The 57,671-nt window shown below is 72.1% G+C and carries 42 protein-coding genes (1 of these 42 running past the window's edge); 24 read left to right on the top strand and 18 right to left on the bottom strand.

Annotation, left to right across the window (positions count from 1 at the left end; all coding sequences use genetic code 11):
• Together AC1DW8_RS10475 and AC1DW8_RS10470 are read left to right on the top strand one after the other, a co-directional pair.
• On the top strand, window positions 1-215 hold the 3' portion of the coding sequence (locus tag AC1DW8_RS10475) for a ParA family protein (protein ID WP_056780853.1). The gene continues 640 nt to the left of window position 1, outside the view; the window shows 215 of its 855 coding nt (coding positions 641-855); the start codon falls outside the window, past its left edge; it ends in the stop codon at window positions 213-215.
• Window positions 216-718: 503 nt separating this feature from the next.
• Window positions 719-1,825, top strand: a complete 1,107-nt coding sequence (locus AC1DW8_RS10470) for a ParB/RepB/Spo0J family partition protein (protein WP_056780442.1) — start codon at window positions 719-721, stop codon at window positions 1,823-1,825.
• A 13-nt stretch (window positions 1,826-1,838) separates the two neighbouring features.
• On the opposite strand, the gene AC1DW8_RS10465 is transcribed toward AC1DW8_RS10470, so the two are convergent.
• Window positions 1,839-3,278 (bottom strand): hypothetical protein, encoded by a 1,440-nt coding sequence (locus AC1DW8_RS10465; protein ID WP_478093804.1) that lies wholly within the window; start codon window positions 3,276-3,278, stop codon window positions 1,839-1,841.
• 187 nt (window positions 3,279-3,465) lie between these two features.
• Here AC1DW8_RS10465 and AC1DW8_RS10460 point away from each other — a divergent pair, with 187 nt between their 5' ends.
• A complete protein-coding gene (locus AC1DW8_RS10460) occupies window positions 3,466-4,326 on the top strand; it encodes an Fpg/Nei family DNA glycosylase (RefSeq protein ID WP_056780437.1) in 861 nt (286 codons plus the stop codon).
• Between the two features lie 12 nt (window positions 4,327-4,338).
• Here the strand turns inward: AC1DW8_RS10460 and AC1DW8_RS10455 are convergent, their stop codons facing one another.
• Window positions 4,339-4,740: a nitroreductase family deazaflavin-dependent oxidoreductase gene (locus AC1DW8_RS10455; protein ID WP_056780432.1), complete on the bottom strand. Its 402-nt coding sequence runs from the start codon at window positions 4,738-4,740 to the stop codon at window positions 4,339-4,341.
• Window positions 4,741-4,867: 127 nt separating this feature from the next.
• On the opposite strand from AC1DW8_RS10455, the gene AC1DW8_RS10450 reads away from it, so the two are divergent.
• Together AC1DW8_RS10450 and AC1DW8_RS10445 are read left to right on the top strand one after the other, a co-directional pair.
• Window positions 4,868-5,761, top strand: a complete 894-nt coding sequence (locus AC1DW8_RS10450) for a metallophosphoesterase (protein ID WP_056780430.1) — start codon at window positions 4,868-4,870, stop codon at window positions 5,759-5,761.
• A 102-nt stretch (window positions 5,762-5,863) separates the two neighbouring features.
• A complete protein-coding gene (locus AC1DW8_RS10445) occupies window positions 5,864-6,667 on the top strand; it encodes an alpha/beta fold hydrolase (RefSeq protein ID WP_056823354.1) in 804 nt (267 codons plus the stop codon).
• Window positions 6,668-6,735: 68 nt separating this feature from the next.
• On the opposite strand, the gene AC1DW8_RS10440 is transcribed toward AC1DW8_RS10445, so the two are convergent.
• Window positions 6,736-7,758: a glutathione S-transferase family protein gene (locus tag AC1DW8_RS10440; RefSeq protein ID WP_478093800.1), complete on the bottom strand. Its 1,023-nt coding sequence runs from the start codon at window positions 7,756-7,758 to the stop codon at window positions 6,736-6,738.
• Window positions 7,759-7,963: 205 nt separating this feature from the next.
• Between AC1DW8_RS10440 and AC1DW8_RS10435 the strand changes: the two genes are divergently transcribed.
• Complete coding sequence (locus AC1DW8_RS10435) at window positions 7,964-8,620, top strand: GNAT family N-acetyltransferase (protein WP_478093798.1); 657 nt, start codon at window positions 7,964-7,966, stop codon at window positions 8,618-8,620.
• A gap of 23 nt (window positions 8,621-8,643) precedes the next feature.
• Here the strand turns inward: AC1DW8_RS10435 and AC1DW8_RS10430 are convergent, their stop codons facing one another.
• From AC1DW8_RS10430 to AC1DW8_RS10395, 8 genes are all read right to left on the bottom strand, one after another.
• Window positions 8,644-9,861 (bottom strand): N-acetylmuramoyl-L-alanine amidase, encoded by a 1,218-nt coding sequence (locus AC1DW8_RS10430; RefSeq protein WP_056823345.1) that lies wholly within the window; start codon window positions 9,859-9,861, stop codon window positions 8,644-8,646.
• Between the two features lie 140 nt (window positions 9,862-10,001).
• Entirely contained in the window at window positions 10,002-10,325 is a 324-nt protein-coding gene (trxA, locus tag AC1DW8_RS10425; RefSeq protein ID WP_020141635.1) for a thioredoxin, read from the bottom strand.
• Between the two features lie 70 nt (window positions 10,326-10,395).
• The gene (gene trxB, locus AC1DW8_RS10420) at window positions 10,396-11,442 is read right to left on the bottom strand and encodes a thioredoxin-disulfide reductase (RefSeq protein WP_478093795.1); all 1,047 of its coding nucleotides are present in this window, start codon (window positions 11,440-11,442) and stop codon (window positions 10,396-10,398) included.
• 195 nt (window positions 11,443-11,637) lie between these two features.
• Window positions 11,638-12,525 carry a hypothetical protein gene (locus AC1DW8_RS10415; protein WP_478093793.1) on the bottom strand — a complete coding sequence of 296 codons (888 nt, stop codon included), beginning with the start codon at window positions 12,523-12,525 and terminating at the stop codon, window positions 11,638-11,640.
• A gap of 210 nt (window positions 12,526-12,735) precedes the next feature.
• On the bottom strand, window positions 12,736-13,308 hold the full coding sequence (gene sigM, locus AC1DW8_RS10410) for an RNA polymerase sigma factor SigM (protein WP_056823337.1): 573 nt from the start codon (window positions 13,306-13,308) through the stop codon (window positions 12,736-12,738).
• Between the two features lie 2 nt (window positions 13,309-13,310).
• On the bottom strand, window positions 13,311-15,260 hold the full coding sequence (locus AC1DW8_RS10405) for a protein kinase family protein (protein ID WP_478093791.1): 1,950 nt from the start codon (window positions 15,258-15,260) through the stop codon (window positions 13,311-13,313).
• 64 nt (window positions 15,261-15,324) lie between these two features.
• Entirely contained in the window at window positions 15,325-17,709 is a 2,385-nt protein-coding gene (locus tag AC1DW8_RS10400; protein ID WP_056823332.1) for a DUF6049 family protein, read from the bottom strand.
• Between the two features lie 53 nt (window positions 17,710-17,762).
• Complete coding sequence (locus tag AC1DW8_RS10395; RefSeq protein ID WP_020141640.1) at window positions 17,763-18,248, bottom strand: NUDIX hydrolase; 486 nt, start codon at window positions 18,246-18,248, stop codon at window positions 17,763-17,765.
• 201 nt (window positions 18,249-18,449) lie between these two features.
• Between AC1DW8_RS10395 and AC1DW8_RS10390 the strand changes: the two genes are divergently transcribed.
• From AC1DW8_RS10390 to AC1DW8_RS10320, 15 genes are all read left to right on the top strand, one after another.
• Window positions 18,450-19,949 (top strand): CCA tRNA nucleotidyltransferase, encoded by a 1,500-nt coding sequence (locus AC1DW8_RS10390; RefSeq protein WP_478093788.1) that lies wholly within the window; start codon window positions 18,450-18,452, stop codon window positions 19,947-19,949.
• A gap of 267 nt (window positions 19,950-20,216) precedes the next feature.
• Window positions 20,217-20,768: a hypothetical protein gene (locus tag AC1DW8_RS10385; protein ID WP_056780399.1), complete on the top strand. Its 552-nt coding sequence runs from the start codon at window positions 20,217-20,219 to the stop codon at window positions 20,766-20,768.
• Window positions 20,765-21,577 carry a PP2C family protein-serine/threonine phosphatase gene (locus tag AC1DW8_RS10380; protein WP_056780396.1) on the top strand — a complete coding sequence of 271 codons (813 nt, stop codon included), beginning with the start codon at window positions 20,765-20,767 and terminating at the stop codon, window positions 21,575-21,577. The genes AC1DW8_RS10385 and AC1DW8_RS10380 overlap by 4 nt, the downstream gene beginning before the upstream one ends.
• Before the next feature lie 2 nt (window positions 21,578-21,579).
• Complete coding sequence (locus AC1DW8_RS10375) at window positions 21,580-24,273, top strand: FHA domain-containing protein (RefSeq protein ID WP_478093786.1); 2,694 nt, start codon at window positions 21,580-21,582, stop codon at window positions 24,271-24,273.
• Window positions 24,274-24,316: 43 nt separating this feature from the next.
• Complete coding sequence (locus AC1DW8_RS10370; protein WP_478093784.1) at window positions 24,317-26,017, top strand: serine/threonine-protein kinase; 1,701 nt, start codon at window positions 24,317-24,319, stop codon at window positions 26,015-26,017.
• Window positions 26,018-26,194: 177 nt separating this feature from the next.
• On the top strand, window positions 26,195-26,980 hold the full coding sequence (locus AC1DW8_RS10365) for a hypothetical protein (RefSeq protein WP_056779672.1): 786 nt from the start codon (window positions 26,195-26,197) through the stop codon (window positions 26,978-26,980).
• Entirely contained in the window at window positions 26,977-33,300 is a 6,324-nt protein-coding gene (locus tag AC1DW8_RS10360) for an Ig-like domain-containing protein (RefSeq protein WP_478093781.1), read from the top strand. Before AC1DW8_RS10365 ends, AC1DW8_RS10360 begins: the two co-directional genes overlap by 4 nt.
• Before the next feature lie 92 nt (window positions 33,301-33,392).
• Window positions 33,393-34,385 carry an AAA family ATPase gene (locus tag AC1DW8_RS10355; RefSeq protein WP_056779668.1) on the top strand — a complete coding sequence of 331 codons (993 nt, stop codon included), beginning with the start codon at window positions 33,393-33,395 and terminating at the stop codon, window positions 34,383-34,385.
• A 32-nt stretch (window positions 34,386-34,417) separates the two neighbouring features.
• Entirely contained in the window at window positions 34,418-35,893 is a 1,476-nt protein-coding gene (locus AC1DW8_RS10350) for a DUF58 domain-containing protein (RefSeq protein WP_478093779.1), read from the top strand.
• Window positions 35,890-38,655: a transglutaminaseTgpA domain-containing protein gene (locus AC1DW8_RS10345; protein ID WP_478093777.1), complete on the top strand. Its 2,766-nt coding sequence runs from the start codon at window positions 35,890-35,892 to the stop codon at window positions 38,653-38,655. The genes AC1DW8_RS10350 and AC1DW8_RS10345 overlap by 4 nt, the downstream gene beginning before the upstream one ends.
• Window positions 38,652-43,052, top strand: a complete 4,401-nt coding sequence (locus AC1DW8_RS10340) for an FtsK/SpoIIIE domain-containing protein (RefSeq protein ID WP_478093775.1) — start codon at window positions 38,652-38,654, stop codon at window positions 43,050-43,052. Before AC1DW8_RS10345 ends, AC1DW8_RS10340 begins: the two co-directional genes overlap by 4 nt.
• A 355-nt stretch (window positions 43,053-43,407) precedes the next feature.
• Complete coding sequence (locus tag AC1DW8_RS10335; protein WP_081633740.1) at window positions 43,408-43,683, top strand: WXG100 family type VII secretion target; 276 nt, start codon at window positions 43,408-43,410, stop codon at window positions 43,681-43,683.
• A 54-nt stretch (window positions 43,684-43,737) separates the two neighbouring features.
• Window positions 43,738-44,013: a WXG100 family type VII secretion target gene (locus tag AC1DW8_RS10330; RefSeq protein ID WP_156022898.1), complete on the top strand. Its 276-nt coding sequence runs from the start codon at window positions 43,738-43,740 to the stop codon at window positions 44,011-44,013.
• 188 nt (window positions 44,014-44,201) lie between these two features.
• Window positions 44,202-44,786, top strand: a complete 585-nt coding sequence (locus AC1DW8_RS10325; protein WP_478093772.1) for an RNA polymerase sigma factor — start codon at window positions 44,202-44,204, stop codon at window positions 44,784-44,786.
• On the top strand, window positions 44,786-45,271 hold the full coding sequence (locus AC1DW8_RS10320) for a carboxypeptidase regulatory-like domain-containing protein (protein ID WP_478093770.1): 486 nt from the start codon (window positions 44,786-44,788) through the stop codon (window positions 45,269-45,271). The genes AC1DW8_RS10325 and AC1DW8_RS10320 overlap by 1 nt, the downstream gene beginning before the upstream one ends.
• Before the next feature lie 9 nt (window positions 45,272-45,280).
• Here the strand turns inward: AC1DW8_RS10320 and AC1DW8_RS10315 are convergent, their stop codons facing one another.
• A complete protein-coding gene (locus AC1DW8_RS10315) occupies window positions 45,281-47,917 on the bottom strand; it encodes a CHAT domain-containing protein (RefSeq protein ID WP_478093768.1) in 2,637 nt (878 codons plus the stop codon).
• 176 nt (window positions 47,918-48,093) lie between these two features.
• On the opposite strand from AC1DW8_RS10315, the gene AC1DW8_RS10310 reads away from it, so the two are divergent.
• Window positions 48,094-49,605, top strand: a complete 1,512-nt coding sequence (locus tag AC1DW8_RS10310) for a S8 family serine peptidase (RefSeq protein WP_478093765.1) — start codon at window positions 48,094-48,096, stop codon at window positions 49,603-49,605.
• 80 nt (window positions 49,606-49,685) lie between these two features.
• Here AC1DW8_RS10310 and AC1DW8_RS10305 read toward each other — a convergent pair whose 3' ends face one another.
• Window positions 49,686-50,324 (bottom strand): peroxiredoxin, encoded by a 639-nt coding sequence (locus AC1DW8_RS10305; RefSeq protein ID WP_056779644.1) that lies wholly within the window; start codon window positions 50,322-50,324, stop codon window positions 49,686-49,688.
• A 176-nt stretch (window positions 50,325-50,500) separates the two neighbouring features.
• Between AC1DW8_RS10305 and AC1DW8_RS10300 the strand changes: the two genes are divergently transcribed.
• Both AC1DW8_RS10300 and AC1DW8_RS10295 read left to right on the top strand, forming a co-directional pair.
• On the top strand, window positions 50,501-51,238 hold the full coding sequence (locus tag AC1DW8_RS10300; RefSeq protein ID WP_478093762.1) for a DedA family protein: 738 nt from the start codon (window positions 50,501-50,503) through the stop codon (window positions 51,236-51,238).
• 180 nt (window positions 51,239-51,418) lie between these two features.
• A complete protein-coding gene (locus AC1DW8_RS10295; RefSeq protein WP_478093760.1) occupies window positions 51,419-51,817 on the top strand; it encodes a hypothetical protein in 399 nt (132 codons plus the stop codon).
• Window positions 51,818-51,898: 81 nt separating this feature from the next.
• Here the strand turns inward: AC1DW8_RS10295 and AC1DW8_RS10290 are convergent, their stop codons facing one another.
• The 5 genes from AC1DW8_RS10290 to AC1DW8_RS10270 all read right to left on the bottom strand — a co-directional run.
• Window positions 51,899-52,990 (bottom strand): inositol-3-phosphate synthase, encoded by a 1,092-nt coding sequence (locus tag AC1DW8_RS10290; RefSeq protein WP_056779634.1) that lies wholly within the window; start codon window positions 52,988-52,990, stop codon window positions 51,899-51,901.
• A gap of 3 nt (window positions 52,991-52,993) precedes the next feature.
• On the bottom strand, window positions 52,994-53,647 hold the full coding sequence (locus tag AC1DW8_RS10285; protein WP_056779632.1) for a PadR family transcriptional regulator: 654 nt from the start codon (window positions 53,645-53,647) through the stop codon (window positions 52,994-52,996).
• A gap of 198 nt (window positions 53,648-53,845) precedes the next feature.
• The gene (locus AC1DW8_RS10280) at window positions 53,846-54,937 is read right to left on the bottom strand and encodes a hypothetical protein (protein ID WP_478093758.1); all 1,092 of its coding nucleotides are present in this window, start codon (window positions 54,935-54,937) and stop codon (window positions 53,846-53,848) included.
• The gene (locus AC1DW8_RS10275; protein ID WP_056823286.1) at window positions 54,934-55,446 is read right to left on the bottom strand and encodes a SigE family RNA polymerase sigma factor; all 513 of its coding nucleotides are present in this window, start codon (window positions 55,444-55,446) and stop codon (window positions 54,934-54,936) included. Before AC1DW8_RS10275 ends, AC1DW8_RS10280 begins: the two co-directional genes overlap by 4 nt.
• 267 nt (window positions 55,447-55,713) lie before the next feature.
• The coding region (locus AC1DW8_RS10270) for a S8 family serine peptidase (protein ID WP_478093756.1) at window positions 55,714-57,671 on the bottom strand (1,958 nt) is incomplete at its 5' end.

Genomic DNA, 57,671 nt, shown 5'->3' with positions numbered 1-57,671 from the left:
GCCGGACGCGCCTGTCGGCCCAGGTCGCCGACGAGGTCCGCGAGCACTTCCCCACGGAGGTGCTCCGGACGTCGGTGCCCCGCTCGGTCCGGGTGTCGGAGGCGCCGAGCTTCGGCGAGACCGTGATGACCTACGACCCGGCCAGCAGTGGGGCTCTCGCGTACCTCGAGGCGGCGGGTGAGATCGCCGACCGCGGAGCCGCCGGTCGCACCTGACCTCGACACGATCCTCGTCCCGAAACGGGGCCGTCACCGTCTGGTGACGGCCCCGTTTCACGTGAAACGCGCACTGGCATCCCGTTTGAGCTGAGGAGCGCTGCGCCCGGCGGCCGCTCGATGCACCTCGAGACGTCGCAGAGTCCAGGTGAAACAAGAAGAAGTCGCTGAGCGGCTCGACAGGGTGGGGTAGGCGTGTCACTGCCAGTCCCGTCGACGCTCGTTTCACGTGAAACGAGACGGACGCGGCTCGGCGTCAGAGGACCCGGGCGTCCAGGCGCACTCTCCAGCAGGGGGACGACGGGCCTGTCACGGCCACCCACCGTTCCACGTGAAACGTCGTGAGACTCGGAGCGACCGGCGTCGTTTCACGTGGAACGTCGCCGCTGGCCTGTCGACGTGATAGCGCGACATGAGGTCAGGTGCGCGGGCGGAGTGGTCACGTGCACCTAGACTGACCGACGGACGCGATGGCCGCGTCGGCGATGGCGAGGGGTTGGCGAATGGCGGAGAAGCGTCGAGCACTGGGTCGAGGCCTCGGGGCACTCATCCCGAGCGCGCCGAGCGGAGGCGCCGGTCGACCCGTGGACGTCTTCTTCACCGAGCAGAAGCAGGCAGGGCCCACCACGGCCGAGGCGCCGGGTGCACCGGCCGGTCCCGACGGGGCTGCCGATCTGACCACGCCGCCGAGCACGGCCGCCCCGAGCACGTCGACATCCAGCAGTGACGCTGCGGTCCAGGGAGCGGAGACGACGAGCAGTGGACTCGCCGTCGTCCCCGGCGCCGAGTTCGCCGAGCTCGACATCGACTCGATCCGCCCGAACCCCAAGCAGCCGCGCACGGTCTTCGACGAGGACCACATGGGCGAGCTGGTGCACTCCATCCGTGAGATCGGCGTGCTCCAGCCCATCGTCGTGCGGCGCATCCCCGCCGACCAGCTCGACGAGGCCGAGGGCAAGACCTTCGAGCTCATCATGGGTGAGCGCCGCTGGCGTGCCTCGCAGGCCGCGGACCTGGGCGTCATCCCGGCCATCATCAAGGACACGAGCGATGACGACCTCCTGCGCGACGCACTGCTCGAGAACCTGCACCGCAGCCAGTTGAACCCGCTCGAGGAGGCCGCGGCCTACCAGCAGCTGCTCGACGACTTCGGGTGCTCCCACGAGGAGCTCGCCACGCGCATCGGTCGCTCCCGACCGCAGATCTCCAACACCCTGCGGCTGCTCAAGCTCCCGCCACTCGTGCAGCGACGCCTGGCGGCCGGTGTCCTGAGTGCCGGCCACGCCCGCGCCCTGCTCGGCATGGCCGACGGTGCGGCTATGGAGCGGATGGCCCAGCGCATCGTGGCCGAGGGCCTGTCCGTGCGCAACATCGAGGAGCTCGTCGCGCTCGGCGAGGGCAATGACGCCCCCAAGCCCCGTCGGCCGCGTGCAGGGAGCCGCCACCCGCAGCTCGACGACTTCACCTCGGGACTCTCGGACCACCTCGAGACCCGGGTCGCGATCGCGCTGGGTCAGCGCAAGGGCAAGATCACGGTCGAGTTCGCCTCGATGGAGGACCTGCGCCGCATCCTCGGGCTCATGGGCATGTCGTCCCCGGCGCGCGACTGACGCACACCGTCCGTCAGAGCCAGGCCGGCGGACGGGGGATGCGTACGACGGTGAGCCCGCCGACGCGCAGCACGTCGGCGTGGGGATCCTGCTGCACGGCTTGGGCGATGGACGCGCACTCGGCCGGCTCGCACCACCGCGGGTAGAGACCCTGCTGGTCGTAGAGCATGGACCGCACGGTGACGGCGGTCATCGAGCCCCGGGCCGTCGCCTTCCAGCGCGGCTCCATCCACATGACGACGGTGTCGCCGGGGTGCTGGCCCACGAGGGCTGCCGTGTCGCTGACGATGACGTCGTACTGGTCACGCGTCACCCGGTGCGCCCCGAGGTCGGTGCGCCAAGAGACGACGCCGACGACGGCGATGAGCGCCAGCGCCACCAGGCCGGCGATTCGTGACGGCCGAATTCCTTTGAGCAGCAAGGCCGCCGGCAAACACACGGCGGGCCAGGCCCAGAGCGATGCCCTCGTGCCGGTGACCACGCCGGAGTAGACGGTGAGCCCCGCCTCGAGTGCCACGACGATGACGAGGGCGCCGAGCACGATGACGGCCGCGCGTCGCGTCGTGGAGTCGACGAGCGCCCAGACGACGCAGACGGCCGCGACGACGGCCGCCCATCCGAGAAGAGCCACGAGGGAGGCGAACTGGGTGCCGTAGCGCCCGACGTTGGTCGTGAGGTCGTCGAGGCTCCTGAGCGGGTTCGGCCGACGCCAGGCCGAGATGGTCAGGCCGAACGTGCCGAACGCGAGCCAGTTGAGGGCGTACACCGTCAGGACACCGATGCCGTACGACGCGACGAAGGCGACGGCCCCGACGAGCAGGCGGCGCGTGGACTCACCGAGCTCCGTGACGACGAACGTGAGGAACACGAGGGCGGCCACCGGCGGGTAGGACAGGATCGACAGGACGACGAAGACCACCATCCAGACCGCGAGCATCCAGCGGCGTCTCCGGGCCCAGGGGAGCGTCCACACGGCCGTGGCGGCGACGATCATCGAGGCCGAGAGCGTGCCGGGCCAGTAGATGAGGCGGATCCAGATCGCCGACACGAACACGGCGAAGGCCAGGACGAACGTCGAGAGCCGGGTGGGCGGCGCCAGCGCGCGGACGAACCCCCACACGAAGGCGGAGTAGGCCACGACGAAGACCGTGGAGGCCACGACGATCGAGGTGCGCTGTCCGATGACGTACCAGTAGACGGTGTTCAGCCAGCGGCCCTCGTAGAGGTTGCGGATGAGCTGTGCCGTTGATCCCGGCTCGTGGCGACCAAGAGTGAACGACCAGTCGTCGTGCCGGATGAACGGGTGTGCCACCTGCAGCACCGCTCCGGTGACGACCAGGGCGAGGCACAGGGCGCCGAGGACCACGAGCCGGTCGGGCGGTGTGCGCCGAGGGCGCCAAGACGAGCGCTCCCTCGTCGCCGGCTCCGCCGTCACGCTGGCGGTGTGGGTCATGCGGCCCCCTGGGTCCGGTGGGGTCGAACATTCGGGCACAGCCCCTGACTCTGCTCTCCCGCACCACGGTAGCCCCAGCACCTGCACGGTCACTGGTACGTCGATGCCAGGACCCGGTGCGTCGCGGATCGGGTACGTCGTGCAGGATCGAGCCACCGGGGCAACGAGGGGCACAGGGAGGTCGAGGATGCCCGAGGGTCACACCATCCACGCGCTCGCCGACCGCCTCGACCGGGCCTTCCGGGGCCACGAGGTCGAGGCGTCGAGTCCGCAGGGCCGGTTCGCGGCCGACGCCGAGCGCTTGGACGGACGGGTGTTCGAGCGGGCCCAGGCGTGGGGCAAGCACCTCTTCGTCGAGATCGGGGATGCGACGCTGCACGTCCATCTCGGACTGATCGGCATGTTTCCCGTGAAACATCTCGACGCTGCCGTCCCACCGGCCCCGGTGGGAGCCGTCCGGCTGCGGCTCGTGGGTCCCGAGCACTGGGCCGACCTCCGCGGGCCGATGATCTGCACCCTCGTCGACCGGGCGAGACAACGCGAGATCGTCGGGACGCTCGGACCCGACCCCTTGCGGCGTGGCCAACGTGCAGATACCGGGTGGGACCGGGTGCGACGGAGCCGTCGCACCGTGGCGGAGCTGCTCATGGACCAGTCCGTCGTGGCCGGGGTCGGCAACGTCTACCGCTGTGAGGTGCTCCATCGTCTCGCCGTCGACCCGCTCACGCGAGGCGTCGATGTGTCCGAGGAGGTCTGGCGCGAGATCTGGGCCGACCTCGTCCTCCTCATGCCGCTCGGTCGGGTGTTCTCGCAGATCCTCACCGTCCCGGACCAGGTGGAGGCCGCCGCCCGCGCCAAGCGCTCGGGGCGGGCTCGGGAGATCAGCCGACGGCTGACGGGGGAGCGGCTCGGTGACACCTTCGACCGGAGGTTCCTCGTCTACAAGCGCACCGGAGAACCGTGCCCGAGGTGCTCGAATCCCTTGCAGGAGAGGGAGATTGCGGGACGTCGACTCTACTGGTGCCTGGCGTGCCAGGTGCGGCACTGAGACCCGCGCGACTCACCAGCCCCTGAACGGCGCACGCGCCAGGACGGGGATCTCGACGTAGTCGTGGCAACCGAGCACTGGCAGCATCATCCGGGGCGGCTGGGGCATCCGGGACCGGCCCTCGTCCTCGGCGAGGTCGACGGGGGCGCCCAGGGTCAGCACCTCGTCACCCAGGTGCATGCGCCCGCCGCCTGCGGCCCTGAGATTGGCGAGCCAGTCGACCCTGCGACCGTAGGTCAGGGCGACCGTGACGACACCGCCGCGGTCGAAGGCCATCATCGGCACCCGGAAGGTGCGCCCCGACCGTCGGCCGACGTGCTCGAGCTCGACGAACCAGCCATGGCCGGCGAGGTGGACGAGGGCCTTGTTGAGAACCTTCTTGTTCAGCTGCGTGACCGCACGAGGGATCGGCATCGGGACCTCCGCCCCCAGCCTCGCACCCGCGACGCCTGCCGGCACCCCGGAACGTCTCCCACGGGCCTGACGACAGAGAGACACTCCACCTGTCCCTGCCGGGCCCACGCCCGCCTAGGCTGGCGCCATGGCCCTCACCGGATCGCGGCCGGCGCCGACCCACGTGCTCGCCCACCTGTCCGACACGCACCTCATCGCCGCCGGCGGACTGCTCGCCGGCCACATCGACACCGAGGCGCAGCTGCGCAAGGCTCTTGCGCGGGTCGAGTCGTCGGGGGAGCGGGTCGACGCCCTCGTCCTCTCGGGTGACCTCGCCGACAGCGGTGACCCCGCGGCGTACGAGCTGCTGCGCGACATCGTCGACCCCGTCGTCGCGCGGCTCGGCTGCGCCCTCGTCCTGACCGGCGGCAACCACGACGAGCGTCGCCCGATGGCCCGCACGCTCCACGGCATCGACACGGATGCCCCGCAGGACACCGTGACCGACTGCGAGGGGCTGCGTGTCATCGCCATCGACTCCGCGGTGCCGGGCTATCACCACGGCGGCTTCTCCGACGACCAATATGCTTGGCTGGCAAACGAACTGGCCACACCGGCGGAGCACGGCACGATTCTCGTCATCCACCACGCCCCCATCACCTACCGATCTCCGGTGATGCAGCTGCTCGACTTCGACGACGTGGATCGACTGCGCGCGGTCGTGGAGGGCAGCGACGTCCGCGCGGTCCTCAGCGGCCACCTCCACGTCACGAGCTTCGGGACGCTCGGCTCGGTCCCGGTCATCGTCGCGGGTGGCGTCAGCTACGTCGACGACGTCGGAGCGCCGCGTGAGCTGCTCATGGGCGTCGACGGTCCCCAGTCGTGGAACCTCGTCGAGGTGCACGCCGACCAGGTTGTCGCCACCGTCGTGCCGATCGAGCAACACGAGACGTGGCCCGCGCTCTCGGCGGCCGTCACGGAGTTCATGGAGACGGTGCCGGAGGCCGACCGCCGCGAGGTCTTCTCCCGGAAGCGCACGTGACCAGATGTCCCTTTCGAAAATCGAAGTGTCGAGAAGGGTGACCCCCGATCGACATGGGAGTGAGGGTCCGACACGCGGGCCGCACGCAGCTAGGAGTCAGACATGAGCCAGGTCGAGAAGGCCACATCCGCAGACGGCACGACCATCGCCTTCGAGGCCTACGGCACGGGACCCGTCGCGGTCGTCGTCGGTGGCGCCTTCTGTGACCGCGGCGCGTTCCGGGACCTCGCCCAGGCGCTGGGCGAGCTGGGACTGACGGGCGTCACGTACGACCGTCGTGGACGCGGCGACAGTGGAGACACGCAGCCGTACGCGGTTGCGCGCGAGGTCGAGGATCTCAACGCCGTCATCGCGGCAGCAGGTGAATCCGCCTCTCCCGCCTACGCTTTCGGCGCCTCGTCTGGCGGCGCGCTCGTCGTCGAGGCCATCGCCGCGGGCGCACCGATCGCCAAGGGGTCGGCCATCGAGGTGCCCTACCGCAGCGACGCCTGGCCGGCACCGGACGACTACATCGGCACCCTCGAGCGCTTCGAGGCGGCGGGTGACCGCGAGGGCATCCTGCGCTACTTCAACAACATCGTCGTCGGGATGCCCGACGAGATGGTCGAGGGGATGAAGGGCACACCGATGTGGGATCCGATGCTCGCGATGACCTACACGGTCAAGTACGACGGCCTCTGCCTGGGGGGTGACGACCAGAACCTGCCCACCGAGACCCTGGGCCGCGTGACGGTGCCCTTCCTCTCGGTCTGCAGCAGCGGCACGATGATGCCGGCCCTGCACGACTCGGCCGTAGTCCTCGCCGACGCGCTGCCTGACGCCCGGGCGGTCGAGCTCCCCGGCGAGTTCCACCAGGTCCCCGCGGCGGTGCTCGCCCCGGTCCTCGCGGACTTCTATCGCTCCTGACGCGCGTATGCCGTTGGGTTGCCTTGTGTGACAAGGCAACCCAACGGCATACGCCGTCGAGGGACTCGTCAGCCGGCCAGCAGGGCGAGCACGGGGTTGTGCTCCGGCGGCACGACCTCACGCGGCGGCCCCGGCGGCGTGCCGTCACCGAAGGGCGAACCGCCGAGCTCCTCACGGCCGTGCGGCGTCGCCCAGTTCTCGAGGGACGGGCCGAGGGGCACGACTCCTGTCGGGTTCACGTCGCTGTGCACGACGTAGTAGTGCCGTTTGATGTGCGTGAAGTCGACCGTGTCGCCGAAACCGGGCGTCTGGAAGAGGTCACGCGCGTAGCCCCACAGAGCCGGCATCTCGATGAGCTTGCTCCGGTTGCACTTGAAGTGGCCGTGGTAGACGGGGTCGAAGCGCACGAGCGTCGTGAAGAGGCGCACGTCGGCCTCGGTGATGTGGTCGCCGACGAGGTAGCGGCGCGTCGACAGGCGCTCCTCGAGCAGGTCGAGGTTCTCCCAGAGCCGGCGGTAGGCCTTGTCGTAGGCGTTCTGGGTGCCGGCGAAGCCGCAGCGGTAGACGCCGTTGTTGACGTAACGGTAGATCGGCTCGCTCACCGACTCGATCTCGTCGGCGAGGGCCTCGGGGTAGAGGTCGGGTGCACCCTCGCGGTGGAAGTCGCGCCACTGGGTCTCGAGGTCGACGGTGATCTGCTTGAAGTCGTTGGTCACCACGGCGCCGGTCGGCACGTCGACGATCGCGGGAACGGTGATGCCGCGGGGGTATTCGGGGTCGCGCGTGAAGTAGGCGTCCTGGATGCGGGGGATCTGCAGCACCGGGTCGAGGCCGCCGGGGTCGAGGTCGAAGGTCCAGCTGCGCCGGTCGTGGGTCGGGCCGCAGATCCCCATCGACAGGGCGTCCTCGAGCCCGAGGAGGCGGCGCACGATGGTCGCGCGGTTGGCCCACGGGCACGCCCGGGAGACGACGAGGCGGTAGCGGCCCGCCTCGACGGCGAAGCCGTCCCGACCGTCGGCCGTGATGCGGGTCGTGATGTAGTTCGTGTCGCGCTTGAAGTTCTTCTCGACGTAGGTGCCCGGCTCGCTCATGCTGCCCACCCTAATTCGGTATGTCGCGTGGCTCGGGGAGCGGCCTCGGCAACTCTCGACAGGGCCACGTGGCGAACTCGCCACGACCCCCGAGCCACCTCGACGCCGCGTCTACACCAACCCGACACGGCGGTTCTCGTGGTCATGCTGCCGACCGGGGGGCGGCGGGTCAGAATGGGGAGCATGAGGGCTGTGAGGAGACGCGATGCGTGAGCTCCGGCCCCTGACGCCCGACGTCGTCGGCGACCTGGTCGGTGCGTGTGCGCCGTGCACGTTCTGGCAGACGGTGCCGCGCAACGGCCACTCCGACGCGGGCGACCCGCTCGACGTGCTGGCCGAGTGGGTCGAGACGGTGACGGCCGACTGGGGACCTCCGGGTCGGATCGCCTACGTCGACGGCACCCCGGCTGGTCACGTCGTCCTCGCCCCGGCGCGACACGTCGCGCGGCTCGCGGCGTTCCCGACGTCGCCGCAGGACCCGTCGACGCTCATGCTCGTCACGGCGGTCACGAGGCCCGGGTACGCAGGCCGGGGACTGCGCAAGGCCCTCGTGCAGTCGGCCGCGAAGGACGCCCTGCGGCACCGCACGCGATCCCTCGAGGCGGTGGCGGCGCGCCCGCTCGCCGTCTCGAGGCACACCTGCGTGCTCGACGTCGCCTTCCTCGAGAAGGTCGGCTTCCGGGTCGAGCGCGACCACCCGGCATACCCGCGGCTGCGGATCGACCTGCGCACGGTCGTCACGTTGCGCGACGGGGCGGCGGCAGCGATCGTCCGGGCCCTGGACCGGGTGCCCCGGGTGCGGCCGGTGCCCGAGACGCATCCCAACGGGTCGAGCCACGCGCACGTGACCGACCGCCGCTGAGCCGTCGAGACGGCTGCCGCGCGTCAGCCGACCGTGCGCTCGGCTCCCACCTGCTGCGCGCGCATGGTCTCGAGGTGGCGACGCAGGTCGTCGAGACGCAGGACCCCGGTGCGCGACGTGTCGGCCTCGCCGAGGTAGACGCGCTGGAGGGCCACGACGACGGCCTCGGCCACGTGGTCGAGGGTCTGCGCGCTGGCCAGGGCCGAGGCGTCGCCCTCGTGGCTGAGGTAGCCGAAGTCGAGGCGGACCGCGGGCATCCGCGTGCGTCGCAGCAGCGGCCACGTGCGAGCGTGAGCGCGGCAGTCGGTCAGGCCGGTGCGGGCCACGACCTCGCGCAGGAGCAGGTCGGCAAAGCTCTCGCCGATGACCGACCAGTCGGCGTGCGCGGCGTTGTCGGGGTGGCCGTAGAAGTAGGTGGCCGCTCCGTGGGCCGAGCCCGTGACGGAGTGGTCGGTGTGGAGCGAGAGCACGAGGTCGGCCTCGCAGGAGTTGGCGAAGGCCGCCCGCTCCTCGTCGGTGCCGCCGTCGGTGGCCTCGGTGTGGGTGAAGACGACGCTGACGCCGTGGGCGGAGAGCCGGCCCTCGATGCGTCGGGCGAGGTCGAGCGCGAGCCGGTCCTCGGCCAGCCCACGCAGGCCCTGGGCACCCACGTCGCCGCCGCCGTGTCCGGGGTCGAGCACGATGGTGCGCCCGCTGAGGCTGTAGCCGCTGCGACGGATCTGCTCGCGCTCGCGCAGGGCGTTGGCCGATCCGCCACTGACCGAGCGGCGCAGCCCCGCGAAGGCCCGCATCGTCTCGGGTCCGACGGTGCCGTCGGGGACGAGCCCGACCGCGGCCTGGAAGGCGCGCAGCGCGGCGTCGGTGCTCGGTCCGTGGAGGCCGTCGACCTTGCCGGGCGTGAAGCCGAGCTCGACGAGCCGGGACTGGAGGGCCACGACGTCGTCACCCTCGACGAAGTGCTCGGGGACGTAGCGCAGCACCCGGTCACCGAGCGCCCAGCGGGCGCCGTCGAGGACGGCATACGTGGAGCGACCGACGATGCCGTCGACGATGAGGCCACGACGCTGCTGGAAGGACTTGACGGCCTGCTCGACGCGTTCGTCGTAGACCGCGTCGCCGAAGCGGTCGCTGTGCCCCGAGCCGCCGGGAAGGTCGCCCGAGAGGACGAGGCGTTCGCACACGGCGGCCACGGCCGGGCCGGAGTCACCGCGCCGGAGCACGACTGACTGCTGTGGGGTCATCTCGGCTCCTTTCCTTGAGGGGCTCCGGAGGGGGTCGCGGGTGGCTGTGCGTCAGTCCGGAGCGGTCGGGCGCCGTGAGCAGCGTAGTACGCGAAAGGGGTGGCACCGTGACGGTGGACCACCCCTTCGACGTTTGGCTGTCAGGCGATGAACTCCTCGAGCTCACGCAGGAGCTTCGGCTTCGGGTGCGCGCCGACGATCGTCTTGACGACCTCGCCCTTGACGTAGACGTTGAGCGTCGGGATAGAGACGACGCCGTAGCGGGCGGCGGTGTCGACGTTGGCGTCGGTGTCGAGCTTGACGACCTCGATCTTGTCGCCGTACTGCTCGTTGATCTCCTCGAGGATCGGGGCGACCTTGCGGCACGGGCCGCACCACGTCGCCCAGAAGTCGACGAGCACGGGCTTGTCGCTCATGAGGACGTCGTCGGCGAAGGTGGCGTCGGTCGTGTTCTTCAGTGCCATGGAGATTCCTTCTCGTGGTTGGCGCGGGGGCGGCGGGGCTGGGTCGTGAGTTCGGGCGTCGGGATCGACGTTAGGCGTCGGCGCCGACGGTGACGCGCGGGTCGGGGATCTCGCCCGAGTCCGTCTCGTCGATGACGGCGGCCTCGGCAGCGGCCTCGGCGGGTGACGTGGTGTCCTCGAGCGCGGCGAGGTAGTGCTCGGCGTCGAGGGCGGCGGCGCAGCCGGACCCGGCCGCGGTGATGGCCTGGCGGTAGGTGTGGTCGACGAGGTCGCCGCAGGCGAAGACGCCCGGCACGTTGGTGCGGGTCGACCGGCCGTCGACGAGGACGTATCCGGCGTCGTCGAGAGACACCGTGACGCCGTCGCCGGCCGCGAGGAGCTCGTTGCGGGGGTCGTGACCGATGGCGACGAAGAGTCCGGTGATGGGCAGCTCGCGGGTCTCACCGGTGACGGTGTCGCGCAGCGTGATGCCGGAGAGCTTGCCCTCGCCGTGGATCTCGGCGACCTCGGAGTTCCAGGCGAAGCGGATCTTGTCGTTGGCGAAGGCGCGGTCGGCCATGATCTTGCTGGCGCGCAGCTCCTCGCGGCGGTGGATGATCGTCACGGTGCGGGCGAACTTCGTCAGGAAGGTCGCCTCCTCGATGGCGGAGTCGCCGCCGCCGACGACGGCGATGTCCTGGTCGCGGAAGAAGAAGCCGTCGCAGGTCGCGCACCACGAGACGCCGTGGCCCGAGAGCTCCTTCTCGCGGGGCAGGCCGAGCTCGCGGTAGGCCGAGCCCATGGCGAGGATGACCGAGCGGGCGCGGTGGAGGTTGCCCTCGCCGTCGGTGACGGTCTTGACCTCGCCGGTCAGGTCGACGGCCGTGACGTCGTCGGTGACGAGCTCGGCGCCGAAGCGCTCGGCCTGGGCGCGCATGCCGTCCATGAGGTCGGGCCCCATGATGCCGTCCTTGAAGCCGGGGAAGTTCTCGACCTCGGTCGTGTTCATCAACGCGCCACCGGCGGTCACAGCGCCCTCGAAGACGAGGGGCGCGAGGTTCGCGCGCGCGGCGTAGACGGCGGCGGTGTATCCCGCCGGGCCTGAGCCGATGATGATGACGTTGCGGACGTCGGACATGTGGGCTGCTCCTCGTGAAACTCGTGTCGTGGCCGCTCGTCCCTGCCCGGTGACCGACTGGAACCGGTACGGCGGGAGGCCGCGAGCCGCATAGGCCTCAACCGATCCTAGGCGGTTGTTGTTCCCGCGCTTGTCAGCCTGCGCGGGTGCGCCCGCGTGGCGGGACAGCGCGTGGTGCGAGTGCGCTCGTGGGGCTCAGGGGACCGGCGTGGCACCCGCGAGTAGGCCCGGCGCCCCGGTCGTGCAGCTGCGCTCGACGGCCCAGGCAGTGCTGGCGCCGGCCCTCGTGACGACGACGACGACCGCTGGACGTCCGGCGAACGTGGCGAGGTCTGCCGACACGGCATCGGGCGCCGGGTCGGCCGCACCGACCGCGCCGATCTCCTCGAGGCACGCCTCCAGCCCGATCGGCGTCGCGATCGGCCCGATACCCGGAGACTCGGCCGCCAGGTCGCGGATCGGCTGGCCGGGGTGGTCGAGCAGCGCTCGGGCCTGCGTGGCGAGCGTGCCGGCGGTGTATGCCGTCGTGCTGAGCTGGATGTGCAGCCCGCCGGAGGTCCCCGGCGGGCTGGGCGGGGACGTCGTGGCCCCCGAGGCGTACGTGTCGCCGACGACCGCCGCGCCGTTGGGACGCTTGGTCACGTGCAGGGCCGAGGCGCCCACGGCGACGACGGCGGCAGCCGCGGCGACCGCGGCCACGAGGTAGATCGGCTTGGGACGGACGGCGCGAGTCGGCATCGCGAGCACGGTGTCGTGGTCCGCGTCGTCCGTCCCCATGGCGTCCGAGCCGGAACGTGAGGCGGACAGCGGTCCGGGGTCGACCCGCAGCCGGGTCGCGTCGAGCAGGGCGCCCGAGATGCGCTCGGACACGGCGTCGGGCATCGGTCCCGGGTCGGCCGCGCCGGCGAGCAGCGTGCGCACGTGCTGCTCGACGTCCGCGTCGAGGCGGGTCAGGGGGGCGTCGTCCGCGACCTCGTGATCGAGCCCGTCGAGATGGGCGGGAGGTGCCGGCTCCGTCGCCGCACGTCCGTCGGGGTCACGGACGCGAGGGTCGTGCTCAGGGGTGTGCGCGGACTCGTCCACGGATGTGGTCCTTCGGGCAGAGCGTGCGGTGGTCGTACGGGCAGGGCAGGGGTATGCCGGTCGCCGTGGTTTCGACGGCCCCCTGTGGCCGTCGGGTTCCACCGGATTCAACCATTCTTAGGCCGGTGCCCGAGCGGTGACCCGGCGAGCCCAGGGGCCGACCGGTCACCGGTCGTCCCGTACCCCATGGGGGCCGGACGTGGACCGCCGTCAGTCCTGCTCGACGGGACGGACGCCCGGCGTGAGCCCGAGGTGCTGGGCCAGGGCCGCGCGTCCGCGGGCGCACCGCGACTTGATGGTCCCCTCGGCCACGCCGAGGATGACGGCGGCCTCGGCCACGGGAACGGCGTGCATGTCGACGAGCACGAGCGCCGCCCGCTGCCCCTCGGGGAGCCTGGCGAGGGCCTCCTGGATGTCGAGGCGGACCTCCGTCGAGGCGTGGTGGTCGTGCCGGTCGGCGAGCTCGTACTCGGGCAGCTCGGCGGTCGGCTTGCGCCGACGGAGCCGGTCGAGGCAGGCGTTGACGATGATGCGGTGCAGCCACGTCGTGACGGCAGCCTCGCCGCGGTAGGACTCGGCACGGCGGAAGGCCGCGATGAAGCCGTCCTGGACGCAGTCGGCCGCGAGCTCGGGATCACGCACGGTACGCAGCGCCACGGCCCACATCCGGTCCTTGTGCCGGCGGAAGAGCTCGGCGAAGGCATGGTCGTCGCCGTCGACGTGCAGTGCCAGCAACTCCCGGTCGCTCAGATCAGCGATCGGGGCGGCAACCCCCGGGCTCACGGTCAGCGCACCGTCACTTCGCTGATCTGCGCGCGGTAGTGGTTCGCGGCCTCGGCGGGCGCCGCCTTGGTGACGATGACGAGGATCTTGCTCGCCGGCTGGAGCTGGCCGCTGGTCTTGATGACGACGGTGCCGTTGGCCTTCTTCATCGAGCCGATCTTCTGCGCGCCGTCGAGCGACTTCGTCGAGCCGGAGTCGGTGGCGTAGACGGTGACGTTCTGCTCGGCGGGCAGGACGAGCTCCACCTCCTTGACGACGGTGGGCGCGCTGAGGTCGAGCAGGACCCCGACGCCGTCCTTGTTCCCGTTGAAGGAGGCAGTGCCGTACCAGCGGGAGCGCCACTGGGTGCTCGGGTCGCCGTCGAAGGTCAGCTTGACGTTCTGGTCGGCCTCGGTGCCGTCCTCGGGGTCGAAGCCCGTGCCGCCGACGACGCTGACCGCGGCGGCAGGCGGCGCCTGGGTCGTGCTCGGCGGCGCCTGGGTGGTCGTGCCCTGCGTCTGCGTGGCGGCGGGGGTGCGCGTCTTGGTCACCGTGACGGCGGGAGCCGGGCCGTCGTGCTGGCCGATCTTCATGACGTTGTTGATGCCGATGAAGAGCGCGATGAGCACGAGCACCCCGACGATCGCGAGCGCGATGCGGGACTGGGCACCGCTGGGGGCCTCAGGGGCCTCGCGGCCGAAGACGGGCAGGGGCGGCTCGAGGCGGGTCGCGGGGGCCTCGTCGAGCGCGTCGACGAGGCCGATGTCCTCGCCGTCGAAGTCGTCGTCGTGCGCTGAACGGCGCTCGGCGGCCCGGGAGGCGGCCTTGTCGGCGGCGGCGCGGGCGAACGAGCCGACCTTGTCGCCGATGGCTCCGGCCACGCCGGCTGCTGCCGCCCCGGCCGCGGCGACGCCGCCCTGGAGCCGCTCGGTGGTGGCGCCGCGGGCGGGCGTCGTGCCTGACTGTGCGTCGGGGACGCTGTCGAAGAAGATCGTGCTGGACGGGCCGGAGTCGCCGGCAGCGCCCGCCATCGATCCCCCGGCCACACCGGCCACACCGGCTGCGCCTGCAGCGCCGACCGCGGCGGCGCCGGCGCGCACCGACGGCATGACGCGCGTCGGCTCGAGGGACTCGCGGTCGTCACGACTGCGCAGGCCGATGCCGGTGGCGCCGTCGGACGACGCCTGCTCACTGGGCCACGGCGCGATCTGCAGGGCGAGGTCGCCGGGCGAGACCGGTCCACGCCGGCCGCTGCCCAGGGTCATCCGGCAGATGAGGTCGAGGTCGTTGGGCACGCCCACGGCGATCTCCGAGGGGGCGGCCACGCCGCCGACGATCGTCGGGGCGGCCTCGAGCCCGACCGGCCCGCCGGCGGGGATCAGCCCGTCGTCGACGGACACCATCGGCCAGCGACCGGTGAGGCCGGCATACGCGATCTTGACGAGGCCGACCGCGTCGGCGCGGGACGCCCGCTCGTCGGAGAGCCGGTCGGCGTCGGTGAGGGCGGCCTCGGTGGCGAGGCCGCGCACCTTGACGGCGCCGTCGGACATGCGCAGGAGCGAGCTCGGCGTCAGGGCCAGGTGGTGCAGGCCGCGATGGGTCGCCTTGTCGAGGGCGGTGGCGGCCTCGCCCGTCAGGCGGCGCACCTCGTCGGGTGGCAGGCCACCGCTCTGCAGCAGGTGCGAGAGGGGCGCGGCGCCGGTCAGCGGCTCCTCGACGATGAAGCCGACGCCCTGGTCGGTGCCCACGTCGAGGACCCGCACGAGACGGGAGTCCTCGATGCCGGCGGCGCGGCGGGCCGCATCGAGGGCGGCGGCGGCGACCGACGAACCGGCCGGGAAGCAGACGAGAACGACCTCGCGCTCGAGGGTGTGGTCGTTGGCACGCCAGCGTTCGTGGTGGGTGCCCTCGGAGGTGCGCAGCGTGACCGCATAGCGGCCGCCCAGGACGGATCCGGGTCCGACTCCCTGCACGTGCGTCACCCTCCCTCGTCATGTCGTGCGCGGATGCGTGGCTCGCCACCCATCCTAGGCCGACTCAGTCGTGATCCCGGTCGTCCGCATCGCCGAGCGCCTCGTGTGCCGCGGTGACGGCCTCGATGTCGGCGATCTCGTCGACACGCGAGGTGCCCTTGACCACGGCGCGGATGACGCCGGCCAGCAGGACGAGCCCGACGAGGATGCCGCCGACCCAGTAGATGGCGGCGTCGAGCGGGTTGGCCGACACGGGGATCGTGGCGGGCGAGCCGATCTGGGTGCCGTCGGCGGTCGTGAGGAAGGCACGGATCTCGGCGCGCCCCGCGGCCACCGCGGCGACCTCGACGGGGACGTTGGTGCGCGAGGACGGCCCGATCGTCACGGGGTCGGGCTGCTCGACGATCCGGATCCGGGGGTTGTCGGGCACGAGCCGCAGGCGGATGTTTTCGACGGTGTAGTCGAGACCGTTCTCGACCGTGATGCGCAACGTGCCGTTCTCGGCGAGCAGGTTGATCGTGCTCGTGCGCGGCACGACCCGGATGGCGCTCGTCGCGGCCTTGATGTCGGCGTCCACCGAGTTGGCCAGGGTGACCCACCCGGCAGGGTTCCAGCGCCACCGGGCGCTTGCGAGCCCGTCGAGCACCTCGCGGTAGGTGCGCTCGAACTCCTCGCCGTCGCGCAGCACCGACGAGACGCTGAGGAGCGTGTCGCGCTGGTCGGCCATCCGGGCGAGCCGGCGCGCGTTGAGCACGGGCTTCGGGGCGGCGGAGGCCACGGCGGTGGTCGGCCTCGTCTGCGGCACGGCCTTGTCGTTGCCGCTGTCGGTGAGCAGCGACGCGGCGTCCACGGTCTCGAGCCAGGGCGCGCTCGACGTGGCCGCGAGGAAGGTCGCGAGGTCGGCGGCGTCGGGGTCGTAGGTGCGCGGCGCGGTGACGAGCACGGAGCGCGGCGTGCCGGCGCGCTCGCCGAGCAGCACGAGCGTCTCGGCGAGGTAGCGCTGCACCGACAGGACGGGGCTGGGGTCGGTGCGCTTCGGGAGCAGTGCGGACAGACGCGTGTTGTACGCGAGCAGCCGCGTCCCGCTCGCCGTGACCCGCCGCGCGGTCGGGGTGTATGCCGTCTCCTTCGTCACAGCCGCGGCGTTGACGACGATGCCGGCGGGCTTCTTGACCGTCGTGCCGGACAGCAGCGTCTTGATGCCCTGCTCGCGCCCGGCGGGGAGGAGGCCGTCGACGGGCCAGACGATGTCGGCCCGGGCCGGCTGCCCGAGGCGGCCCGCGAGGGTGGACGCCCGGCTGACGAGGTCGCGCACGAGGGAGTTCACCGGGTCGACGCCGACCGTGGCGGCGACGTCGGCGTCGGCGTACGGCAGGGCCCAGACGCTCCGCCCGCTCAGCTGCGTGACGACGTCGTCGCCGAGGCGCGCGATGGCCAGCGTGGCCTCGGACGGGGTGCCGGCCGGCGGCGGGGTCGACGTCGTCGGCGGGGTCGACGGGGTCTGGGTGGTGCCATCGGGGGCGGGGGCGCTCGTCCCGGCTGCCGGGGCCGGGGTGCCCGTGGTGCCCGTGGCTCCCGAGGCGGACGGGGCGGGAGTGCCCGAGGTGCCGGAGGGCGCTGGAGCGGTGGTGCCGGTGCCGCCGGGCGTCGACGTACCGCTCGGCGTCGGACCGGTCGTCCCGGAGCCGGCGCCCAGGTCGGGACCGAGCACCGACGGGTCGACGGCGAGGTCGACCGGCGTGCCACGCGTGCCCTCGAGGATGCGGGCCACCCGCGAGTCGGGGCCGATCGCCTGCTCCCAGGCCGCCAGGCGGGCCGCGTCGTCGCGCGCGGCGAGCGCGACGGTGGGGGGGAGGGTCACGGGCAGGACCGTCGCGACCTTGAGCGGGACGTACTCCTTGCGGCCGTTCCAGGCGATGAAGGTGCGCGTCATGCCGGTGGGCTCGCTCGCGCCCTCCTGGACGACCTCGACGGAGATCGGCAGCGCCGCGAACGCATCGTCGGACCGCAGCCGCTCCCACGGGACCGTCGCGGTGAAGGGCTGCGTCTGACCGGCGGCGACCGTGGCCAGCGACGTCGTGTCGACGGTGCGGCCGGACGTCTCGGTGCGGCCCGTGGCCCAGTCGTCGAGGGCGCTGCGCTGGTTGACCGTCACGTCGCCGCGCACGACCCGGACCTCCGGGCCCGAGAGCGGTCCGGTGAGCGGTGCGGTGACCGTGCCCGTGATGGTGACGTCCGTGCCGGGTCCGACGACGGCGGGTGTCAGCGTGTCGAGCACGACGACGGCGACGTCCTTGGCGGGCACCACGGCGGCTCGGTGGGTGGCGGACGAACCGGGCCCGGCGGCATACGTGCTCGGCCCGGCCGGGGACGGGACGGCGCTCGCGGCCGGGCCGACGGACAGGCCGATTGCCGCGAGCGTCGCTGCCGTGGCGGTCAGCCGGCGCACGAGGTGGCTCCCGCGGCGCCCCCTCGTGTCGGGACGCCGCGACCCTCGAAGGATCACGCCGTCCCCGCCAGCCGGTTCCACGCCGCCTGCGCGATGCGGCGCTCGTTGGGGAAAGTGAGCCTGCGGTGCACCTCGTCGAGACGCATCCAGGCGACGTCGATGGCCTCGTGGTCGGGGTCGTTCTCGATGGAGAGCTCACCGCCCGTGGCCTCGAGGAGGTAGTGGTGCACGAACTTGTGGACGCGCTTGTTGGACGTCGCGAACCAGTAGTCGATGGTGCCGAGCTCGACGAGCACGCGGCCCACGATGCCGGTCTCCTCGGCCACCTCGCGCGCGGCCGTCTCGACGAGCGTCTCGCCCGGCTCGACGTGGCCCTTGGGCAGACACCACTCGACGCGGCCGGCCCGGTTGCGGCGAGCGATGATCGCGATGAGGGCCAGGCCCTCCTGCACGTCCACGACGATGCCGCCCGCAGAACGCTCCTCGACGGCGGGCAGACGCCTCCCCGGCACGGGGCTGGGGACGGGCTGCGCGCTCACATCGCCACCATAACGGGCAAGGCCCGGAGCGCTCTCGTCGTCGGGGAGACCCCGCACGCGAGGGGTGCCGACCGGCGGGCCCGGGGCGGGGTCGGTCGGGTCCCCGTCGGGTCCCGGGCGATTCCCGGGCGCGTATGCGTGGCCCACCCCTCGCGTACGCGCGCGGTCAGGAGCAGCGCGAACGCTCACTAGGCTGGTCGGGTGCCTGACCGTTCCGACACGCCCCTCGCCGACAGCCACGAGCCGGTCGACGCCGGACTCCCGCTCCTGCGGGCCGCCGTCGCCCGGCTCGCACCCGTCCTGCCCATGCTGACCGAGCTGGGGGAGCGGTTCGCCGCCGCCGGGCACGAGCTGGCCCTCGTCGGCGGGCCGGTGCGCGACGCCTTCCTCGGGCGTGTCTCACCCGACCTCGACCTCACCTCCGACGCCCGTCCCGACGACATCCTGGCGCTCGTCGTCGGATGGGCCGACGCGCACTGGGACATCGGTCGCGAGTTCGGCACGATCGGCCTGCGCAAGGGTGCGCACGTCATCGAGATCACGACCTACCGCGCCGACACCTACGACCGCACGTCACGCAAGCCCGAGGTGATGTTCGGCGACCACCTCGAGGGCGACCTCGTCCGGCGCGACTTCACCGTCAACGCCATGGCGATCCGGCTGCCGAGCCTCGAGTTCGTCGACGTCCACGGCGGGCTCTCCGACCTCGTGCGGCAGCGCCTCATGACACCGGCCGCGCCGGAGGAGTCCTTCGCCGACGACCCGCTGCGGATGATGCGGGCGGCGCGCTTCGCCTCGCAGCTCGGCTTCGACGTCGCGCCCGAGGTGCGTGCCGCGATGGTCGAGCGGGCCGGCACGCTCTCGATCATCTCGTCCGAACGGGTCCGCGACGAGTTCACCAAGCTGCTCCTGTCGCCCCGGCCCCGGCTCGGTCTGACCCTCCTCGTCGACACCGGTCTCGCCGAGGTCTTCCTGCCCGAGCTGCCCGCGCTGCGCCTCGAGCTCGACGAGCACCACCGGCACAAGGACGTCTACGACCACTCGCTCATCGTCCTCGAGCAGGCGATCGACCTCGAGGGCCCCCCCGACGGTCCGCCGGAGTCGGTGCCGGGCCCCGACCTCGTGCTGCGTCTCGCCGCACTCCTCCACGACATCGGCAAGCCGGCCACCCGGCGCTTCGAGGACGGCGGCGGCGTCTCCTTCCACCACCACGAGCTCGTCGGCGCCAAGCTCGCGAGCAAGCGGATGAAGGCGATGCGCTTCGACAAGGACACGACCAAGCAGGTCGCGCGCCTCGTCGAGCTGCACCTGCGCTTCCACGGCTACGGCGACGGGCAGTGGACCGACTCGGCCGTGCGGCGCTACGTCAACGACGCCGGGCCACTGCTCACGCGCCTGCACCGGCTGACGCGGTCGGACTGCACGACGCGCAACGCCCGCAAGGCGCAGCGGCTGTCGCGGGCCTACGACGACCTCGAGAAGCGCATCGAGCGCCTCGCGGCCGAGGAGGAGCTGGCGAGCGTCCGTCCCGAGCTCGACGGCAACGAGATCGCCGAGGCCCTGGCCATCCGTCCCGGTCCGGTGCTGGGGGAGGCCTACGACTTCCTCCTGTCGGTCCGCCTCGACGACGGACCCATCGGCAAGGACGCCGCCCGCGAGAAGCTGCTCGCCTGGTGGGCCGCCCGCGAGTCGGTGGGCTGACGGTTCGCGGCCGTCGGGCTTCCCCTTGTGTCCGCGCCTGAGCGGGCTGCGCCGCGCGGGCTGCGCCTGAGCGGCCGCCCATGTTGCGGTGGGGAGTTCTCCCCATCGCGGCGCCGGTGGTGCGGTCGTACGCTCGACGGGACCTCGTTCCCGCGCCGCCATCGCCGCCGTGACGGTGCGTCACCCGATCTGACACGGCATGCCGTGAATGATTGACTGACCGCGCCGTCCCCGACCCCCGCGGGAACGACCGAAAGGAACGAGCCCATGAGCACCCTCGCCTACCCGAGCGCCGACTTCCCGGGCCAGCCGTCGGTGGCCCTCGAGGTGCCGGAGGGCTGGGAGCCCGCGCACGCGCCGGGCACGACGATGGCGGCGCGACTCCCGCGCGAGGGGGCCTTCGCACCCAACGTCGTCGTCACGATCGAGCAGTGCGGGCCGTCCTTCCGCATCGAGGACTCCCTCGAGCAGATCGCCTCTCTGGCCACCTCGCGGGGCGGAGCCGTCTCCGAGCCGTATGCCGCCGACCTCGGGGGCGCGCAGTTCGTCGGCTGCGACGCGACGTGGCCGGACGCAGACGTCGAGACCGTCCTGCAGGCCAACCTCTTCCACCTCGTGACCTCCGGGGCGTCCGCCGCGGCCGATGCCCCGGCACACCTCGTCCAGCTGACCGGCGCCGTGGGTGGCGCCGACGCCGTGGCCGACTACGAGCTCATCCGCCAGGTGCTGACGACGGCGCGCGTCACCCCGTGGGGCTCCGCTGACGACACGGACGCCGGCGCTGCCACCACTGCCACCGACCTGGACGTGGACGCATGAGCACGACGCTGCCGGCCATCTCGGCAGGCCTGGCCACCGATGTCGGTCGGGTCCGGGCGCACAACGAGGACTCCGCGTGCACGCGGGGCACCGTCTACGTCGTCGCCGACGGCATGGGTGGCCATGCTGCGGGCGAGGTCGCGAGCCGGATCGCCGCCGAGACCGTCGCCGAGCTCGCCGACCGGCCCGTCGTGCAGGTGCGCGACATCGTCGCCCAGGTCGGCGAGGCCAACCGCCGCATCCTCGCGTCGGCCGCGCGACACCCCGAGCAGACCGGGATGGGCACGACCGTCGCCGGCCTCGCCCTCGTGTCCGTCGGAGGGTCGCGTCACTGGGCGGTCTTCAACATCGGCGACTCCCGCGTCTACCGCTGCCTCGACGGCCGGCTCTCGCAGGTGACCGTCGACCACTCGGAGGTCTGGGAGCTCGTCGAGCGGGGCCTCCTCACCCCGGAGCAGGCGCACCGCCACCCCGGGCGCAACGTCGTCACGCGCTCGCTCGGGCGCGACCCGATGGGTGTCGTCGACACGTGGGTCTTCCCGCCCTACCCCGGCGAGGCGTTCGTCATCTGCTCCGACGGTCTGTCCAACGAGCTCACCCGGGAGGAGATCGAGGCCGTCCTCGCCGATCACCCCGACGCCCACGAGGCCGCCGAGGAGCTCGTGCGACGTGGTGTCGCAGCCGGTGGCCGCGACAACGTCACTGCTATCGTCGTCGCCGTACAGGGCGAGGACTCCGACTCGGACGTCGACGAGGACACGACCCCGCGCGAGAACGTGAACGGCTCATCAGGGGAGAGCAGGTCGTAGACGTGAGTGGCCCGTCCGTGGTTGTCGACCGGGCCCCCGAAGGGTGGACGCACATCGGGGGCCCCGGCATGCACCTGCTCATCGGACTCGACGAGGACGATGAGCGCACCATCGCCGCGAGCGACGCTGCCGACGGCGGTGACATCGACGACGTCGTCGAGGTGCTGACGGTCGGCGGGATGCGCAAGGCGCACCACTTCGTCGGCGTGCACTGGCAGCCCCGCACGCGCATCGTCGCCTTCGGCCCGGTCTCGGCCCTCGTGACCCTCGCTGACGGCACCGAGCACGACGTGCGAGCCACGAGCAGCAAGGTCTGGACGGACCTCGAGCTGCCCCACCATCCCGACCGGGTCGTGCTCCGCGTGCTCGAGGAGGCCGAGCGGGCGCAGCCCGTGCCCACGCAGGGCCTCGCGGCCGGATCGCCGTCGCCCGGCACCGCATCCCCTGCAGCGCTCGGCGGCGAGTCGGCGCAGCCCACCGTGCCGGACGAGGCCGCCGACGCGACCCCGCCGCAGACGGCGGCGTCCACCGGTGGGGCCGGTGCGCCGGTGGTGAGCGAGGAGCACGTGGACCCTCCCGACGCAGCGGCCGTGTCCGAGCCGGAGGTGGCGCCCGGGCGCGAAGACGCCATGGGGCCGGGCATCCCGACCTTCGCCACGTCGATAGCTGACGGCAGTGCGGCCTCGGACCGTCCTGACGCACGGAGCCTGCCTGGCCGCTCGACGTGGGAACGCAGCTGGGCCCAGGGTGGCACTCCGCCGACGACATCCGACGTCGGCACCTCGAACGACGAATCCACCTCTGCTGCAGCGACGTCCGACACGTCGGGTGCGGAAGAGCCTGCAGCGCAAGGTCATTCCAAGAGTGCGGCCGAGCCGTCCCGCACGCCGGAGGTCGTCGCGACAGAGCCTCTCCCCGCTCCGCTGCCGGCGCTCCGCTCGTGGACCTCGGTCACCCCGGCCGTGCCGGTGCGTGCCACCCCGTCGAGCGACCTCCTGGGCGACGGGGCCAGTGCGTCCGGCGAGACACCCGCCCCCGCCGCTGCATCCGGTCACGACACGTCCGTGCCGTCCGTGCCGTCCGAGCCGGTGACGCCGCCGACTCAGCCGTCGGCCTCCTCGCCGACCGAGGCCGTTGCTCCGGCGCCCTCGCCGCTGACCGCGCCCGTGGCGCCGACGTCCCCGCCACCCGTCGCCACGACGGCACCGGCGACGACACCCGTACCGACACCCCCACCGGCAGCGCCGACAGCGCCCACAGGGCCGACAGCGCCGGCGCCCGTGGCCGACGACCTGCCCGCGGCGGCGCCGCGTGACGTCGACTCGACGTGGGCCGCCCGCCCGGTGCTCGAGCCCGACGCGTCCCCGACGTCGACGGCTCCGTCCGCCCCCGTCGCCGGAGCAGTCCGTCGTCCGGCCGCGGGGCCCACCACCTCCGCACTCGACGACCCTGACGAGACGGACGACGCGGACGACGACCAGCCCGCTGCGCCCCCGAGCTACGACTACCTCTTCGGCCACACCACGGCCGCCGACGAGCACCGCAAGGTGCTCGCGTCACTGACGCGGTCCGACGAGGACGAGGCCGGGCACGACGAGGACGACCACCTTCCCAACCCGTCCGTCCCGTCCGTCGCCGACGCGTCCGACGCGCCGGTCACGAACGCTGCCCCGGCGCCCGAGGTGCCGGCGCGGCCCATCCCGTCGGCGCCTGTCGTGCCCGAGGGTGGGCTCATCTCCTCCGTGCCGTGGGCGCGGTCCACCCCGGCCGCCGAGGTGCCCAAGCCGGAGCCGGAGGTCCCGACCTTCTCGGGGCGGCACACGCCGCCGCCGGCCCCGAGCCTGCTCCCCCCGATGAACACCCCGCCCCCCGGCGTCCGCGCACCAGAGGCGACCCCGCTCATCTCGACCGGACCGCCGCCGGCGAGCACCGTCCCCGCCCCCGCCCCCGCCCCTGCCCCCGCGCAGACCGCGCCATCCGCACCGACGGCCGCGACGGCATACGCGAGCGCGGCGCAGCCGCCTGCCGAGCCCACCTTCGACGTGCCCGTCTCGCTCCCCGTCGCCCTGCCCCCGGTCCCCCCGGCGGCCACGGGCACGGAACCCGTCGCGGACCCGCCCGCACACACCGCCGACCTCGGCGCGGGGACGGACGACGACGAGACGGAGCTGACCGTCGACCGAAGCGCCCTCCTCGAGGCACGCAACGCCGCGCAGAACCAGACCTTCTCCGGACCCAGCGTCCTCGCCGTCCTCTGCTCAGCGGGCCACCCGACGCCTCCGCACAGTGATCGCTGCCGGGTGTGCGGCTCGAGCATCCCGCCGCAGGAGCCGTTCACGATGCCGCGACCGCCGCTGGGCGTGCTCCGCCTGTCGACGGGTGACGTCGTGACCCTCGACCGCAGCGTGCTGCTCGGCCGCGCGCCGAAGCTCGGCGACGGCCTGGCCGTCCACGACCGACCGCACGTGGTCAAGGTCCCGAGCCCCGAGCGTGACGTCTCGCGCAACCACGTCGAGGTCATCCTCGAGGGCTGGCACGTGCTCATCCGCGACCTCGGGACGACGAACGGCACGACGGTGACGCTGCCCGGCGAGAGCCCGCTCCGCCTGCGTGCCAACGACCAGCAGGTCCTCGAGCCCGGGTCGCTCGTGTCCATGGCCGACGAGGTCTCCTTCACCTTCGAGGCGGCGTCGTGACCCGCACGCCCGACCACCTGCCGGCCGCGGACGGAGGTGCCTCGTGAAGAAGGGTGCGCCCCCGAAGATCCCGGGTCTCGTCTTCGTCCAGCCGCTCGGCTCCGGCGGCTACGCCGACGTCTTCCTCTACGAGCAGCAGAGCCCCCGCATGCCGGTCGCGGTCAAGGTGCTCAAGTCCGAGGGCCTGACCGACGCGCTGCGCCAGCAGTTCGTCGAGGAGGCCGACACCATGGCCGCCCTGGGCGACCACCCGTACATCGTGCAGGTCTTCCGTTCCGGTGCGTCCGACGACGGCCGGCCCTACCTCGTCATGAAGTACTACCCGCCGCCCAACCTGGCGATGCGGGCCCGGGCCGAGCGCTTCTCCGGCGAGGACGTCCTGCGCACCGGCATCCAGCTCGCGAGTGCCGTCGAGACGGCGCACCGCGCCCACATCACGCACCGCGACATCAAGCCGGCCAACGTCCTCATCAGCGCCTACGGCGCTCCTGGCCTGACCGACTTCGGCATCGCCGGTCGCGGCGCCCGCGAGGGCGACGCCCCGGCCGAGACCACCGACGACGTCGGCGTCTCGGTGCCGTGGGCCCCGCCGGAGGTGCTCTACGGCCAGAGCAACGGCGACGAGCGCTCCGACGTCTACTCGCTCGCCGCGACGCTGTGGCAGCTGCTCGTCGGCCGTTCGCCGTTCGAGATCCCGGGCGGTGACAACTCGGCGTATGCGTTGATGCCGCGGATCCGGAGCACCGCGCCGCCCGCGACGGGTCGCCAGGACGTGCCGGCCGGTCTCGAGCGCCTGCTGGCCCAGGCGATGGCCAAGGACCCCGCGCACCGACCGGCGTCGGCGCTCGAGTTCGCCCGGGCGCTGCAGGCGGTCGAGCAGCAGCAGCGGTTGGGCCGCACGCCGATCGTCGTCCTCGACGAGCAGGGTCACACGACGCTCGTCAGCCAGACCCAGGGCTCGCCGACCGGCCGCGGCGGTGACGACGACGACCGGACCCGGATCAAGGCGCCGCAGACCGTGGTCGCCCAACCCGTCGGTCCGTCGCCGACGATGCTCGACGACGAGACGCGCCGCCGCTCCGAGGCCGGCGGGCAGCGGTGGTCGCCCGCACCGATGCCGAGCCCGGGCGTCCCGGCCGCAGCGGCCCCGGTTCGTCCGGCCGACGTGACCGACCCGGTGAGGAGCCAGACCGCTCCGCTCGGGAGCGACTCCGCCGAGGAGGCGACGGTCCGTCGCGCCGCGAGCACGCAAGGGACACAAGCACGTCCGGCTTCCGCGCCGGCACCGACGTCCCCGCTCGCGAAGCCCGCGGTGCTCTGGGGTCTGGCCGCCTCGGTCGTCGTGCTCGTCGGTCTCGTCGCCTTCCTCGTGCTCCGGTCCCGGTCCGGTGACCCGAGTCCGGCGACGCCCACGCCGAGCGCCACCGTCTCGATGCCCGGTGACGACAGCGCGATCGGCGACGGTGTCTTCGACAAGCCCACCATCTCGGCGACGTCGGGCCGGGGCAGTGTCCGTTTCACGTGGAACTACCCGCAGCCCTCCACGAAGGACACCTTCCGGGTGTCCTACGGACCGACGCCGTCCGACGCGGGGAACCCGGAGCGGGCCAGGCTCGTCTCCGTCACGGCCAGGACCTACACCGTCAAGGCACCGAAGGGCACCAAGGTGTGTGCCACCGTCGTCGTGGCCCGCGCTGGCCAGGCCTCCCCGGGGGCCGACGTCCAGTGCGAGACCGCGCAGTGAGGGCGGGCGGCACCAGCTGCTGAGTATGCCGGCGGGTGGACACGAAACGGTCGGACCGGCAACCTCGACGCAGACACCACCAAACCACCACAGACGTCCGTAACGCCGCGCGGCCGGACATCGTTAGCCGCGAGCACCCGCGCGAGAGCGTGTCGACAGGAATTAGGGGACCTGATCGTGATCCACAGCAAGGTGACCGTCGTGTTCTGCGGCGAGGAGTACTCCGTGTCACCCGACACCGGCCTGACCATCGGTCGCACCGGCGACATCGAGGTGGACGACAACCCCTACCTGCACCGCACCTTCCTCGTCGTGTCCTTCGAGAACGGCTTCTGGTGGCTGAGCAACACCGGCTCGACGCTGACGGCCACGGTCGCCGACGAGCAGGGCCTCTTCCAGGCGTGGCTCAACCCGGGCGCGAAGATCCCGCTCGCGATGAAGCAGCTCATCGTCTGGTTCACGGCCGGCCCCACGACCTACGACTTCGAGATCCACGTCGCGAGCCCCGCGTTCACGTCGGTGACGGCCGACCCACCCGCCGACTCCGACGACGAGGAGGTCGGCGCGGCCACGGTCGGGCGCGTCTCGTTCACCCCCGACCAGAAGCTGCTCATCGTCGCGCTCTGCGAGCCGTTCCTCCGCCGCCGGGAAGCGGGTACGAGCCAGATACCCTCCTCGGCCGCTGCCGCCGACCGGCTCGGCTGGACCATCACCCGTTTCAACCGCAAGCTCGACAACGTCTGCCAGAAGCTCGCCGACGCCGGCACGCGCGGCCTGCACGGCGGCGTCGGCAAGCTCGCGACCAACCGCAAGGCCCGACTCGTCGAGCACGCGCTCTCGACGAAGCTCGTCACCGAGGACGACCTCGCCCTCATCGACGACCCGGCCACCACCGACACCACGCCAGCTGAAGAGAACCGGCCCGAGGACCGCATGGTCGTCGCCGAACAGGGGAACGCATGAGCACCGCCGCCACCAAGCGACGGGTCGGAGTCATCTCCACCGTCGTCGTCGCCCTCGTCGCGAGCCTGCTCGTGTGGCTCGCCGCCCGCAGCGAGGGCGAGGTGGCGCGCAAGGCCGACCTCAACGACGGTGGCATCTGGGTCACCAACTCCGAGCAGGCGCGTTTCGGCCGCATCAACAAGCCGGCGGGGCAGCTCGACGCCGGCGTCCTGTCCGACGGCTCGACCGGCTCGGGTCTCGACATCTTCCAGGACGGCGCCGCGATCGTCGGCTACTCCAAGGCGAGCAACCAGATCGTCCCGATCAACCCGGCCGAGGGCACCCTCGCTCCTGAGCAGTCGATCGTCGTGCCGAAGCCGAGCACGGCCACCGGCAACCGCGTCTTCACCACCCCCCTCGTCGACGTGCGCGGCGGGACGATCGCGATGATCGACCCGGCCAAGGGCGAGCTGCGGGCCCAGCGGGTCGACGACCGGAGCGGCATCACCGGCCTCGACGCCCTCCAGACCCAGGCCAAGCCGCTCGCGAAGGTGGGCGGCAACTCCGCCGTCGCCGTCGGCGTCGACGGCACGGTGTATGCCGTGTCCGCCGAGGTGGGCACGGTCACCCTGCTGAGGCCCGAGGGCAACGCCTTCGCCAAGCCGGTCACGACGAAGCTCGGCTTCACGTCGAAGTCGGCGCAGGTGACGGCGGTCGGCAGCCACTGGGTCGTCTGGGACTCCGCCACCGGCAAGCTCTACTCCGACGCGCTCACCGAGCCGGAGCAGCTCTCGCTCGGCAACGCCGAGCCCGGCAACCCCGCCTTCGCCGCCCTCCAGCAGCCGGGCCCCGACGCGGCGTCCGTCCTCATCCAGGACGAGGCGCAGCTGACGCAGGTCTCCCTGACCGGCGACAGCCCGACGACCGGTGGCGTGAAGCTGAGCCAGGGCGCTCCGGGCCAGCGGCTCTTCCTCTCCGCGCCCGTGCGTCTCGCGAGCTGCATCCACGCGGCGTGGGCGGGGGCCTCCAACGTCTACTACGGCCGCAACTGCGGGTCGCCCACCGACGCCGACACGGTCGACCTCGGAGCGATGAAGAAGGGCGTGCGCACCGACGGCGTCAAGCTGCGCGTCAACCGTGGGCTCATCGTCCTCAACGACCTCGACTCCGGTGACGTCTGGGACATCGACCGCAACCGCGTCAAGATCGACAACTGGAACTCGGTCATCCCGCCGCCGCAGACCGACGACAAGAACAAGAAGAAGGACGAGAACCTCGTCGACGACGAGGTGAGCCGCACGCCGCCCAAGGCGCAGCCGGACAACCTCCAGGTCCGTGCCGGGCGCACCTCGACCCTGCACGTGCTCGACAACGACTCCGACTCGCAGGGCTCGATCCTCGCGATCTCCCCGGGGGACGTCACCCAGCCCGGCGTCGAGGGCATCTCCTCGAGCGCCTCGGCCGACGGCCAGACCGTCCAGGTGACCGTGCCGGAGGAGGCCAGCGGCTCGTTCTCCTTCGACTACACCGTCAACAACGGCACGATCGCCAAGAACGGCCGGGCCACGGCCAAGGTCAACGTCCGCATCGTCGGCGCCGACACCAACACCCCGCCGAAGATCCGCACCGGTCAGGCCAAGCTCGCCCAGGCGAAGTACCCCGTCGTGGCGAGTGGCTCGGTGCGCATCGGCGTCATCGCCGACTGGCGCGACGCCGAGAACGACCCGATCCAGGTCTCGGCGGTCGACCCGACGACCACGGGCGTCGACGGCTCCGGCGCGCTCACGGTCAAGGCCCAGGGCGACAAGGGCGACCAGGTCGTCGACTACGTCGTCGACGACGGCCGCGGCGGCACCCAGAAGGCGTCGGTCACGCTCGACGTGCTGAGCGAGCAGGACAGCAAGGCCGTCCCGCCGAAGACGCAGCCCGACGTCGTGCGCGCGGTCGTCGGCAAGCCGGTGCAGCTCCAGCCGCTCGGCAACGACATCGCCGGCGCCGACCCGACCGACCCGCAGGCCCGCATGCGCCTCGCGCAGTCGGTCAAGGGCCCGGGCCAGCTCAAGCTCGACACCAACCTCGACACGAGCGTCCTCACGGTGACGGGGCAGACCCCCGGCACCTCGACGGTGACGTATGCCGCCCAGGTCGGTTCCGGCGTCAGCGTCGGCCGGATCCGCGTCGACATCCTGCCGAACCCGTCGGTCGACCTGCCGCCCGTCGCGACGCCGGACGCCGCCGTGCTCCGTGGTCAGACGCCGGTCATCGCCGACGTGCTCTCCAACGACTACAGCCCGCGCAGCGACGTCCTCGTGGTCCAGCGCGTCGTCACCGGTGACGCGTGGCTGCGCGTCTCGGTCGTGCAGGGCCGGTGGGTCCGCGCCGAGGCCACGGCCCCGCTCGACGGTGCCACGCCGCGCCGCGGCACCGTCAGCTACACGATCAGCGACGGCACGCAGACCGCGGTCGGACAGCTGTCGGTCGTGCAGAAGCCGGAGCCCAAGGACAAGGTGCTCCCGACGGTCGTCGACGACGTCGCGACCGTGCGCGTCGGTGACGCCGTGACGATCCCGGCGCTCGACAACGACTCCATGAGCGAGGGCATCCCGCTCAAGCTCGACCCCGCCGGCGTCAAGGTGCTCTCCGGCGGCGGTCAGGCCTTCGCCTCCGGCACCGTCGTGCGCTACGTCCCCGACCAGGAGACCCTCAAGGGCCCGACGTCGGCCATCCTCGAGTACGCCACCTACCCGGAGGGCCTGCGCGCCCGGGCGGTGACCGGGCGCATCAACGTCACGATCAACCCGCTGCCCGATGCGGTGAAGTACCCCAACCAGCCCCCGTCGGCGCGCAGCTTCTCGGCCAGCGTGACGGCCGGTGACACCCTGGCCATCACGGTGCCGACGAGCGGCGTCGACCCCGACGGTGACCTCACCTTCGTCAGCGGGATCGTCGGCGAGGACGGCAAGGCCGTCGACCTCAAGCTCGGTCGTGTCCTCGGCTTCGGTGCGGCGACGATCCGCTACGAGGCCTACCCCCGCAGCGCCGGCACGGAGGTCATCCGCTACCAGCTGCGCGACCGCTTCGGCCTGACGAGCGAGGGCTTCGTGCGCGTCGGCGTCGTCCAGCCGGGCGACCCGCAGCCGCCGGTCGCCGTCGAGGACGACGTCGTCGCCGCCCCCGGGCGCACGGTCCACGCCGACGTCCTGTCCAACGACCTCATCGCGGCGGGTGACTCGGTGTCGTTCATCGACCTGTCGACGCTCAACGACGCCGACGTGCTCAAGGACTTCCAGAAGCAGAAGGACGACACCTTCAAGGTCGTCGCCCCCGAGGACGGCCCGGCCAAGGTGCTGACCTACGGCATCACCGACGGGCTCTTCGACGCGTCGAAGTCGACGTTGACCGTCCGCGGCCAGAAGGACTTCAACAACCCGCCGATCGCCGTCGACGACACCGGCCTCGCCAAGCAGGGCGAGACCTCGATCCTCGTCGACGCGCTCGCCAACGACCGCGACCTCGACGGTGACCAGGCGAGTCTCAAGATCACGAAGTTCATCGGCGACGGCGTCGCCCGCGAGGGCCGCAAGCTGCGCATCCAGCTGCGACCGCAGGCCCGCGTCGTCCCGTACGTCATCGAGGACGCCGACGGCGCCTCGGCGATGGCCCTCATCTACGTGCCGGCCGGCACCAACGGTGTGCCCTACGTCGTCGACGGCAAGACCATCAAGATGGGCGCCGACTCGACGGTCGACGTCGACCTTGCCGACTACGTCGTCGACCCGCGCGGCGGCAGGATCGCGGTCACCTCGCCCGAGACGGTCTCGACGTCGCCGGAAGATGACCTCCAGTCGTCGGTGACGTCGGCCACCGCACTCAAGCTGACCGCGACCAACGGCTACGTCGGTCCGGCCGCGCTCATGCTCGAGGTCACGAACGCGACAGGTCCGGCCGACAAGACGGCCCAGACGACCTACGTCACGATCCCGGTCCAGATCGGGCCCGACGTGCCGGTGCTGCGCTGCCCCGACCACGAGGTCCGCCTCGTCGCCGACGGCCCGGCCCGCACCTTCGACATCCCGAGGCTCTGCCACGCGTGGCTGCCCACCGGGATGGACGCCAACACCGCGCAGTACGAAGCGACGTGGGACCCGGCCATCGACCGCGTCGACCTGAACCAGGCGGGCGCCGGTGGGCGCCAGGTCGTGCTCAGGGCCCAGCCGGCCGCCCAGGAGGGCTCCACCGGTGCGGTCACCGTCAAGGCCAAGGGCGGGGCGGAGTCCTACAAGATCAAGGTGCGGGTCGTCAGCGCCCCACCCGCCGCGACCCTGCGTCCGGTCCGGATCGAGGGTCTCATCGCCGGGACGAGCCGCACGGTGAACCTCTCGCAGTACCTCGACAGCCCGCTGACGGCCCCTCGCTGCCAGGTGCAGTCGGCCCGGGTCGTCTCGGGCACGGGCGTCAGCGTCACCCAGAGCGGGTGCCAGCTCACGGTCTCGGCCTCCGACAAGGGTCGCGGTGACGCCCGCATCACGGTGCAGGCCGTCGACGCTCCCGGTCGACCCTCGGCGCTCGGCCAGGTCTCCGTCAGCGTCCGCAGCAAGCCCGACCCCATGGCTGCCCCGACCGCGGTCGCCGACCGCATCCTCGGCAGCAGCGCGCGGGTCGACTTCCGCCCACCGGCCTACGACGGCGGCCTGCCGATCCAGGCCTACGAGGTCACAACCATCGGACCGGGCGGCGGCACCAAGGCCTGCTCGTCGTCACCGTGCACCATCACGGGTCTGACCAACGGTCAGGACTACTCGTTCACCGTCCGCAGCCGCAACCCGGTCGGCTGGTCCGACCAGAGCCCGCGCAGCAACACGGTGCGGCCCGACACCAAGCCGAAGGCGACGTCGATCACCGACATCACGCCGGGCGACCGCAAGCTGACGGTGCGCTGGAGCGAGCCGCCGAACGAGGGCAGCAAGGTGCTCAAGTACCGCGTCCAGTGGGTCAACATCGGCGGCAGCGCCGGCGCCACCGGACAGGCGGAGGTCGCGGCCCCTGGTCTGACCAAGGTCATCAGCGGCCTGATCAACAACGACGCCTACAACGTCCGCGTCCAGGCCAACAACGAGGCCGGCTGGGGTCCCTTCGGGGCCCAGGTCAAGGCCCAGTCCTTCGGCAAGCCGGCTGCCGTGCCCGCTCCGACGCTGAGCCCGCGCGACCCGGTGCCCGGCGAGACCAACGCCCAGGTCTCCATCGCCTGGGAGGCGACGGACCCGAACGGTCCGCCCATCACGAAGTACGACGTGTTCCGTCGCACCGGTGGTGGCGCCTGGAGCCTCATCGCGACCCGCTCCGGTGGTGACTCGCGCGTCGCGAGCGACACGATCCCCTACGAGGGCCAGACGGTGCAGTACGTCGTGACCGCCACCAACGGCGGTCCGGCAACCTCCGACAAGGCCAACTTCTCGAGCTACACGGCCAACGGCTACCCGGACACCCCGACCCTCCTCACGGCCACGACCCCCCGCGCCGACAAGACGATCGACGTCACCTTCCAGGTCGGGAGCGCGCACGCCGGCGGCTACGACCGGATCCACTGGACGACCGACGGGGTCACCGGCTCGTTCCCCTGCTCGGGCACCAGCTGCCCGACTGCCGGGACGACACGGCCGCTCGACACGACGTCGAGGACCATCGCCATCCGGGCCTGCAACTCCGCCGGCTACTGCTCGCCGATGTCCAATGCGATCCGGGTGCACCCCTACGGGCCGACCAACGCCATCCGCAACCCGGGCGAGAACCACGACAACAACAGCATCACGTTCACGTGGAACGCGCCGACCAACAACGGCCGCCCGATCACGCAGTACCAGGTGACCGGCGACAAGAACGAGACGTTCGGCGCCGGCCGGGAGTCGACGACGATCGGTGGCCTCGGCTACAGCGACACGCGCACCGTCCGGGTCCGCGCCTTCGCGACCGACTCGGGCTGGGGTCCGTACACCTCGATCTCGGGCACGACGAACGCCGCGCCCAAGCCCAAGGTGAACTCGGTCTACAAGGGCAGCGGCTGCGGCGCGACCGGGTGTCTGAAGCCGGACGGCACCCAGTGCGGCTCCAACTGCAACCACATCGGCTACAACCTGTCGAACTACACCGGCGCCATCAGCTGCACCGTCGACAGCTCCGACGGCGGCTGGTCCAACCCCGACAACGGCTCCGGCGGGTCGCACCGCCCGAGCAACGGCGGCAACGACTCCAACAAGTTCTTCGGGTTCCCCAACGGCTGGGTCCGCGTGACCTGCTCGTCGTCGAACGGGTCCGACTCCGCGCAACGCAATCCCTGGGGGTGACGGTCCGCTCCCGCGAGGGAGCCGGCCGCGCCCCGACCCAGCCACACGGCATACCCACGATCGATGAAACACATGACAGGAGAACGACACCCATGACGGCCACTCCCACCACAGGTCGCATCACGCAGGAGCAGGTCACCTGGTTCGCGCACACCTTCGACCAGCTCGTCGGCAACATCGAGAAGGCCGTCCTCGGCAAGCAGCACGTGACGCGGCTCGCGCTGACCTGCCTGCTCTCCGAGGGCCACATGCTCCTCGAGGACTTCCCGGGCACCGGCAAGACGCAGCTCGCCCGCGCCCTCTCGGCCACGGTGCAGGGCACGCACAGCCGCATCCAGTTCACGCCCGACCTGCTCCCGAGCGACGTCACGGGCGTCACGATCTACGAGCCGACCAAGCAGAGCTTCGAGTTCCACCCGGGCCCGATCTTCGCGACCATCGTGCTCGCCGACGAGATCAACCGCGCCTCGCCGAAGACGCAGTCGGCGCTCCTCGAGGTCATGGAGGAGGGGCGGGTCACCATCGACGGCAAGCCCCACTCCGTCGGTGAGCCCTTCATGGTCATCGCGACCCAGAACCCCATCGAGCAGGCCGGCACCTACCGCCTGCCCGAGGCGCAGCTCGACCGCTTCCTCATGAAGGCGAGCGTCGGCTACCCCGACCACGAGGCGACGATCGCCGTCCTCGCCGACGCCAAGACGCGTGACCGCGCCAAGACGCTGAGCCCGCTCATCGCGAGCAACGTCATCGTCGAGATGTCCAAGCTCGCCGACGAGGTGCACGTCGACCCGGCGATCCTCGGCTACGTGAGCCGGATCGCCGAGGAGTCGCGCCGTCACCCGTCGCTGAAGCTCGGCCTCTCGGTCCGTGGCTGCCTCGCCTACGTCCGCTGCGCCAAGACGTGGGCCGCGAGCCAGGGCCGCACCTACGTCGTGCCCGACGACATCAAGCTGCTCGCCGAGCCGATCCTCAGCCATCGCCTCCTGCTCAACGCCGAGGCGCAGTTCGCCGGAACGACCGTCGAGCAGTGCGTCGACCAGATCCTCGGCGACATCGCGCCGCCGGCCGAGCGCGCCTCGGCCTGACCGCGAACCGCAGAAGCAACCAAGGGGACCGCATGACCCAGCAGGACCAGGGGGCCACGTCGTCGCGTCGCGGCGGCCGCTTCCGTATGCCGTCACGCAAGGGAGCGCCGGCCCGTGCCGGTGCGCCCGTGGCGGCGTCCGCCCCCACGGCGGCCACGACCGGCGGTCGGGCGCGCGCCGTCCCGGGCACGACGAGCCGGGGGATCCGTCAGATCACCCAGCCGATCACGCGATCCATCGAGCAGGTCGCGGGTCAGACCGAGGGCGTGTGGCGCCCGGTCGCCGGCATCCTCCGGTGGATCTCACCGCTCGGCTGGACGATCCTCGCGCTCGGCCTCGTCTGCTGGTTCGTCGGGGCCCGCGGGGGCTGGACCGAGCTGCTCATGGTGGCCGCGGCGGCCCTGCTCCTCTTCGCGATCTGCTTCGTCCTCGCCCTCGGTCGCACCAAGGTGCGCATCCTCGCCGAGGTCGACCCGCGCCGCGTCGTCGTCGGCGACCCCGCGACCGGGCGCATCCTCGTCACCAACGAGGCCCGCACCCCCATGCTGCCGATCCTCGTCGAGCTGCCGGTGGGTCTGTCGGCGGCGCGATTCGTGCTCCCGGCCCTGACCCCGGGCAACGCCCACGAGGAGCTCTTCGTCGTGCCGACGTCGCGCCGCGGCGTCATCCAGGTCGGTCCCGCGACGACGGTCCAGGGTGACCCGCTCGGTCTCATGCGCCGCACCCTGACGTGGACCGAGCGCACCGAGCTCTTCGTCCACCCCCGCACCGTCGCGCTCGAGTCGCTCGGCGCCGGTCTACTGCGCGACCTCGAGGGCAGCACCACCGAGGACGTGTCGATGAGCGACCTCGCCTTCCACGCGTTGCGCGAGTACCAGCCCGGCGACGACCGCCGATACATCCACTGGCGCAGCTCGGCCAAGGCCGGCAAGCTCCTCGTGCGCCAGTTCCTCGACACGCGCCGGTCGCACGTGACGATCATCGTCGACCCCGACCCGGAGCAGTACCGCTCGGGTCACGGCAAGACCGGCCGGGGCGACCGCGACGTCGAGCGGGACGTCATGGCGGCCAACGCGCCCACGGCGATCCAGGCCGACGTCGAGACGGCCATCTCGGTCGGCTCCTCGATCATGGTCCGCGTCATGCTCGACGAGCAGGACTGCACCATCGTCTGCGGGTCGCAGAAGGTCACGAAGTCGGTGCCGCAGGTCGGCCTCGACGCGATGTCGCGGGTCGAGCCCGGGCCCGTCGACCTCTTCACCACCTCGCTCGACGCCGCCGACCTCGCTCCCGACACGAGCACGTGCTTCATCGTCACCGGTCCGCACCGGCCGTTCATCGAGCTGCAGCGCGCGGCCGGGCAGTTCCCGCCCGAGGTGACGCGCGTCATCGTCGTCATCGACCCGCAGGCCGACCACGGCATCCGTCGTGGCGGCGGCCTCGTCATCCTCACGCTCGCCGCGCTCGAGGACCTCCGCACGCTTCTCGTCTCAGGGGTGGCCCGATGAGCTCTCCGACGTCGCCCGGCGCTGCCGGCTCGATCCCGGCCCCGCCGCCCTCCGCGCTGGTCACGCCGCCCACTGCGGGCGAGCGGGCGCGCGCCCAGCTGGCCCGTCTGCGGCCCAGCACGGCCCACCTCGTCGACGCCGGCTTCACCGTCGTGCTCGTCGGCCTGGCGCTCGTGGGCTTCCGCACGACCTTCTTCGGCCTCGGCTGGCTCTGGGTCGGCCTGGCCGGTCTCGTCATCGGCCTGCTCGTCGCCCACGTGACCGCGACCTTCCGGGCACCCGGGGTGCTCACGCTGCTCGCGGTCGCGGCGGCATACCTCCTCCTCGGTGGTCCGCTCGCGGTCCGCGAGGACCTCATCGCCGGGTTCATCCCGTCGGGCGAGACGTTTGCGACCCTCGTGCACATGGCCGTGCCCGGCTGGAAGGAGCTGCTCACCGCGCTCCCGCCCGTCGACTCCGAGGGCCCCTACATGGCCCTGCCGTTCCTCTTCGCGCTCGTCGGTGGGTCGCTGACCTACGGCGTGGCGCGCCGGTGGACCGGCGCGGTGACGGCGCTCGTCGCACCGGTGGTGCTGCTCGTCGCGTCGATCGTGCTCGGCACGCTGACGCCGGCAGGCGTGCTGCTCCAGGGCGCCCTCTTCGCCCTCGTCGCCATCGGGTGGACGGCGTTGCGCAGCAACCGCAACCGACCCGCGCTGCAGAACGGCGCGGGCCGTGCGACGCGCGCGGTCACCACCGCGGCCCTGCTCGCCGTCGCGACCGTGGGTGGCTTCTTCGTCGGTCCGATGCTGCCGGGTGCCGATCCCGGTGACCGCACGGTGTTCCGCACGGGCCTCCAGCCGCCCTTCGACGTGACGCAGTACGCCTCCCCGCTCGCCGGCTTCCGCCAGTACACCGAGCCCAACGGCTCCGAGCTCTTCGACAAGACGCTGCTCACGGTCAAGGGACTGCCGGCCGGTGTCCCGGTGCGCATCGCGGCGCTCGACTCCTACGACGACTTCGTGTGGGGCGCCGGCAACATCGCCAACCTCGGCACGGGCGAGGACCCGGAGGGCACGAGCTTCCGCAAGGTCGGCAGCCACATCGCCGCGGAGGGGGCCGGTGACCCGGTCACCGCGACCGTCGGCGTGCCGGCCGGTGGCTACAGCGACGTGTGGCTGCCGACCTTCGGCACCGTCACGGGTCTCGACTTCGGTGGATCCCGGGGGGACCAGCTCGCCGACGACCTGCGCTTCAACGTCGACACCGACACCGGCGTCCTGCCCGAGAAGCTGCAGGCCGGCGACACGTACTCCGTCAGCGCCCTGGCGCAGAAGGTCGACGCGCAGCTGCCCAAGGACGTCGACGTGGCCGACGGCACCGTCGTCGACAGCCAGAACCTCACCTTCATCGACGACAAGATCTCGCCGTGGACCGAGCGCGTCGACGGCCAGTGGCAGAAGGTCGTCGCCGTGGCCAAGGCCATGCAGGACGGCGCCTACACCGACGGCGGCGCCCCCGGTGACTACCAGAACGTCTTCCTCCCCGGCCACAGCCTCCGGCGGATGACCCAGTTCATGAAGGCCACCCAGCTCGCCGGCAACGACGAGCAGTACGCGTCGGCGCTCGCCCTCGCGGCCAACCGCCTCGGCGTGCCGGCCCGCGTCGTGCTCGGCGCCGAGCCCGACGCGACCGGCGCGATCAAGGGCAAGGACGTGCATGCCTGGGTCGAGATCGCCAAGACGGACGGCTCGTGGCAGCCGATCTACTGGAAGCAGTTCGTCCCAGACCGCAACAAGAAGCCGCAGCAGCTGATCCAGAAGTCCGAGGAGAAGAAGACCGGCGCCCAGGTGCCGCCGCCCGCGGCCAACAACCCACCGAGCGTCCTCCAGGGTCCCGACCAGGCGCAGAACGCGACGCAGCTGAAGAACCCGCCCAAGGACGACAAGAACCCGCTCGACCCCGACAACTGGCCCGACTGGCTGCGCTGGCTCATCTTCTTCGTCGCCGTGCCGCTGCTCGTCCTGCTCGTCGTCTACGGCGCGATCCGACTCGCCAAGTGGCTGCGGCGTCGCCGACGGCGCACGACCGGTGAGACGGCGAGCCGTGTCAGCGGCGGGTGGCGCGAGGTCGTCGATACGGCCCGCGACCTGCGGATGCCGCTGCCGGTCAAGGGAACTCGCCTCGAACAGGCGCGCGCCCTCGAGGAGCACGTCTTCGGGCCGCCGCCCGAGAAGCCGAGCCCGGTCGTCGACGGCGCCCTCATGGGCGCCCCGGTCCGCGTGACCTCCTCGGTCTCGGAGCCGGCCGACCCCGGGCGCACCGAGCCCCTCCGCCCCGGCGAGCCCTCGCAGACGGGGGCGACCCCGGACGGGGCCCCGGCGCCGAACTTGGCGCTCGTGCCGCTCGCGGCCGCCGCCAACGGTCACGTCTTCGACGTCGCCGAGCCGACGCCCGAGGAGGTCGAGGCCTTCTGGGCCGACGTCGAGACGGCGCGCAAGCGGATCCGCAGCGGGCAGGGCTTCTGGCAGAAGCTGCGGGGCGACGTGTCGCTGCGCACCTTCCGAGACCACCTGCCCACCGGGGCCGGACTCGGACCTGCCCTCGCGCGCACGTCCCGTCGCCAGGGTCGGCCCCAGCAGCCCACCCGTCGGGGCAAGTCAACCAAGGCCGGGATCGGCACGACCGCGCCGACCACCGGGGACGCAGGACGCCGGGGCGGCAGCCGTCGCGGAGCGGGCTCGACCTCGAACGCCTCGAACAGCACGAAGGGTGACGCGTGAAGCTGAAGTTCGTCCTCCGGTCGGGAGACCGTGAGACCGACCTCGTCGCGACGACGGACTCCGCGACCACGGTCGGGGACCTCGCCGCCTACCTCGCCGCGGCCGACCCGCACCGCTCGACCGTGCTCGGGGTCGACGCGCCGATGACGCTCGCCCTCGTCGACCAGGACATGCGCGGCCTCGACCCCCGCGCGACCGTCGCCGAGAGCGGCCTCCAGTCCGGCATGCGCGTCTCGACGACCCGCGCCGGTGAGGGCTTCGTCGACCGCGGCCGTCCCGCGGCCGTCGCCTACATCCGGTCGGGACCGGACGCGGGGCGCGAGTTCCCGCTCGCCCGCGGGACGGCATACATCGGCCGCGGACGCGGCAGCGAGGTGCAGCTGTCCGACGAGTCGGTCTCGCGCAAGCACGCCAAACTCGTCATCCAGGAGGTCGTCGAGGTCGTCGACCTCGGCTCGGCCAACGGCATCACCGCCGGGGGGCAGCAGGTCACCCGCGCCCACCTCAAGAGCGGTGACGTCGTGCGCATCGGCGACACCGAGCTCGAGGTGCACCTCCAGGGCGACGGCGTCGCGACGCGACCCGGCAGCGGCGTGCTGTCGGGCGACGCCGGCACCGTGGCCTTCTCGCGCTCTCCGCGCGTGGCGCCGCTCTTCTCCGGCCAGGAGTTCCAGGTCCCGGACCTGCCCGAGCGCGGCAAGCCCAACCCGATGCCGCTCGTCGCGATGATCGTGCCGCTGCTCATGGGCATCGTCATGTACCTCATCACCCGCAGCGCCTTCTCGATCATCTTCATGCTGATGATGCCGATGATGATGGCGGGCACCTACTACGAGGCCCGCCGCCAGCAGAAGAAGGACTTCACGCAGGCGATGGAGGACTTCAAGGAGGACCTCGCCCTGCTCTCGCAGCGCATCCGCGGCTCCCTCGAGGTCGAGGGCCACACCCGTCGCGGCGAGCACCCGAGCGGCGTCGACTGCCTGACCGCGGTGCGCGACCGGACCGCCCTGCTCTGGACCCGTCGTCGCGACGGCAACGGCTACGCCGAGCTCCGGCTCGGCCTCGGCACCCGTCCGTCCCGCTCGGCGATCAAGATGCCGGCCGTCGGCCGCTCCAAGGCCGAGGCCTGGCTCGAGGTCTCCGAGCAGCTGCACGGCCTCGAGGTCGTGCACGACGTGCCGATCGTCGCGAGCCCGCTCGCCGACGGTGCCATGGGCGTCGCCGGCCAGCGCGCCAACGCCCTCGGCGCAGCACGCTCGGTCGTGCTCCAGACCGCGGCGCTGCACTCGCCCGCCGAGCTCGCCATCTGCTCCTTCGCCTCGGGCAGCTCGGCCCGCGACTGGGACTTCCTCAAGTGGCTGCCGCACACGACGTCGCCGCACAGCCCGATCGGCACCGACCACCTCGCTGCCAGCGCCCCGGCCTGCTCGGCGCTCGCCGACGCCCTCGAGGACATCATCGAGGCCAAGGGCACCGCGAAGGAGCGCGAGCAGGCCAGCGCCGAGCGCCCGACCGTCCTCGTGCTCGTCGAGAGCGACGCGCCCATCGACCGCAGCCGCCTCGTCGCCATCGCCGAGCGCGGCCACCGCCAGGGCGTGCTCGTGCTCTGGGTCGCCGAGACCCAGCAGCTGCTCCCGGCGGCCTGCCACACCTTCCTCGTCGTCAGCGACGACCAGAGCTCGCTCGCCGGCTACGTCCACGCCGGCGAGGAGGTCCAGCCCGTCGCCGTCGACCGCATCGGCTACGACGAGGCGATGGCCTGCGCCCGCCAGCTCGCACCGGTCGTCGACGCCGGCGTCCCCGTCGACGACGCGAGCGACCTGCCGCGTGCCGTCTCGCTCCTCACCCTCGCCGGCACCGACCTCGCGAGCTCCGAGGAGGCCGTCATCGAGAAGTGGGGCGAGTCGCGCTCGATCCTCACCGGTCCCTACGCGCCCGCAGTGCTGCCCCGCAAGCCCGGCAACCTGCGTGCCATCGTCGGCCAGTCGAGCCAGGGCACCTTCTCCGTCGACATCCGCTCCGACGGCCCGCACGCCCTCGTCGGCGGCACGACCGGCGCCGGCAAGTCCGAGCTGCTCCAGGCCTGGATCCTCGGCATGGCCGCGGCCCACTCGCCGCAGCGCGTCACCTTCCTGCTCGTCGACTACAAGGGTGGCTCGGCCTTCCGCGACTGCGTCAAGCTGCCGCACACCGTCGGTCTCGTCACCGACCTCTCGCCGCACCTCGTCCGCCGCGCTCTCGCCTCCCTCGCGGCCGAGCTGCACTACCGCGAGCACCTGCTCGCCCGGCACAAGGCCAAGGACCTCCTCGAGCTCGAGCGTCGCGGAGAGGTGGACGCACCGCCGTCGCTCATCCTCGTCGTCGACGAGTTCGCCGCGCTCGTCCAGGAGGTGCCGGAGTTCGTCGACGGCGTCGTCAACGTCGCGCAGCGCGGTCGTTCGCTCGGGCTGCACCTCATCCTCGCGACGCAGCGTCCCGCGGGTGTCATCAAGGACAACCTCCGCGCCAACACCAACCTCCGCATGGCGCTGCGGATGGCCGACGAGAACGACTCCGACGACGTGCTCGGGTCCAAGGAGGCCGCCTTCTTCGACCCAGCGCTGCCCGGCCGTGCCGTGTCCAAGACCGGCCCCGGCCGGCTCGTCCCCTTCCAGACGGGGTATGCCGGTGGGTGGACCTCCGACGTCCCGCCGCCCCCCGACATGAAGGTCGAGACGCTCACCTTCGGCCGAGGCGTCGAGTGGGAGCCGCCGCGCGTCGAGGGCGCCGACGACGCCGCGGACCTCGGGCCCACCGACATCCAGCGTCTCGTCAGCACGCTCGGTCGGGCCGCCCGCGTGGCCGAGCTGCCCAAGCCGCGCAAGCCGTGGCTGCCGGACATGCGCTCGGTCTACGACCTCGCGACCCTCCCGACGCAGCGCCGCGACGACGAGCTCGTCTTCGGCGTCGCCGACGACCCCGACAACCAGGCCCAGCCCGAGATCGCGTTCCGCCCCGACAAGGAGGGCAACATCGCGATCTACGGCACGTCGGGCTCCGGCAAGTCCGTCTTCCTCCGCTCGATGGCGGTCGCGGCCGGCTACACGGTGCGCGGCGGTCCCTGCCACGTCTACGGCCTCGACTTCGGCAACCGTGGTCTCGCGATGCTCGAGGCCCTGCCGCACGTCGGCTCGATCATTCCCGGCGGCGACCACGAGCGCGTCATCCGCCTCCTCCGCACGCTCCGGTCCACGATCGACGAGCGCGCCTCGCGCTACTCGGCCGTCAGTGCCGCGACGATCACCGACTACCGCCGCCTCGCCGGCCGCCCCGACGAGCCACGCGTCATCGTCCTCATCGACAACATGACGGCGTTCCGCCAGGCCTACGAGGTCGGCGGCCGCTTCCAGTGGCTCGACCTGCTCGCCGGCCTCGCCGCGGACGGCCGACCGGTCGGGGTCCACTTCATCATCGCGTCCGACCAGCGCACCGGCCTGCCGACGAACCTCGCCGCGGCCGTGCAGGGCCGGATCATCCTGCGCATGAGCAACGTCGACGACTACTCCGTCTTCGGCGTGCCGGGTGACGTCCTGACGATGGCCTCACCCCCGGGGCGCGGGCTCATGTCCGGGTCCGAGGTGCAGGTCGCGGTGCTCGGCGGCTCGTCCGACGTCACCGTGCAGGTCGCCGCGATCGAGGCTTTCGCCGACGCGACCCGCAAGGCCGGCGTCAGCCAGGCCCCGCCGATCGAGAGCCTCGCCGAGGTCATCCCCCTCGGCGACCTCCCGTCGGAGTTCGGCGGGCGTCCCGTCGTCGGGGTCGCGTCCTCGACGCTCGAGCCGATCGGCTTCGACCCGAAGGGCACGTTCATCATCACCGGCCCGTCCGGGTCGGGACGCACGACCGCCGTCGCGACGACCGCCGCCGGCCTCTTCCGGTTCAGCTCCGGCTCGGCGCTCTACCTCATGACCCCGCGCCGCACCTCGGAGCTGCTCGACCTCGGCATCTGGGCCGAGACCGCCGTCGGCGGCGAGGCCACGTCGGCGCTCGCGAGCCGGCTCGCTGCCGAGATCGAGGAGGGGCGCGTCACGAGGCCGATCGCCGTCTTCGTCGAACGCATCGACGACCTCGCGCCGTCGGGCGCCGAGAACGCCCTGACGACCCTCGCCAAGGCCTGCGTCGACAACGACCAGCTCGTCGTCGCCGAGGGTGAGGCAGCGTTCTTCAGCAGCAACTTCGGCCTCCAGGCCCTGCTCAAGACGTCGCGCTCCGGCCTCGCCCTGCACCCCGACGGCAACGAGGGGCTCTCCGTCTTCAAGGCCAACCTCCCCGCCCTCAACCGGGCAGAGCTCCCCCCGGGCCGCGGTTTCATCATCGAGAAGGGCAAGTTCGAGCTGCTCCAGGTGGCCCGCCCGTGACCCTTCCCTCCGCAACACACCGAGTAGGTCACGACACACCGGGATCGGATGCCGGTGAGTTGCGACCTTCACGGTGTGTTGCGGGGGAGACGCTTTGGGGCACAGGCGAACTCGCGCCACGACACGGCATACGCCATCGGTGCCCGACAGGGTCACGAATCATGGGGAGTGCTCCCCATCGACACCCCCCGAGGGCTGACATAGGTTTCTGCATGTCGACGAAAGCCGCCCATCGGGACGAACTGCCCGTAGGGCCCAGCGGACGTCGAGGAGTTGGCACAGCGCGGGCCTGCACGGTTGGTCCGGAAGAGAACTTCCCGAATCAGTCGGGGGAACACAGGCAAAGGAGAAGGTCATGGCTTGGCTCGGAATGAACGACGATGAGGTCAACGCTCAGGGCAACGTCCTGCAGCAGCAGGCGGAGGCCATCCAGAAGCTCATCACGAAGGTCGACCAGGAGGTCGAGTCCCTGAAGCAGAACTGGCAGGGTGACGACTCCAAGCAGTTCGAGCAGGAGTGGACCGGCACGCACCGTCCCGAGCTCCAGAAGGCCCAGAAGCTGCTCACCGAGATGAAGTCGACGATCGACCACGAGGTCCAGCAGCAGCGCAGCACCTCGTCGCAGTACTGATCCACCTCATCTCACCACGACCTACACACGCTTCACTCCTGAAGGGGAACTGACATGGCTGTTTACAAGAAGGGTATGAACGCCGACGCGGTGTCCGCGTCCGGTGACAAGCTCGTCGGCTACAAGGGCGAGCTCGACGGCATCGTCGAGGCCGTCAACGGCGCCGTCTCCACGATCAAGGGCAACTGGGGCGGCACCGACGCCGACCGCTTCCAGAGCGACTGGCACGGCCAGCGCCAGGTCGTCTCGGCCGCCGGCGACAAGCTCGACGCCATGGGCAAGAAGTGCAAGACCAACGCCGAGTCGCAGAAGCAGACGTCGTCGAAGTGAGCCCGGCTGCCGCGTGAGCACGGCTCCGCAGCACCCGACGCGAAGGGTGGTCGCTCCCGGACAGGGGAGGAGCGGCCACCCTTTCGCATGCCCCGGCCACGCGTGCCCCCTGGGACGTATCAATTCGCTTGACAGCCGCGTCTGCCCGGTGTGAGACCTAGACTGAGCACCCAGAGGAGGGGCGACGCATGGGCGAACCTGGTGAACTCACCGAGCTGGTCGCCCGCGCCTCGCAGGGAGACGCCGCCGCGTGGAACACCGTCGTCGAGCGCTTCTCGTCACTGCTGTGGGGCGTCGCGCGCGGCCACCGGCTCCGACAGGAGGACGCCGCCGACGTCGTGCAGAACACGTGGCTCAAGCTCCTCGACCACCTCGACACCATCGCGCAGCCCGAAGCCCTGGCGGGCTGGCTCTCGACGACGGCTCGCTACGAGTGCCTCGCCGTCCTGCGCAAGAGGGGCCGCGAGCACCTCGTGCGCGACGACGACCTCGCGACGCGCGTCGTCGACGACCAGGTGCTGGCGCTCGACGCCGCACTGCTCGACGACGAGCGCGACGGCGAGCTCTGGACGTGCTTCTGCCACCTGCCCGAGCGCTGTCAGGTGCTTCTCCGGGCCCTCATGGCGAGCGACCGCCCGAACTACCGTGCCATCTCGGACGCGCTCGGGATGTCGGTCGGCTCGATCGGGCCGACCCGGATGCGGTGCCTCGACAAGCTGCGCGACCTCATCGGCGCCTCCGGCTACGTTTTCGACCCGAGGGGGAGGCCCTGATGTCTGACCAGGAGCTGCACCCGGACGACCTCGAGCTCCTCGACCGTCTGGGACGGATCGCGGCGGTCGTCGACCCCGTGCCCGATGCCGTCGTCGAGCTCGGCCGGGCCGCCTTCGAGCTGCGCCACGCCGACGCCGTCGTCATGACCATGGCCGACGAGGCGGTCTCGGGTGCCGAGCTCCGGGCCGTGCCCGACGAGCAGGGCTCGAGCCGGCTGCACGTGTTCGAGCACGGCGAGGTCTCGATCGAGGTCGAGGTGACCGTGCGGGGCGAGTTCGCGCGGGCGGTCGGCATCGTCGACGACGGTTCCGGGGTCGATCTCTCCGGAGCCCACGTCAGCGTCGAGACGACGTCCTCGTCGACCACGGTCGACCTCGACGGCGGACGTTTCACCGTCGAACGCGTGCCTCTCGGACTCGCCCGCATCGTCCTCGAGCGAGCCGGGAGCCGACTGCTGGTGACGCCGTGGTTCGACGTGGGTTGATGGTTAGCCTCACGCTCCCCACGCCGTGAACGAGGCCGCGGTCGCCAGTGCGAGGTCATCACCCAGCGCACCGCGACGTGCGGCCAGCCACCCTTCGGAAAGCGTGCTGCTGTCTCTCGCCACGGCGGTGTGGACGTCGCGCATCACGCCGAGGCAGGCCGCGTCGTTGACGGGTACGACGCTGGCGAGGACGGTCGCCGTGCCCATCCCGAGCAGGCTCGAGACGAGGCCGAGGGCTTCGAACGGACCGATGGGCGCCGCGCCTCCGGAGTCGCACGCGGACAGGACGATGGCACCCGGCGAGCGGTGCAGGCCCAGCAGGTCGTGGACGGTGAGCGGTCCGTCGGCCAGGTGGAGGGCGGAGAAGAGCGGGGCGTCGCCACGGAACGTCCCGTGAGCCGCGATGTGGGCCAGTGACGCTCCGTCGACGGCTTCGAGAGCGGCCGTTGCCGTCGCGTCCTCGGGACGAAGCACCTTGGCGTGGCGGTGGATCCGGCTCAGGCTCGCAACCTCCGCCTCCCGGGTGCTGAGGCCGGGCCCGGTCACGAGAGCCACGTGCGAACCCGCTCCCCTGCCGAGTCGCCGGGTCGCCCGAAGCCACTGGGCGATGGACGGACTGACACTGAGGTGCCGGTCGGCGAAGCACGGGAGGAGTCCCCACGGCGCTGTGAGCAGGTCGGCGGGCGGCACGACGACGACGCGACGACACCCCTCCGGCAGGTCGGCACCGTCGCCCAGCAGAGCCGACTGGAGCAGCCGTCCCGCAGCGGCGAGCTCGACCCGGCGACCGAGAGCAGCGCGACGCAACGCGAGTCGCGCGAAGTCAGCTTCCCTCCCGGCCCGGACAGACGAACCGACGACGACGTGCCGCACGACCCCTCGGTGGACGGTGAGGCGGTGCAGGGTGTCGCCGTCGCGGACGATGCTGACGACGGCACCCTCGTCGGCCACGGTCTCGAACACGGCGTCGAGGTCGAGCTGGGGCCCGCCGTCGGCACCAACCGTGCGGTCGGAACTGCGGCGATCTGCTGGCTCCTTCTGCGGCGTGCCGTCCCCGGACCGGAGGTGGCGGTGGGTGCGGCGGATGGCGGCCTCGAGTCGGGCCCGGTCCCGGGTCAGGGCGACCGACCCGGGGTCGTCGGCGCCCACGGCGTCGAGACGGCGCGTCACGTCGCGGAGCGCCGCGAGGTCACCGACGAGCAGCGGGTCGGTGACGCTCGCGCGGGGCGAGTCCAGGGCCATGGCCCGCCAGCGCTCGGCCCACCACAGCAGCCGACGAGGCCGACGCGCACGCACTGCGGCGTCCACGGCGAGCCGGGTGAACTCGATGCCGTGCCCGCTGGCCAGAGCCCGCAGCTCGACGTCCCCGAGCAGGTTGCGGTGCTCGTCGACCGCGTCGAGACCGTGCCGGCAGGCCAGCAGGAGCGCGCGTCGGTCGCCGAGCTGCTGGGCGAGCAAAGCGCCGGCGAGCCAACCTGCCGCCCGCCCCAGTGGCGGCCCGGTCCAGCGCGTTCGCGCAGCATCGCTCAGAGCCAGGCGAGCGGTGTCGTCGCGGCCCGCGTCGTGCGCGATCCGGCCGAGCAGCACGAGCGCGACGGGCAGCTCGACCGCGTGCCGGGCCTGCATCGATCCGACGAGCGAGGTGGCCTCGGCGAGCAGGTCCGTCGCCGAACGACCCGGGACGGGAGGCGGCGCAGCCCCCTCGCCGTCGACCATCCAGGGTCGCAGCTCGGGTCGCACGGAGACGTACGCGGCACGCAGCCGCAACAGCCGGGCGCGGTCGGCCCACCCCGGGCGGCGTTGCGACCGGAAGAGCCGCTGGGCATCCGCCGCACTCGCCTCCGCGGCGGCGAGGTCGGCTTGGGCGAGGGCCGCCTGCGCGTCCGTGAGGAGCAGCTCGGCGCGTCGCACGGGCGCGCCGACCGTGCCCGGGAGCGTGACTGCGCAGAGGTGTCGCACCTCGTCGATGAGCCCTGCCCCGAGCAGGACCTGGGTCCGCTCGATGACGAGGTCGTGCCGTTCGTTGCCCAGGCGGTGAGCGCGGACCGATGCCTCGTCGAGCAGTCGCAGGGCCGTCGGGACGTCTCCTCGGAGATTGGCTGCGAGTCCGCGGTTGTGCACGGCCTGGACCGCCTCGAACTCCTGCCCCACCCGGTCGAGCAGCACCTCGGCTCGACGCGCGTCGGCCTCCGCGGCGTCGGCGTGACCCAGGGCCAGGTGGACGTCGCACCTCGTGTTGAGCGAGCGTCCCGCCCACAGGTCGTCTCCGAGGCGGCGGCTCCCGGCGATCGCGCGGTCGAGGTCCTCGAGCGCCTCGGCGTTGCGGGCGAGCATGTGCAGCACGTGTGCCCGGCGGTGGAGCAGGCGCGGCAGCATGGCTGGAGGCGTCAGTGGCACGGCCTCGTCGAAGCGGAGCAGCCCGTCCCTGGTGCGTCCCGCGAAGGCCAGCACGATCCCCAGGGTCCCGAGGACGTCCGCCTGGCGGGTGGCGTCGACGCGTCGAGCGTTGCGCAGGGCGGCGAACCCGTGGGCCACGGCCTCGTCGGTCCGCCCACTGTCCCGGAGCACGATCGCCGATGTCTGGTGTGCGACGGACCGGTCGTGGGGGTCGGTCGAGTCGGAAAGGATGCGTGAGGCGAGGTCCATAGCCCGAGCGGGCTGGGATAGTGCAAGAGGGAGCAGTGAGTCCACGAGTTCGGTGCCGGTCGGGCGGGGGTCTCGTGGACGACGCGGAGCGCTGCGCGCGCGAGGTCGTGTATCCGAGCGCAGGGGTTGTGCGTCTGGCTTCATGAACCACCCCCACACCAGCCAGGAGGTCGACGATGTCCAACAACGATGATGGCAGCCCCACCCCCGACGCGCCGGACGTTCGATGGTGGCGACCTGCACTGCCCAACCCGGCCCAGCAGGCCCGCTACACCGACCAGCTGCGCCTCATGATCCAGGGGCTGAACGCATCGCTTCAGGCCGAGGGACGAGGCGATGCCGCCCTGGTGACCGCCTACCCCGATCCTGACAACCTCGAGACGACCGAGTTCCTCTACCGCGCCGACACCATCCTCGTCAGCACCGACGACGACGACCTCGCCCGCATCTCCGAGGCGCTCGGGGGGCTCAGCCTGGCACCGTCCGACGCCGACGACGGGCGCGTACCCCCGCCCGTCGGCTGGCTCCGGGTGCTGCCGCTGCCCCCGGGTCAGCCGTGGGCCGGGGACGACGTCTCCGGGACCCCGGCCGAGACCGCGCTGCTCGCCATCGAGGCGGTGACGGGCCGCGCCGACCTCGCGGGCTTCGACCGCGTCGTCCACCTCACGTCCAACAGCGGCTGCCCGGCGACCGAGCCGGTCCCGGCGTCAACCGGTCCCGACCCCGCCCTGCGCCCGGATGCCACCCTGGGGCAGGGCGTGCGGGTCGCGGTCATCGACTCGGGCTGGCCGCTCGCCGCGACGGACCGGGACGTCGAACCGACCCCCGCGCGCGACGTCCGGTGGTCCTGGCTCGACGGGATCACCCACGACGAGCTCGAGACCGCTCGCCCGGGTACGACGGTCCAAGCCGTGGAGCACGGGCACTACCGCGGCCACGGGATCTTCGTCGCGGGCGTGGTCCGCGCCATGGCGCCGGCCGCGCAGGTGACCCTGCACGCCTGGGGTCCGACGACGTACGGCCAGATCGAGAGCGAGCTCGCTCCGATCCTCCAGCGGGTGCTCGAGACGGAGCCGGACATCATCAGCATGTCGGCGGGCACGGGAGGCGCGAGCGGCACGACCCCGGTCGCGGAGCCGCCGGCCGGACGGCGGCGGGCAGCGGCCTCGACCGAACCCGCCTTCGCGCTCCGGCAGTTCGTCGCCACGCTCGAGCCGACGAAGACCCTGCTCGTGTGCGCGGCCGGCAACGACGGCACGCAGGGGCCGTTCGAGCCGGCCAGCATCCGGCTGCCGCACACCCACGACCCGCGGTGCAAGGTGGCCGTCGGCGCTCTCAAGAAGCAGGGGCGACTCGCGAAGTACAGCAACCGGGGGACGTGGGTCGACGTCTACGCCCGCGGCTCGAAGGTCGTCAACGCCTATCCCGACGGGCCGTACACGTACAAGGAGTCCCCGCGGACCGACGATACGGTCCAGTTCACGACGGGACTGGCCGAATGGAGCGGGACGTCCTTCGCGACGCCGCTCGTCGCCGGGCTCGTCGCGTCTCGCATGTCGTGGACGGGAGAGAGTCCCCGGCAGGCGTGGGAGGCGCTGAGCGCCGTCGCAGCAACGCAGGCACCCTACGGCCTCGCCACGCTGCGCCCTGGTGATGCCGACCGGGGCGTCAACCCGCCTGCCGGCTGAACTCCCTGACCGGAAGTGCAGACAGCAGGACGCCCGGGGTCACGGTGGTGCGGACGTGACCCCGGGCGCTCCCTCGCCGCTCAGGCCGGAGCCGTCGTGAAGCGCAGGTAGGGCTTGACCTCGTCGACGGCGTCGGCACCGAAGCGCTCGCGGGCGTCGGCGGTCGACACGGTCGGGGCCACGATGACCTTCTGGCCCTCGCGCCAGTCGGCCGGCGTGGAGAACGGGCCGCTGTCGGTGAGCTGGAGCGCGTCGACGGCGCGGAGGATCTCGTCGAAGTTGCGGCCGACGCTCTTGGGGTAGGTCAGCGACAGGCGGACCTTGTTGGCCGGGTCGATGATGAAGACGGAGCGCACGCCCGAGGTGTCGCCCTCGCCGGGGTGGATCATGTCGTAGAGCTCGGAGACCTGGCGGGAGTCGTCGGCGATGATCGGGTAGCCGACGGTCGCACCGCTGACCTCCTCGATGTCGCCCTTCCACTCCTCGTGCTGCTCGATCGGGTCGACCGAGACGGCGAGCACCTTGACGCCGCGCTTGTTCCACTCGTCGTCGAGGGCGGCGACGCGGCCGAGCTCTGTGGTGCAGACCGGCGTGAAGTCGGCCGGGTGGCTGAAGAGGACGGCCCAGCTGGCGTCCTTCCAGTCGTGGAAGCGGATCGGGCCCTCGGTCGTCGTGGCCTCGAAGTCGGGGGCGATCTCGCCCAGTCGCGGTGTTGCCATTGGCTCGTCCTCTCGCGGTCGGGCGCACGGCGCGCCCCGGTCTGCATGCCATTCTGACCACAGAACCATGCATCACGTTATGGGTGTCCAAATGTTGTGACGCGCATCCAGTGGACTCCCAGCCGACTCACCGAGACTGCGCGTGGAATCTGTCGCCACCCATAGGAGCCCCCGACGTGAGCGCCCTGCTCGACACCATCACCACCCAGGTCCTCCACGCACCGGTGTGGCTCGTGCTCCTCGTAGTCGGTGGGATCGTCTTCGTCGAGGACGCGCTCTTCGTCGGCTTCGTCGTGCCCGGTGAGACCGTCGCCATCCTCGGTGGCGTGGCCGCCTCGCTCGGGCACGTGCCGCTCGCCGCGGTCCTCGTCGTCGTCGTCGTGGCCGCGATCGTCGGCGACACGGTCGGTTTCGAGGTCGGCCGTCATCTCGGTGGCCGAGTCGTGGCCCTGCGCGCCTTCGACCGGCACCGCGGGCGCATCGACCAGGCGCAGGGCTTCCTCGGCCGCCGCGGCGGCGCCGCCGTCTTCCTCGGCCGCTGGACCGCGTTCCTGCGCGCCGTCATGCCGGCCCTGGCCGGGATGTCGAAGATGCACTACCCGACCTTCCTCGTCTGGAACGCCGCCGGCGGCATCGCCTGGGGGAGCGTCGTCGTCACGGCCGGCTACCTCGCGGGCCGCTCGTACACCCGGGTCGAGACGTGGCTCGGGCGCGGCGCCGCCGTCGCCGTGGGTGTCGTCGTCGTGGTGGCCCTCGTCGTCTGGCAGGTGCGCCGCCACCGTGCCGAGGGCGCCGAGGGCGCCGAGGGCACCGAGGGTGCCGAGGGTGCAGAGGGCGCCGAGGGTGCGGGGGTTGCCGAAGGTGCCGACGCGGAGGGCGGCGCGAACACCTCGCGTATGCCGTCAGCGGGCTGAGCGCGCACGTCGGGGTCGCTCCTCGGGCTTCGTCTCCACCGCGACCCGAGCGCTGCGCCCTGGTCACCGGCTCCGACTGAGTCGACAAACTCGTCCGCAGCGGCCGGATCGGTGCTGTGCTGGAGCATGACAACCTCCACGCACCTCGGTTCACGCAGGCGTGCACCGTCCGCTCAGGCCATGGCCATCGCGGTGGGGCACGTCGTCGTCGCCACGGCGGCACTGGGCACGGGGATCGTCCTCGTCGTGGCTGGCACGCGGTCCGGTGCCGAGCTGGAGACGCTCTACACCCCCATCGGCGTGGCGGTCTGCGGCGTCGCTCTGGTCTTCGGTGCGGTCGCGGTCAACGTCGTTGGCTCCACGCCCCACCACCCGCACCGAGCCGCCGGCCTCTCGCGCGCGCTCGGCCTCCTCGAGGTGCTCGCCGGGCTGGTGTGCGCCGTCAGTGCCGCCGTCGCCGTCGCCTCGTACCCGCAGTTCACGCCCTGGCGGTCACCGGCGCTGCTGCCGGCCCTGGTGCTCGTGGCCCTGGGAGTCACGGCAGTCATCCAGTCCAGCCGCGTCCGGCGCCAGGAGTGACCCTCGAGGAGCGACAGCCATGAGGCCCCTCCCGGCTGGGAGGGGCCTCACGGCATACGGGCTCGGGATTGACCGGTTGGGTCAGCGCTCCTCGGTGCCTGCGATGAAGGCCTCGAGCTTGGCGCGACCGAGGTCGTCCGGACGCTGCTCCGGCGGGGACTTCATGAGGTAGGACGAGGCGGACAGCAGGGCGCCGCCGATGCCACGGTCCTTGGCGATCTTCGCCGCACGGATGGCGTCGATGATGATGCCGGCCGAGTTGGGGGAGTCCCACACCTCGAGCTTGTACTCGAGGTTCAGCGGCACGTCGCCGAAGGCGCGACCCTCGAGGCGGACGTAGGCCCACTTGCGGTCGTCGAGCCACGCGACGTAGTCGGACGGGCCGATGTGGACGTTCTTGCTGTCGACGAGACCCGAGAGCGGACCGGTGAGGTTGCTCGTGACGGCCTGGGTCTTGGAGACCTTCTTGGACTCGAGGCGCTCGCGCTCGAGCATGTTCTTGAAGTCCATGTTGCCGCCGACGTTGAGCTGGTACGTCCGGTCGAGCACGACGCCGCGGTCCTCGAAGAGCTTGGCCATGACGCGGTGCGTGATGGTCGCGCCGACCTGGCTCTTGATGTCGTCACCGATGATCGGCACGCCGGCGGCCTCGAACTTCGCGGCCCACTCGGGGTCGGAGGCGATGAAGACCGGGAGCGCGTTGACGAAGGCGACCTTCGCGTCGATGGCGCACTGGGCGTAGAACTTGTCGGCCTGCTCGGAGCCCACCGGGAGGTAGGAGACGAGGACGTCGACCTTGCGGTCCTTGAGGATCTGCACGACGTCGACCGGCTCGGCGCCGGACTCGTCGATCGTCTGGCGGTAGTACTTGCCGAGACCGTCGAGCGTGTGGCCGCGCTGGACCTCGACACCCGTGGTGGGGACGTCGGCGATCTTGATGGTGTTGTTCTCGGAGGCGTTGATGGCCTCGGAGAGGTCCTTGCCGACCTTCTTGTCGTCGACGTCGAAGGCGGCGACGAACTCGACGTCAGAGACGTGGTACTCGCCGAACTTGACGTGCATGAGGCCGGGGACGCCGGTGGTGGCGTCAGCGTCCTTGTAGTACTCGACGCCCTGCACGAGCGAGCTCGCGCAGTTGCCGACGCCGACGATGGCGACGCGTACGGATCCCATGGATCACTCCTTGTTGTTGGTGGTCGTGCTCTGGGGGGTGGTGATGTCTGTGGTGGCCAGGCCGGGCTCGTCGTAGGCCGCCGGGCCCGGGTCGAGGGCCGCGCGGCGTTCGGCGACGATGAGCTCCTCGAGCCAGCGCACCTCGCGCTCGGCGCGCTCCTCGCCGTGCTGCTGGAGGGCCAGGGTGTAGCTGTCCATCCGCTCGCGGCGGGCCTGGGAGGCGTCGCGGATGTTGGCGAGCCGCTCCTCGAGCCGGGAGCGCCGGCCCTCGAGGATGCGCAGGCGCACCTGCGCCTCGGTGCGCGAGAAGAAGGCGAACCGGACGTCGAAGTCGTCGTCGTCCCAGGCGTCGGGGCCGCTGGCCGCGACGAGGTCCTGGAAGTGCTCCTTGCCGTCGGCGGTCAGCTCGTAGGTGATCCGGGGCCGCTTGCTGCTGCCCGTCGCCGCCTCGGTCGTCTCGTGGATCCAGCCCGAGTCGACGAGGTGGCGCAGCGCCGGATAGAGCGAGCCGTAGGACAGCGCCCGGAAGATGCCGAGCGCGGTGGTGAGGCGCTTGCGCAGCTCGTAGCCGTGCAGCGGGCCGTCGTGGAGCAGGCCGAGGACCGCGAACTCGAGCAGCGCAGCGCGGCGGCTCTGAGGACGTTCGGACTTCGGCACGTGACTACGGTACACCCAGATATATCGCTGCGATACATCACACCGACGCATCGCGTGACACGTTCCTCGACGCCGGGTCAACCAACAGGACCGAACCCAGGTTTCGACGTCTGTCCGACGTCCTGGTGGTTCGTGCCTGTTGGTTGACCCGGGCCTGCGGTCGCGCTCAGCGGCTGGGCGCCGCGACGCGTGGGCGGCTCAGGGCTCTGGGGTGTAGATGGCGATGAAGCCCGTGCCGTGCGGCGGCGCCGACCCCTCGGCGACGACGAGCTGCAGCGGCCGACCGTCGCCGGACGGCTGGGGTGCGGTCTGCGAGCCGCCTTCCATCCACTGCGTCTGCTCCCCGACCAGGCCCTCGAGCTGGAAATAGGCTGGCTCGCGGCGAGGGGAGCCGGTGACGACCGTGCCGGACGTGACGAGGAACGGCCCGCTCTGCGGGGCTGCCGTCTCCAGTGGCGTACCGGCGACGTCTACCGGACCGGCGATCGAAGCCGTGAGGCGGTAGCGGTAGCCCTCACGCTCGATGACGTCGGGGAGGGCCGCGACCGGCTTGCCGGACAGGTCCCTGATCAGGGCCCGTGCGCCCTGCGCGTAGATGGCGCCGGTCAGCTGGGCGCCGTCGACCGAGGCCGGCTTGCGCGTCTTCGCGTCGACGAGCTGGATGCGGACCGAGGCGGTGCGCCCGACCGTCAGCTCCGTCCAGCCCTGGCCCGGCTCGCCGGGGACGGTTCCCCCGGCCGGGAAGTCGCGCTCCGCGGGCCGGCCGGCCGCGCACGAGCTGCCGAAGAAGCCGGCGGTCCCCCCGAAGCTGACCGTGACCATGTACGTCGCGGCCTCGGCGTCGGTCAGGCCGGGCAGGTAGCACTCGGCGCCGATGGAGACGTGGGTCGTCGTGGGCTCCCAGACGAGCGAGAACTGACCCTGGCCGCGGTCACCGATGAAACCGGCGACGAGGGTGTCGTCGCCGACCCGGGCTCGGTAGCGCAGGCCGTCCTTGACGACGTCGCCGGGCGCGTCGGGGACGGACCGGAACGGCATGCCGTCGGCCCCGATCATCGGAGCAGCGCTCGACGGCGGCCCGGCCGGGACCGTCGGCGCGGGACGGCCGAGCGAGGTCACGACCCCGACGGCGAGGGCGGCGACGGCGAGCGTCGCGACCGAGCCTGCGGCGACGGCGCGACGGCGCTTCGTCGTGCGCACCCGGCCGGCGACGCCGGCCGTGAAGTCAGGGGCGGTGCCGAGGTCGTCGGCGTGGGTGGTCAGCTCGTCGCGCAGGTCGGTGAGGTTCATCGGACACGCTCCTCGTCGGAGGTCGGGCTCAGGGTGGGGTCGATGCGGAGCTTGGCCAGCGCGCGGCTCGCCTGGCTCTTCACGGTGCCGACGGAGCACTGCAGGATCTCGGCGGTCTCGATCTCGGACAGGTCCTCGTAGAAGCGGAGCACGACGACGGCCCGCTGGCGCCTCGGTAGCCGAGCGAGCGCCCGCCAGAGGTCGGTGCGGTCGTCGACGCGTACGGCCTCGGTGCGGTGCCCGGCAGCCGTGGCGCGCTCGGGCAGCTCGGCCGTGGCCTGCTCGCCGTTCCAGCGCCGCCGCCACCAGCTCGAGTACGTGTTGACCATGACCCGGCGGACGTACGCGTCGGGCTGGCCGTCGATGCGACCCCAGGCGAACCACGCCTTGGCGAGCGAGGTCTGCACGAGGTCCTCGGCGAGTGCGCGGTCGTGCGTGAGCAGGTATGCCGTCCGCAGCAGTCGGGTCGAGCGCGTCGCCACGAAGTCGTCGAAGGACCCTCGGTCCACGGCTCGTCCCCCTGTCAGCGGCCCGGCGGAGAGGCTGCTCGCCCCGGCGTCGGTGCCTGTCACTGTCGTCACATCCTGCAGGACCGTCTGGGGCCGGAGAAAGGTTGCACGCCCGTGTCGACAACGTGGCGAGCGTCAGCGTGACGCGTCGGAACCGGCGTCACCGGGCTGTGCAGGAGTGCGCGCGGACTGGGGCCGCAGGGCGCCGGGCCGGTCCGGTGGGCCCCAGAGGGATGCCCACCGGACCGGAGCCTGGGTGCCGCCCGGCTACATGACGACCAGGGTCAGCACGACGCTGTGGCTGCGTCCTGCCGAGCTGCCGGTGACGGTGATCGTGTAGGTGCCACGCCGGGTCGTGCTGCCGGTCTTGACCTTGAGCGTGCTCGTGCCCGGGACGACGACCGGGTTGCCGGTCCACGTCGAGGTGGCGCCGGCCGGGAGGAACGTGCGCGTCAGGGTGACGCTGCCGGAGAACCCGCCGGTCGCGGCGAGCGTGAGCGGGTAGCTGGCGGTCTGGCTGCGCTTGACGGTGCGGCTGGTCGGTGACGCCACGAGCGTGAAGTCCGGTGCGGTGGTGACCGTCAGCGTGCCGGAGACCGAGCGGCTCAGGCCACCGGGTGTGGCCTGGGTGGCCGTCACGACGAAGGGGTAGCTACCGGGGGTCAGCGACGTCGTCGTGGTGACGGTGAGGCCGGACGACCAGGTGCCGCTCCCCAGCGACGTGGGGCTGAACGACGCCGAGGCTCCGGTGGGAAGGCCGGACACCGACAGCGACGTCGTGGACGCGTACCCGTCGATCGGGGCGACCGTGGCGCTGTAGGTCGCCCTGCCTCCGGCCGGTGTCGTCGCCGTGGCCGGGGCCAGGCTCACCGCGAAGTCCGGCGACGCCGGGGGCGGCGGGGGCGGGGGCGGTGCGTCGGTGATCGCCGCGCTGGCGGCGGGCACGTCGATGCGTCCCCAGCCGAATCGCCCGTCGGGCCCGACCGTCCCGAGGTCGTGCGCTGTGGTTCGGAGGGCGTCCTCGAGGGTCGCGACGGGTGCGCTGCGGTGCGCCCCGAGCAGCAGCGCCAGGGCGCCGGCGACGTGTGGTGCAGCGATGGACGTGCCGCTTGCGTACGCGTAGCCGTCGTAGCGGTCGGCGACGAGGACAGTGGCGCCGGGGGCGACGACGTCGGGGAAGACGCGGGTGCGCCCACCGCAGGTCGACGGGCCGTTGCTCGATCCCGACCAGATGGTGTTCGTGGCCGTGATGGCCCCGACGGAGAAGGCCTCGGGATAGTTGGCCGGGCTCGCGCTCGTGGACGCCGACGGCCCGAAGTTGCCGGCGGCGAAGACCGGTACGATGCCGGCGGCCGCGAGGGCGGCGACGTCGGCCTGGAACGAGGTGTCGCAGCCGGGCCCACTGCCGAGGACCCAGGAGCCGTTGACGACCTGCGGCGCGTCGGCCGTGGTCGGGTCGTGGTCGGGGTCGAGCACCCACTGGAACGCCTCGTGGATCGCGGTGGAGCTCGCAGCGCCGCTGTCGTCGAAGATGCGCGCGGCGATGAAGGAGGCGCCGGGGGCCATGCCGTAGCTCGTGGCGGCATCGTGGTCACCGACGACGACGCCGGTGGTCATGGTGCCGTGGCCGTTGAGGTCGGTCGGCGTGGAGTGCTGCCCGTACGGGTCGAACCAGCTGTTCGTGCCGCCGCGCCAGCGGGCCGCGAGGTCCGGGTTGGAGGTGTCGACGCCGGTGTCGAGCATCGCGACGACAGCTCCCTGTCCGGTCTGACCGGAGGCCCAGAGGCTCGGGGCCCCGAGCGCGGTGATGTTGGGCTCCACCGGCACCGCGGTGGGCGTGACCGTGATGGCGTCCGGCGTGACGCTGAGGACGTCGGGGCGGGCGGCCAGCTCGCGCACGGCCCTCGGTGAAGCGGTGACGGCGACGGCGTTGGTCACCCACAACGGCGTCTCTCCAGAGACCTCGCCGGCCGCGGCGAGCGTGCGCAGCCGGGCTCGGAGGGGAGCCTGCTTCGTCGCGGCGTCGGCCTTCAGCCCGGTGATGACGCGCGAGAGCCGTTGCCCGCGTGTCTGCCCCCGGGTCAGGTTCGGGACGGCCGACGGTTCGACACCGTCGCGCAGCGTCACGACGACGCGGGTGGGGCCGGCGGTCGTCCGCGTGCCGGGGTCGTGGGCGCCGAGCGGTGCCGCCGCGCCCGAGGACGCCGGCGCGACGAGCGCGCCGC

It is taken from the genome of Terrabacter sp. P2_E3, assembly GCF_056403915.1.
The sequence above is the reverse complement of the archived record's forward strand: the minus strand, read 5'-3'. Positions and strand labels throughout refer to the sequence as shown.

Excerpts from the sequence above, each read along its gene's own strand:
- trxB (WP_478093795.1), bottom strand. The coding sequence starts at position 11,442 with ATGTCCGACGTCCGCAACGTCATCATCATCGGCTCAGGCCCGGCGGGA.
- AC1DW8_RS10460 (WP_056780437.1), top strand. The coding sequence starts at position 3,466 with ATGCCCGAGGGTCACACCATCCACGCGCTCGCCGACCGCCTCGACCGG.
- AC1DW8_RS10290 (WP_056779634.1), bottom strand. The coding sequence starts at position 52,990 with ATGGGATCCGTACGCGTCGCCATCGTCGGCGTCGGCAACTGCGCGAGC.
- AC1DW8_RS10430 (WP_056823345.1), bottom strand. The coding sequence starts at position 9,861 with ATGACCCCACAGCAGTCAGTCGTGCTCCGGCGCGGTGACTCCGGCCCG.
- AC1DW8_RS10330 (WP_156022898.1), top strand. The coding sequence starts at position 43,738 with ATGGCTGTTTACAAGAAGGGTATGAACGCCGACGCGGTGTCCGCGTCC.
- AC1DW8_RS10305 (WP_056779644.1), bottom strand. The coding sequence starts at position 50,324 with ATGGCAACACCGCGACTGGGCGAGATCGCCCCCGACTTCGAGGCCACG.
- AC1DW8_RS10455 (WP_056780432.1), bottom strand. The coding sequence starts at position 4,740 with ATGCCGATCCCTCGTGCGGTCACGCAGCTGAACAAGAAGGTTCTCAAC.
- AC1DW8_RS10325 (WP_478093772.1), top strand. The coding sequence starts at position 44,202 with ATGGGCGAACCTGGTGAACTCACCGAGCTGGTCGCCCGCGCCTCGCAG.
- trxA (WP_020141635.1), bottom strand. The coding sequence starts at position 10,325 with ATGGCACTGAAGAACACGACCGACGCCACCTTCGCCGACGACGTCCTC.
- AC1DW8_RS10380 (WP_056780396.1), top strand. The coding sequence starts at position 20,765 with ATGAGCACGACGCTGCCGGCCATCTCGGCAGGCCTGGCCACCGATGTC.
- AC1DW8_RS10445 (WP_056823354.1), top strand. The coding sequence starts at position 5,864 with ATGAGCCAGGTCGAGAAGGCCACATCCGCAGACGGCACGACCATCGCC.
- AC1DW8_RS10350 (WP_478093779.1), top strand. The coding sequence starts at position 34,418 with ATGACCCAGCAGGACCAGGGGGCCACGTCGTCGCGTCGCGGCGGCCGC.
- AC1DW8_RS10470 (WP_056780442.1), top strand. The coding sequence starts at position 719 with ATGGCGGAGAAGCGTCGAGCACTGGGTCGAGGCCTCGGGGCACTCATC.
- AC1DW8_RS10385 (WP_056780399.1), top strand. The coding sequence starts at position 20,217 with ATGAGCACCCTCGCCTACCCGAGCGCCGACTTCCCGGGCCAGCCGTCG.
- AC1DW8_RS10440 (WP_478093800.1), bottom strand. The coding sequence starts at position 7,758 with ATGAGCGAGCCGGGCACCTACGTCGAGAAGAACTTCAAGCGCGACACG.
- AC1DW8_RS10465 (WP_478093804.1), bottom strand. The coding sequence starts at position 3,278 with ATGACCCACACCGCCAGCGTGACGGCGGAGCCGGCGACGAGGGAGCGC.
- AC1DW8_RS10360 (WP_478093781.1), top strand. The coding sequence starts at position 26,977 with ATGAGCACCGCCGCCACCAAGCGACGGGTCGGAGTCATCTCCACCGTC.
- AC1DW8_RS10315 (WP_478093768.1), bottom strand. The coding sequence starts at position 47,917 with ATGGACCTCGCCTCACGCATCCTTTCCGACTCGACCGACCCCCACGAC.
- AC1DW8_RS10435 (WP_478093798.1), top strand. The coding sequence starts at position 7,964 with ATGCGTGAGCTCCGGCCCCTGACGCCCGACGTCGTCGGCGACCTGGTC.
- AC1DW8_RS10450 (WP_056780430.1), top strand. The coding sequence starts at position 4,868 with ATGGCCCTCACCGGATCGCGGCCGGCGCCGACCCACGTGCTCGCCCAC.
- AC1DW8_RS10280 (WP_478093758.1), bottom strand. The coding sequence starts at position 54,937 with ATGAACCTCACCGACCTGCGCGACGAGCTGACCACCCACGCCGACGAC.
- AC1DW8_RS10310 (WP_478093765.1), top strand. The coding sequence starts at position 48,094 with ATGTCCAACAACGATGATGGCAGCCCCACCCCCGACGCGCCGGACGTT.
- AC1DW8_RS10320 (WP_478093770.1), top strand. The coding sequence starts at position 44,786 with ATGTCTGACCAGGAGCTGCACCCGGACGACCTCGAGCTCCTCGACCGT.
- AC1DW8_RS10295 (WP_478093760.1), top strand. The coding sequence starts at position 51,419 with ATGGCCATCGCGGTGGGGCACGTCGTCGTCGCCACGGCGGCACTGGGC.
- AC1DW8_RS10345 (WP_478093777.1), top strand. The coding sequence starts at position 35,890 with ATGAGCTCTCCGACGTCGCCCGGCGCTGCCGGCTCGATCCCGGCCCCG.
- AC1DW8_RS10335 (WP_081633740.1), top strand. The coding sequence starts at position 43,408 with ATGGCTTGGCTCGGAATGAACGACGATGAGGTCAACGCTCAGGGCAAC.
- AC1DW8_RS10355 (WP_056779668.1), top strand. The coding sequence starts at position 33,393 with ATGACGGCCACTCCCACCACAGGTCGCATCACGCAGGAGCAGGTCACC.